Source organism: Candidatus Bathyarchaeota archaeon, assembly GCA_026014465.1.
Lineage (GTDB): Archaea > Thermoproteota > Bathyarchaeia > Bathyarchaeales > Bathycorpusculaceae > JADGNF01.
Genome location: JAOZID010000004.1, coordinates 115,344 through 172,380, shown reverse-complemented (window position 1 = coordinate 172,380; position 57,037 = coordinate 115,344). Strand labels below are relative to the sequence as shown.

Here is a 57,037-nt window from a genome sequence, read left to right as displayed (position 1 = left end):
AAACCGCGTCTGCCGCTCAGATGCGCCCAACGGAGGCTTCCCAGCGACCTCTTCAGGCGTGGCGGATGCTTTGGAGCCGTCCACCAAGACTTCTTCAACCACAAAATCCTCAGCCCCCCGCTTTATCGCGCCGCCTATCCCAGCGGTTGTGGTCGCGTACGCTTCAAGACCCAAACTGCAATCCAAAACAGGAACCCCAACAGCCACCAAACCACCACCGCTCCTAAAGCAACTGCAGCTGACCCGTCAAACGATCCATAATCTCCGCAGGCGCAGGACCAATCCCCAAACACGTAACCGTCCCCTCAGGAATCTCCGTTAACCCCGCATCCACAATCAACGCATGAGGCAAACCCAACTCCTCAGCCGCAACCTCCAACTTACGCATCGCCTTCTCATTCTCAACCTTCACCGCAATCTTACGCTGACCCTCAAACAACCAACCATCCCACCACTTCCGATTATGAATATGAGCCTCCTGAGCAGCAGAAACCGCCGCATGACCCGCCTGAGCCGCCAACTTACCCTTACTCAACTGCAAATCCTTACGAAACACCAACACCTGCTTATAATCAAACACACGCATACCAAACCAACTTCAACGGCTACAAAGTTAACATACCAAGGTTTAAGCATTTGCAGACAAAATAACATGCGACTACATACTCAAGCCAAAACGATAGGCAGTGGAATTTGATAAAGCCTACAATTTATAAAAACTAAAAAGGGCAAAGTGTTTATAACTTGATTGAAGGGGTCTGCCATAGAACCAGAAACACATGAGGTGGGTATATGCCATGAATGTTCCACAAAAAACGGCGATTCATCAGTGAAGCCGATTTATCGCTGTGAACTATGCAAAAAGTGGTTCTGTATGCATCATCTCAAACCCAAGTTTCCATATATTGTAGATTGGGAAGCAATTTTTGATGTAGAAGGAGACCCAAGAATAAAGGCGGCGTTTCATGCCGAATACAAACGCGAAGGTGGACACCCCGACTTCATTTTATTGCGTAAGACTATTGAAAAAATAGAACGTGAAGAAAAGACTCAAAACCAAGCGATAAAACAAGCAATGGATAGAATGAATGAAGCAGACAGACAAGAAAGAATTGAACAATCAGAAAAAGAAGCAAAAGAAAAGGCGATACAAAAAGCAGAAGAAGAGAAACTGAGAGCAATAGGGAAGGCAACAACTACTGAGAACAAATATGGCATCAGATTTATGGTTCCACTTGAAGTCTATTCAAATGCGGAATATCGAGAATACCTCAATTATGCACAAACAACGAAGAGTGTTGATGCCATAGTAGAAGAATATTATAAAAAATATGGCAAGGGAAAGAGGGAGAAGACATCAAAAAAGAAACACTGGTGGCAACACTAAGATAGGTACGTTTTATTTCTTTTAAAGCCCTTTTTTGTACTTATCCTCACATCAACAGTTACAATAATCGATAAAACAGAAGCCACAAATTGTGAATAATTTAAAAGCAGAGCATTGCATATATCAATCGATTAAAATGGGCAGGAAAAAAAGCATCTTTGAAGGCGGGTCTAACGTTGCACTCGACAACGTTGAACGGTTCTGTGGAAATCGAAGGAAGCGATACAGAAAAAGCAATGGTCGATATGACTCCGACTCAAACCATGAACCAGATTGGTTTAAAGTTTAATCAAAGACCGATGAGGACGATAAAAGGTGAAAAGCAAGCGTTCAAATGAAGCCAAGAACGTTTTTGGTTTTAATGGCTTTGATTTGGGATTGCGCAATTTCTCAAAACGTCAAACGTTATCAAATAATCGTTTTAGAGGTAGGATGGCTGAGGAAAGCTTTGCTCTTCAACAAAGGCTTCAAGGCAACGATTGTAAAAAGATTCATAGGGGTGGAGACTTCATTGTCCAAAAAAGAGATATTTTTGGCAATAAAATAGGGAAACCAAAAACAGTTGAAGTGAAAACAGGCAAATCGCAATTATCTAAAATTCAAAGAAGTACAAAGAGAAGATTAGGAAAGAACTTCAAAGAAGTAAGATATGGGTAATAATCAAGAATCAATTTCATAAAATCACAACAACTAACAGAGCAACTTGTCAAGTTACAGGTTCATTTGCTCCAAAGAGGAAAAAAGGTCTGCTATTTTTTAATTGTATGCAGAAAAGGGGGGAGGGGGTCTACTTTTGTGTTGTTTTGTTTAGGGTTTTAGTAGGGTGGTTAGTAGGTAGGTTAGGGTGGCGTAGGTTTGGGGTTTGGTTGCTATGGCGAGGAGGGTTTTGGTTTGGTGGTCGATTTCGTCGATGTTGGTTAGGGCTTTTTGGAGTTGGATTTTGTTGGTGAATTTTAGGGTGTTATCAAATTTTTTGTCGGTTGTGTGGTTGAGGAGTTTGTGGAGGTGGTGCATGGTTTGGTAGTCGTGGTTTAGGAGTTTGTGGGTTTGTTTTTGGTACGCTTGCAGGGTTGTGGTGGAGAGGTCGTTTTTGTTTAGGGCTTGTTTTGTGGTTTGGGCGGCTGTTTTTGCGCATGTGAGGCTGAAGATGACGCCGCCGCCTGTGGTGGGTTTGACTTGGGAGGCGCAGTCGCCAACAGCTAAAAAGCCGTCGGTGTACATTTGGGGAATTGGACCGCCAAGGGTGATGGCGTGAAAAGCAGTGGATTGAATTTTTGCATGTTTTAGTTGCTTTGACGCTACTGGGTGCTTTTGGATAAGCCGTTGCAGGTACGTTTTGGGGTTGCCGTGGCTGGTTGCCAAGCCCAGTTTAGCGGTGCCGTCAGGTCGGGGGATGAGCCAGCCGTAAAATCCAGGCGCATACGCTTTGCCCACGTAAACTTCCACTGCATGCTCCTCCACGCCCCGCGCGCCCGTGATTTCAGCTTCTATTGCGTAAACTAACCCGTCGCCGCGCAGCCCGCGCAAGCCTGCTTGGCGCAAAAGCCGCGACGAAATCCCTTCAGCATCCACAACCAACGGCGCACGCACCCCAACCAAAGACCCGTCAGGTTTTTGCACGTTTACGCCGCAGACTACGCCGTTTTTGCGAATAAGCGACTGCACGCGGCTGTTGAAGCGGAATTGGGCGCCTGCGTCTTGGGCTTTTTGGGCAAGGTACTGGTCGAAGAGGGCACGGTTCACAGCGCAGGTCACGGGCTTTGCGAGTTTTACGGCGAATTTGGTTCCATAGGCGGAGTAAAAGTTGGCGGCGGAGAACTCGTTTTCCAAAATTGGAGGGGGCAGGGGGTATAAGCCGAATTTGCGTAGGCTGCGGATGCTTAGGTGTCCTGCGCAGTGGGAGGGGTAGCCTGCTTGGGGGTGTTCTTCGAAAACTGTGACTGCGGCGCCTTTTTTGGCTAGTTCATAAGCGAAAAAGGAGCCCGCAGGACCTGCACCGACAACCGCGACGGGTTCCTGCAAGCAGTTTCACCAAAACAAAAAAGAAAAGGAAAGCGTGGGGTTTAGTGGACGAGTTCGATGCGTTTTTTTCCGCGGGAAAGTGAGGTGGTGCGGATTTTGCCTGCGACTTCGAGGTTGAGGAGGAGGCTGATGAAGTCTTTGTATCCTAGGTCGCCGTATTCGTGCTGCAATGCGTTGAAGAGTTCGTTTTCGGGGAGGTCGCCTTTTTTGTTTAGGATTTCCATTAGGTAGTAGTAGGCGGGTCGGGTTTTCCAGGTTTTTGTTGGGACGGGCATTTTTTGTTTTTCTCCTATGCTATGGGGGTTGTGGGTTTTTGGATTTGGCGTACTTGCTGCATGAAGCTCTTGTACCATTTTTCCATGTCAGGAGTTACGGAGGGACCGAATTCTTTCATGGCGTCTTGGAAGTCTTTCATGGTAACTTCTGCGGCGTTTATGTCGCGTCGTAGGGCGTGCATGGCGGCTTCTCGGCACAGGTTTTCAAGGTCTGCACCTGAGTAGTATTTGGTTGCAAGCGAGATGGCTTTTAGGTCCACGTCTTTTAGGGGCATGCTGGCGGTGTAGAGTTCCAAGATTTTTAGGCGGCTTTGCTCGTCAGGTTCAGGCACGTAAATTAGGCGGTCAAATCTGCCAGGACGCAACACTGCTGGGTCAATTAGGTTAGGACGGTTCGTTGCGGCAATTACTACGATGTCTTCTAGGCTTAGGATGCCGTCCATTTCGGTGAGCAACTGGCTAATTACGCGTTCAGAAACGCCGTTGTCGCTGCCTCCGGCGCCGCGCTGAGGAACCAAAGAGTCCATTTCGTCAAAGAAAATCACAGCAGGCGCTGCCATGCGGGCTTTACGGAAAACTTCACGGATTGCTTTTTCGGATTCGCCCACCCATTTGGAGAAAACTTCGGGACCTTTGATAGAGATAAAGTTGGCTTCGCTTTCCGTGGAAACCGCGCGTGCCAGCAAGGTTTTGCCACAGCCCGGCGGACCGTAGAGCAGGATGCCTTTTGGGGGTTTGATGCCAAGGCGCTGGAACATTTCAGGTTTTTTCATGGGCCACTCAACCGCTTCACGCAGATGCTGCTTAACCCCATCCAAACCACCGATATCACTCCAGTGAACAGTGGCGACTTCAATGTAGACTTCACGCATTGCCGTTGGCGTAACTTCTTTGTAGGCATTCACGAAATCGTCCATGTTAACCTCCATCTTCTCCAGAACTGAGGGGGGAATGCGCTCCTCATCTAGGTTGATTTGGGGCAGGTACCGTCGTAGGGCTTTCATGGCGGTTTCGCGACTCAGTGCGGATAGGTCTGCGCCTGTGTAGCCGTGGGTCATTTCTGCGAGTTTTTTGAGGTCTACATCTTCTGCAAGGGGCATGCCGCGGGTGTGGATTTGTATGACTTCGTAGCGTCCTTTTTTGTCTGGTACGCCGATTTCGATTTCGCGGTCAAAACGTCCGGGGCGGCGCAGGGCTTGGTCTAAGGCGCTGGGTCGGTTGGTTGCACCGATAACTATGATGTTTCCTCTGCCCGATAGGCCATCCATTAGGGCGAGCAGTTGGGCAACTACGCGGCGTTCGACCTCGCCTGTGACTTCTTCGCGTTTGGGCGCAATCGCGTCAAGCTCGTCAACAAAGATGATGCTGGGCGAGTTTTGCTGGGCTTGCTGGAAAATTTCACGCAGGCGCGCTTCGGATTCGCCGTAGAATTTGCTCATAATCTCGGGACCGTTTATGGAGTAAAAGTTGGCTTCGGACTCGTTGGCTACTGCGCGGGCTAGTAGGGTTTTGCCACAGCCCGGCGGACCGTGTAGCAGGACGCCTTTTGGGGGTTCGATGCCTAGGCGCTGGAAGAGTTCGGGGTGGCGCAGGGGGAGCTCTACCATTTCGCGGACGCGCTGGATTTCTTCGTGCAAGCCGCCGATGTCCTCGTAGGTGGTTCGTGGCAGCCCTTTGGTTTCGGGTGCGGGTTCGTTAAGTATGGTTAGGCGCGATTCCGCGGTGACTTTGACTATGCCGTGGGGGCGGGTTTTGGAGACGTTAAAGGGTATGGCATGGCCTAGCATCATAACTAGGGTGGTGTCGCCTTCGACTAGGGTGCGTTCCATGAGACGGTTTTTGACAAAATTTGTAAAGTCTTCATCCACGTTGAGCCTCATGTCAACGGGGGCAAGGGTTATGCTCAGGGCGGTTTTTACTTTGGCAGGTCGGACGATGACGTATTCGTTTATGGCGACTCCAGCGTTTTTACGTGTGAAACCGTCAATGCGTATTATGTCACGGTTTTGGTCTTCGCTGTATGCAGGCCAGGCTATGGCGCTGGTTGTTCGTTTGGCAATGATTTCGATGACGTCTCCGGCGCTTATGGATAGTTTTTGCATGGTTCTCTGGTCAATTCGGGCGATGCCTCTGCCGACATCGCGTTGTCGTGCGTCGCCTGCGCGTAGTTGAATTTCGTGATTTTCTGTCATTTAGAAACCTACCTGTGAAATATTTTTAGGTGTAGGAAAGAAGGTTTTGTATGATATATAAAGGTTTGAGCGTAGGCAGAGTTTATCTGCTGGTGCGCCGTACCATCAAAGTTTGAACCTGGCTTATGCCTGGCAACTCTGAGAGCTTGTTTTCCACATCATCTGCGATGCCTGTCTCATCTTCAGAGAACTGGATTTGCGTCAAAAGCGCAACAAGCCCAAAAGCAATTGGCTCTTCACCATAACCCATAATCTCCGCGTTATCAGGCACAACACCTTTAATCTGCTCTTTCAAAGGAGCAAAATCCTTGACGATATCCTCAGGAAACACCTTGTAAGTAACAACAACATGACCCATACAGCAATTACCTCGCTATGGTCCTGTAAACCCACATTTGGGGCACTTATAGGGTCTGCCGAATTTGCGGCATTTTCCGTCACGTTTTATCTGGATTTCTCCACAGTTGGGGCACAGAAACTTTGTAGCTTCACTGCCCGGAGGAATAGGTTTTCCGCAGCTAGTGCAGGTAACCAGTGAGAGGGAAGGTTTTTCCGACATAAACTACTCAACTCAGTCTTTATTGCGCATTCTAATTATCAGGCTTGCTTATAACTGCTATGCTCCACCCAACCAAAATCAAAGCACACCAAAAAACACCTACCCCCACCAGTTTCTGCATAGAATTACTATTTGCATCCTAAGAGGTTGGCTGTGTTAAGCGAAGCGGCGATTGTTGTATGTACTTGTGGGTTTGGGAAAGGTTGTAGAGGGCATGTTAATTGGCAGGTGGATGGGGGACAGGTTTTTGTAGTTGGATGTGTAGGTTTGTAGTTGTGGATGGAGGAAATGTGGATTTGTTGTGTTGGGGCTTAGATGTATGCTCTCACCCGATTCAATTGTGTCCAAAGAAGCGAATTCACATGAGTCAAACGTTGCCTTGAAAAGGCAGAAATGCATCAGTGGCCATGGAGAAAAAGAGTTTTTTGAGGGATACACCTAAATAGTTTGCTACTGATATGTATAAGGATATCGTGGTTCTCTAGAGAAATAGAGTTTTCAGTGACGGCGCTGTTTTACTCTCTCTTCAGATGCTTTGATGTCCATGTTCAACGCACTTAAGCGTTGGATAATAATAGAGAAAAGGGGATTAAAAAACGAGAAGCAAAAAATCAACCGGCGAATACCTTGCGTTCCTCACTGTTAAATGTGACGTAGACGCTGACACACTGTTTTCTGCTCTGCTCACTGCTGGCGAGACAGGAAAAGCCCAATGTGGAAACCTCCGAATAGAACGCCGCGCCCAAACCGAAGACGGCATAATCTTCATGATCAAAGAAGGCACCCAAGTTCTGGCACAGTTTCCCGTAACAAACGAATTCCTATCAAAAGAAGGAAACCCGCTGAGGGGATACATGGGGGCAGACATGGTTAAAGGGTACATGGCCCAAGAACCAGAATCTACCAGCTTTACGAACATCCAGAATCTGCGTCCAGGAATGACCAAAGCTAACCTGAAAGCTCAGGTGCTTGAGATTTCAAAACCCAAACGAGTCAACACCAAATTCGGAAACCAAATCAGCCTCGCCAAAGCAGTCATAACAGATGAAACCCAAGAAAAAGTCAAACTGTGCCTTTGGGGCGACCAAATCGACGCGGTAGCTCCAGGAGACTTCGTGGAAATCGAAAACGCGCGGGTCTCATACTTCCGAGGCGAAAAACAGTTAAGCCTAGGCAAGACAGGCACCCTGCAAAAGAAAAACCAGGATTCAGAACTTAAAACGCTGGTTTCAGAAAACACCAAATAAAAAATATGATGCGGGCGGCGTTTTTTAGCCGCTAAACCCACACGCAAAGTTAAACGTTTGTGTCTTTGTATTTTATGAGCGAAAAGATTTCGTGTTTGTCGCCAATTAGTTTTCTGCCTTCAAGATAAAGCAGCTCAATAACAAAGCCTATGCCGACTACTTTTCCGCCCAGTTTTTCAACCAGTTCAATATTTGCTTTTATGGTTCCGCCTGTTGCAAGCAAATCGTCAATTAGCAAAACTTTTGCGTCTTTGTCTATGGCGTCTTCATGGATTTCGATGCAGTCGCTTTCGTATTCTTTCGCGTACGAGAGTTCCATGCATTTACGCGGCAGCTTGCCTTTCTTGCGCACAGGAACAAAACCCACGCCCAAAGCATACGCCAACGCCGCACCAACTATGAAACCACGCGCCTCATTAGAAACAATAACGTCAACATCTTTACCACGATAATGATTTGCTAACTGGTCGATACATTCCTTAAAAGCCGCCCCATCCTTAAGCAGTGGGGTTATATCCCAAAAAAACACGCCTTTAAAGTTGGGGTTATAGGTTATTTTAGATTTCAAATCCATCATGTTCGTCCTCAATTACATTAAAGCCTGTTTAAGGGCGTCTTTGCATATGCAGTCTCGCTCTTTGGAAAGCTGGGCAACAGATTCAGCCAAGAGTTTTTTGACTTTTTCGATGTTAGCTTTCATGGTGCTGATGATGTCGCCCGTGCAGACCGCGTGGTCTTTCCAGCAGTCATAATCCGTGACCATAGCAATGGAGGCATAGCAGATTTCGGCTTCACGCGCCAAAACGCATTCAGGAACAAGGGTCATGCCGATGATGTCAGCGCCCCAACTGCGAAACAGGTTAGATTCCGCTTTTGTGGAGAAACGCGGACCTTCGATGCACACATACGTTCCGGAGTTGTGCGCTTTTATGCCTGATTTGGAGGCTACGGTTGTTAGGGTTTGGCGTAGTTGGGGACACATGGGTTCAGCTACGGTGATGTGGCAGATTTTTCCGCCTGAAGGATAAAATGACTGCTCACGTTTGGTTGTTCGGTCTATGAATTGGTCGGTGAAAACAAGGTCTCCTGGTTGGTACTCTTCTTTGAGGGAGCCTACTGCGGAAACCGCCAGTATACGCTCTACGCCCAGCTTCTTGAAAGCGCACATGTTAGCACGCGAGTTAACGTCTGTTGGTCGTATGGTATGGGTGCGTCCATGCCTAGCCAAAAAAGCTACACGCTTGCCCGCCAACTCACCCACCGTAAAAGCACCCGACGGGGCACCATACGGCGTGTTAACCTCTACCTCTTGAGCGTTCAAAAGCAGTTTAGGGTCATAAAGACCAGTTCCGCCGATAATTCCGATTTCTGCCTGCATAAAACCGTACTTCATAGCTTTGACCTTATAAGAATAGCGGCAAAAGCACGTCAAACGCAGAAAAGGAGAGGAGAAGGGGTTAGTTAGATTGTGGCTGGTCGGGTTCCAACGGTGAGTTCTACGGTGAGGGTTTGGTTTTCGCGTACGATGGTTACGTTGATGACATCTCCGGGGGTTGTGTTTTGTTCGAGGTAGGTGGAGAGGTCGTCGATGCTGGTGATTCTAACGTTGTTGATTGCTATGATGATGTCTCCGCCGGTTATGACGGTTTTGTCGGCGAGGGTTGTTTGTTGGGTTCCGCCGTGTATGCCTGCGTTGTCTGCTGGTCCACCGCTGGTGACTTGGGCGATTAACCAGCCGTAGGTTACGTTCACGTTCATGACCTGCGCGATTTCGTAGTTCATGTCAGTTCCAGAGGCACCAATTGTTGGGTGCTGATTGTAGGAGCCCTCCGAGATTAGGTCGCTGATTTCGCGTAGCACCGTGCTGCTGGGGATGGCAAATCCGAGCCCTTGAGAGTCGCTAACAATTGCAGTTGTTATGCCAACTACTTGTCCGTTGCTGTTTAACAGGGGTCCGCCAGAGTTGCCTGCGTTTATTGGGGTGGTGGTTTGTATGACATTGGCGATGGGGTAGCCGCCTGAGAGGTCTTCAGAGATTGTCCGCCCCAAAGCGCTAACTATGCCAGTGGTCATGGTTCCAGCCAAGCCGTAGGGACCACCAACGGCGATTAGGGTGTCGCCGACGTTTAAGGTGGAGGAGTCAACGATTTCAAGCGGCGTGAATTCCCCGTCTGGGGCGTCTGCGGAGAGCACTGCGAGGTCGGCGTAGGGGTCAGCGCCTAAAACGGTTGCGGGGTAGGCGTTTCCGTTTATGAAACTCACGGTAATGTTTTGTACGTCTTCAACTACGTGGTTGTTGGTTATGACCACCATTTGCCCGTCAAAGTCGTAGACGAAGCCTGAACCCTGCACAGAAGAGTAGTAGGCACGGCGAAACATGTCATACTGCACAGTTAAGCCCTGAATAACCACCACGGAATCCTTAACCTGTGCATACAAATCAGAAAGAGACCCGTTCGCGCCCACAAAATACTCCGTGTTAGAGACCTGTGTGTAGTGGGATTCCTCGGGAAGGTTTTGTATCTGCATCTGCAGGTCGTTGAGTTTTTCGTCGAAGGTGATGTAGCTAAGAGAGTACCCGACTAAGCCGCCGCAGAGCAAACCAATTATGAGAACAGCCGCTAAGGGCATGGCAAGTGAACGCTTTTTTCGCTGTTTCACTGGAGGAGCAGGCAGATTTGAATGCGGAAACTGTGAATCTTCCATGTTTTTATTTCTCCTAAGTTATAGCCCGTTAGGGTTAGTTTGACCCGAAGACGTCAAAGCGCTGGAGACCACGGGGGCGAGGCTTCCAGCTGCTCTGAAATCTTGCGGGTTGTTTTCCAAGAGAGGTTGCAGTTGGGCTCTCATTCAAAAGGAAAGCCTGTTTTGTTTAAAACTGTTTTTCAGAATCATTCCCAAATCTTGCCCGAATTGCCAAAGTTAACCAAAAGGTGCTAACTGAAAATTTGAATATGCCAACTTGAAGCTGCTTTAAAGATTTGGGAACAAATTTATTACGAGAGACGAATAGGTGTGAGGGAGAACCTCTGGAGCCCTCAACATGCCAAGTAATGTACGCCCGTTTAAATACTTGCTGGGTTGGTTAATCGCAGGTACACGAGGCGGCGTTACACGAGCAAAAATTATCATGACAGTACGTGAGACCCCCCAGAACGCGAATCAGCTGGCTACGGCGCTTAAAGTGGATTACAAAACGGTGCGGTATCACCTCGAAGTTTTGGAGAAGAACAGGATAGTTACGTCGGTGGGGGATAAGTATGGAGCAACATACTTTTTGACGCAAGCGATGGAGGAGAACTATGGCGTGTTTGAGGAGATTCTGAAGAGAATCTGGAAAAAATAGAAAAGGAAGCACAACAAAAGGGGAAGTATATGAACCGAAGCCTGAAGATACTGATTGCTCTTTCGATTTTGTTAGCGATGGCTGCGTTAGCCGTTGCAATGACAGCTTACACGATAAGCCAGTCAAACTCGTATGAGGGATTCCCGTTCAGGCGCACGACTATCCAGTTTGTTAACCCTGCAGATATAGAACTGTACTACGTCGCACGAACCGTATTCTCTATAATTAACATAACCCTTCTGATGGTGCTGGTCATCAACTATGCGAGCATATACCTGAAAACCCGTTCAGACTTCACCATTGGGCTACTGCTTTTCTCAGTGTTCTTCCTAATTAAAGATGTAATGTGGAGCCCATTTGTGATTGGCGCGTTTGGGTTTGGCATGTTCGGGTTGGGACCGTTTGCGTTCTTGCCTGACACGTTTGAGCTTATAGCGCTCTCGGTGCTGCTGTACTTAAGCGTCAAATACTAACCCGTGACCCTTAAATAACACAAACAACCCACCCAACAGCAGACACCACATTCTACTATTTATCAAACTCACCAAAAGGAAGAAAGAAAAAATGCAAGCAAACCCCAACCCAGAAAGAAAACCCAACAAACTCATACACGAAAAAAGCCCGTATTTGCTCCAGCACGCCTACAACCCCGTAGACTGGTACCCATGGAGCCAAGAAGCCTTAGACAAAGCCAAAAAGGAAAACAAACCCATCTTTTTGAGCATAGGCTACTCTGCCTGTCACTGGTGCCACGTCATGGAAAAAGAATGCTTCCAAGACTCAGAAGTTGCCCAGCTCCTCAACAAAACATTTGTCTGCATAAAAGTTGACCGCGAAGAAAGACCCGACATCGACGCAGCGTACATGGCGGTCTGCCAAGAAATCGGGCAAAGCTGCGGATGGCCCCTGCACGTTATAATGACGCCAAATTTGAACCCGTTTTTTGCCGCCAGCTACATCCCTAAAGAGGGCAGGTACGGCATGAAAGGGCTTATGCAGTTGATTCCACAGATACAGCAGGTTTGGGGTATGCAGCAGAGGCATTTGGATATTGTTGGCGCGGATGTTAAGAGTAAGATAGAAGCGTTGCAGAGAAGAAGCCCCGTGTCTGAGCTTGGCGTGGCGGAGTTGGATGAGGCTTTTGAGCAGCTCAGGTACGATTTTGACGCTGAGAGAGGCGGGTTTGGCAGTGCCCCCAAGTTCCCCCGAGCACACACGCTAATGTTTCTGCTCAGGTACTACAAGAGAACAGGCAACAAGGAAGCGTTAGAGATGGTGGAGAAGTCATTGGGGCAGATGCGGCGAGGAGGCATTTTTGACCAAGTCGGGTTTGGGTTCCACCGCTACAGCACCGACGCGAATTGGCTAGTTCCACATTTTGAAAAGATGCTCTACGACCAAGCATGGCTAACCCTAGCCTACACCGAAGCGTACCAAGCCACAAAAGCAGGCAAATACAAAATAACAGCCAAAGAAACCATAGAATACGTCCTTAGAGACCTAACCGCAAAAGAAGGCGTGTTTTATTCGGCAGAGGACGCTGACAGCGAAGGCGAAGAGGGCAGGTTTTATTTGTGGACGCTTCCAGAGGTAAAGGAGGCAGTATCCGTTGAGGATGCAAAGTTGGCGGTTTCTCTTTTTGGCTTGTCTTTGGAAGGCAACTACGTGGAAGCGGCCACACGTACAAGAACAGGCAAGAACATACTGCATCTCCCAAAGCCCATCCAAGACATAGCCGCCAGCACAGGTTTATCGGTTGATGAGCTTATCGGCAAGTTAGACAAAATCCAGCAAACGCTGTATCAGGTGAGAAAGAACCGTGTGCATCCAACGAAGGACGAGAAGGTTTTGACGGATTGGAACGGCTTGATGATTGCCGCTTTGGCTAAGGCAAGCAAAGTTTTTGGGGAGAAACAGTATTTGCAAGCCGCCATAAAAGCTGCAGATTTTATCTTAAAGGACATGCGCAGCAGTGAAGGCGTTTTGTATCATCGCTACATGGAAGGTGAAAGAGCAATCGAGGGCTTCTTGGATGATTACGCGTTTGTCGTATTTGGGCTCATAGAGGTTTATGAGGCTTCGTTTGAAGAAAAGTACCTGCAAGCGGCTTCACAGCTAACCAAAATCATGACCCAGAAGTTTTGGGACGAAGCAGATGGGGGATTCTACTTGACAGAGCAGCAAAAACCAAGTGCTATGCCCCGAATAAAGCAGGTATACGACGGCGCGTTCCCATCGGGCAACTCGGTGGCGCTTTTGAACCTGCAAAAACTCTCAAGGCTGCTTGATGAACCCGCCTACGAGGACATGGCAAGCAAGCTCATTAGAACTTTTGCCCAAGAAGTACAAGGCGCACCCGCCGCGTACACGTACATACTATCAGGCGTGGACTTTGCCGTGGGAAACGCGGGTAACGTGGTTTTGGTTGGAGCCAAAGACGATGAGGGCATGGAGCAGATGCGTAAAGCGTTGCAGAGCGTGTATTTGCCGAATTTGACGGTTTCCCAAAAACAGCCAGAGGAAACAGACGAGTACAAGCAGTTGGAGGGAAAAGCTACAGCGTATGTTTGCCGCGGTCAAAGCTGCCTGCCGCCCACTAACAGCCCCCAGCAAATGCTAAAGCTGCTTGAATAGCCAATGGGAAAATGTTAAATCGCCAGCAACCCTAGAAAACCGTGAGCGCCATGAAAGTTTTCATATCAGGACCAATACAGGGCATGGAGAACAATCAGGAATACCGCGAAACCGTAACCAAGATTTGCAGGGAACTGGGCTGCGAAGTTATTGATCCGTGGCTGCGCGAGAAAGTTCTGTATAACAAGGAGGAGCCCTGCTGGTGGGATAAGGTTCCTGCTTCGGGTTTTGTTCAGCGCGATTTGGATGATGCTGACCGATGCGACGTCATGGTGGTCTACTTGCCTAAGCTCTCTGCGGGTGCGTGCATGGAACTGTTCTACGCCAAACGAAAAGGCAAAACAATCATCGTAGTTTCAGACATGCAATGCCTTAGCCCATGGGTTGTAGTGCACGCCGACAAAGTCATAAAAAGCTTCAACGAACTAAAACCCACCCTAAAACAGTACATGCAAAAAACCTAACCACCCACATCCAGCACATCCAAACCCAAACAGGCAGGGCATCAAATTGGAAGGCATCTATACACTTTTAATCCAAGTCGGCAGGGACGTTACATTGAAGATAGGAGCATTAGGTGAGAAGACGTTTGTTGAGGGATTGTATGTCTATGTTGGTTCGGCGCAGAGGAATTTGAGGCAGCGGGTAGAGAGGCATTTGCGCAAAGAGAAGCGGCTGTTTTGGCATATTGATTATCTGCTAAATGATGAGTGTGTAGAGGTGGTTAAGGTGTTTTATATGCGGGGTGATAAAGCGCAAGAATGCCAAGTGGCAAAGCAAATTGCACAGGCAAATGAGTCTGTTTTGGGGTTTGGCTGTTCGGACTGTTCCTGCAAAAGCCACCTTTTTCGAGTGCATAACAAAATAAGCATGCCCAGCATGTCAGGGGTGATTTGGCATGAAGCCGACTTGGCAAAGTAAAAAACCGTTAATTACGCAAATTATGCCCGAAATAAGCCCAAATTTTTGAGTTTTCAATTCAAATCGGATTTTTTGACTAAAATCTTATATAGGCATTGCATTCATACCGTCAAAGTGTTTTCTTAAAATACCAATAGGAGAGAAAACAAAATTTCAAAAGAAAAAAATAAAACACTATTTAGTGTTGCACTAGTTTTACTGTTGTCACTTTCCGCGATTGCAATAGCAATACCAACAACTAATGCACATGACCCCCCATGGAGCATACCAACATACGCATACATCGTCGCATCACCAAATACAGTAGCAGTTAACGAATACACTTTGCTTGTCATGTGGCTAAACTGCATTCCTCCAACAGCAGGAGGTAGCGGAGGCGACCGATGGCGCGGATTCATGATTGATGTAACCGCACCAGACGGAACCCAAAGCCAGTTAGGCCCATTTGAAAGCGGCTCAGTAGGCACCACATACACCACCTTCACTCCGACCCAAGTTGGCGAATACACACTCGTATTCCACTGGCCAGGACAAACCCTAGGAGCCCCAGCTGGCTCTAACCCAATGGGCATGTCTTACGTAGGCGACTTCTTTGAACCCGCAACCAGCGCCCCAATGATTCTCACTGTCACGCAAGAACCCGTAGCTGAATGGCAAGAACCAGAGCCCACAACGGGATACTGGACTAGACCATTAAATGCACAAAACAGAGGCTGGACCCAGCTGGCAAGTAACTGGTTGGGCGGAAGCTGGCTAGTTAGCAACGTCCAAACTGCAGGTCAAGCACCCAACAGCGCCCACATTGTATGGACTCAACCCATAGCAGAACAACCAGGTGTTGCAGCAGGTCACCCAGGAGGCTTAGCTGATGCACAGTGGACAGGCATACCATACAACACTGACGACTATCAAAGACCATGGACAAGCCCAATAATCATGAACGGCATCATCTACTACAACACCCCCGCAGACGCAATGACTGCAAGATACGGGTACTATGCAATGGATTTGAGGACAGGCGAACAATTGTGGTACAACAACGGCACCTTCAACAATCCAGTAACCAGTAACCCCAGTTTTGGCGAGGGACCAGCACTTGGCACTAGCTACCCAAGTCTTTCGTTTGGTCAAATACAGCATTACTATTCACTTAACGGTGAAGGAATGATTGCATACCTGTGGATGACCCAAGGAAATACTTGGTACATGCTTAACCCCGACAACGGCAACCTAATAATGACCCTAAAGAACGTACCTGGCGGCATAGGCATAACTGACCAAGACGGAAACATACTGCGCTACAGCTACAACCCTTCAACGGGCAACATATTGGCTTGGAACTCATCTCAAGCACTGCCCTTTGGCGCCCCAGGAACAGGCACCAGCGCTAACCAATGGCGACCCCGCGTCGGAGCAGTAGTTGACGCAGTTAATGATACCACATGGATGACATACCCGCTGCCAGGTGACGGAACAAACGGCGCATGGACATACCAAGACACCCTACACACAGGATACTCAATGAATGTAACAATAGAGCCAGGACTAGTATGGCGCAACGCTGCATCATACTCCATGAACTTTGGAACCACCAAAGTACTCCAAGACGCACAACGCGTACCACGTATGATATTCTCATGGAACAACCCCACCGCACAAGGTGACGTAACAGGAGGCGCAGGAACATTCCGTGCATGGGCAGCAAACATAGACTACGGCGTAACAACCTACAATGGCGGTCCACAAAACAACTCTAACCTTGGATACGGAGCAACATTGCTTTGGAACAAAGAATACCAAGGCCCACTTGCAGGAAACCTAACGTGGATTTACGGACCAGTTAGCTATGAAGATAACGTCTGGACAATTTACTCCAAAGAAACAATGCAATGGTTTGGCTACAGTTTAACAACTGGCGAGATGCTTTGGGGACCCACTGACCCACAAGGTGCATGGGACATGTATGGCATGGGGGGCACCATCGCATACGGTAACATGTATTCATGCGGATACGGCGGTGTTCTCTACTGCTACAACATAGCTGACGGAAATCTAAAATGGGATTACGAAGCCCCCAGCGTTGGACATGAAAGCCCCTACGGCAATTACCCACTTAGCATAGGCACAATCGCTGACGGCAAAGTCTATTTGTACTCAACAGAGCATTCACCGACAAAGCCTCTATGGCGCGGATCATACTTGCGATGCGTTGATGCATACAGCGGCAATGAAGCCTGGAAGATAGAAACGTGGGCTGATGGAATTGCAGTAGCAGACGGCTACCTCGTATGTGCGAACCACTACAACAACAACATACAATGCTTTGGCAAAGGACAAACAGCAGTAACTGTCTCAGCACCCGACATAACCGTAGCAAAGAACACAGCAGTACTCATCAAAGGCACAATAACCGACCAATCCCCAGGCGCACCCAATACACCAGCAATTGCAGACCAATTCATGCAAAAATGGATGGAGTACCTCCACGAACAACAAGCAATGCCAGATAACGCACAGGGCGTTCCAGTGAAACTAACAGCCATTGACGAAGCAGGCAACACCCAAACCATAGGCACCGTAACAAGCGATATGAGCGGCATATTCAAGACCATGTGGACACCACAAAACGAAGGCGCATACACAATCGTTGCAACCTTTGAAGGCACCAACTCATACTATGCTTCAAGCGGTCAAACAGTTGTAGGCGTTGGCTCAGCATCAAACGAACCCTCAGGGTCTCCAGATGCAGCAGTTCTGCCCATGGAGGTTCTAATTGCAGTTGCAGTCTTGATAGTAGCCGCGTTAGCAGCAGTAATCGTTGTAGCACGCAGGAAAAAATAGCAAAAAAGGGAAAACCATCCCTCCCCCTACTTTTTATTCAAACAAAACAAAGGCAACACCAAAAACGTTTTAGAACAAAAACAAGCTTGACACAACAGCAGCATACCCGCATATAGAGCAGAGTTAGTGCGGACAGTTTTGAAGAAAACAAGAAACAAAAAATTAGAAGACTCAGCGGCAGGTTCTATTTAGGGCATTTTAACGCGAATAGGTGGGGCTACAAGTTACTGCCATGAACACAAGGGGTTTACCTAAAGCAGCATGTTTACGAAGCTCAGGAAGAGAAAATGACGTTTGAGGTTTAATCAGCTCAAAACTGTGAAGTCATCAAGGCAAGCGGCGCATCAAGAGCATTGGCATAATCAGGGTTAAGCTGAACTCGTTACCACTCAACCAGCCGCTTAGGCACCCCAGTTAAGGGGGACTAAGTTATGCTGACGTTTTGAATGTCGAAATACCTTTTTGCTAAAAAGCGTAGGCGTTCAGCGTTCTTGCCGTTTTTGCCGATGGCGACACCCTTGTCTTTGGGGTTGATGGTTACAACTGCCATTTTTTTGCCGTCGGTTTTTTCGGTGATGCGCACTTCCCTGACCGCTGCGGGTTTGAGGGCGTTTTTGATGAACTGCACGGGGTCTTCGCTATACTCGATAATCTCATGTTTCTTGCCGGTCATGCGCTCTAGAGTGTGGATGTTTCTGCCGCCTTTTCCGATGGCAACGCCCACTTGTCCGGGGTTAACGATGAAGATTGCGCGTTCTTGTTCTTCGTCTATGATGCAGTCTTTGACGCTTGCGCCGCTGATGCTTTCAAACAAAGCGATATAACGCATTTCGTCGCATGTGATTTTAATACCGCTCGTTACTCAGTTCCTCCAATTGTAACATCGTTCTCGTAATACTGCATTTCTACAGTGCGTAAAATCTCTGAGTCGCCAGGTTCGCGTATGCTCATCGCCGAGATGATGAACAGTTTCTCGCAGACGTTGGATAGGTCCATTGCGATGCCCTTGTAGTTTAGAACTGGGACTTTTGAGAGTTTAGCGTAGTATTCGATTTCGTCTTTTAGGTTTTTTGGGCAGTTGGAGGCCAAAACTATCATTTTAGCCTTGCCGGTTTTAGCATTCATCAGAGCTGTGTTGGCGCCAAAAGAAACTTTGCCAGTTTTCACAGCAGATGCAATTGCTTTGTCTATATCTATCATGTTTCAGTTTCTCCTCCTGATTTATCTTGCTTTTCTAACGTTGACATGTAAAGCTCAACTAAGCCTGTGCCGATGGGGATTGATTGTCCAACGATTACGTTCTCGGTTACGCCTGCCAGCGGGTCGCTTTCGCCTTTTACTGCGGCTTCGACAATGTTGGGCACCGTAATTTCGAAGGCTGCACGCGCCAGAACACTTGCTTTCTTGCCGCTAATACCGTGCCTGCCAATTTGCTGCACCTCACCTGTGGTAGTCATCATGTCAGCAACCAGCATAACGTGGCGAACATCAACGTCCAAGCCTTGGTCTTCAAGCACACCCTTCGCTTCGTTAACCAAAGCGTTTCGAGCAGCTTCAATACCCAAAGTTTTGGCGATTTCATGCACGTTGTTTGTCGTGGTCCTTGAAGTATCAACACCCTGTATCTCCAAAACCTTAGCAAGGTTAGAGCCGTCGGTGCGGATTACCCATTCACCGTTTTCCTCCTGTGTGACGAGGACACGTTTGATGTCTGGGACTCCTTTGACGTGGAAGCTGGTGACTTTGTCAAGCAAACGTTTGATGGTATCGACCTTTTTAGGCTTTACCGCCAAAGTGGTTTCATCACGCGCTTCGGTGGTGGCGTTTGGCAACTGCACGCGGTCTACAATCTGCTCAATAGTCAAGTTGCGGTCATCCATCATGACCTTGTTGAGTTCCACAACGATTTCCTCGCTAATGGGGTCTTCATAGATTTCCGAAGCCAAGTTCTCAAGCGATGTGTAGATGACGTATCGGGCGATTGCTACGGCGCCTTCTTTGCTCTTGCGGTGCTCAGCGTCCAAGTAGATGGTCATAATTGGCGTGGAGGGAATTCTGCGGGCGTCCACGATTTCGATGAGTCGGGGCAGACCCAAAGTGACGTTTTGTTCTTTGACTCCTGCGTAGTGGAAGGTTCTAAGGGTCATCTGTGTACCAGGTTCACCGATTGACTGCGCCGCAACGATGCCTACGGCTTCTCCGGGTTCCATGAGGGCGCGTTTGTATCGGTTGGCGGTTTCAGCTATAGCGTGGTCTACGCCTTTCTTGGTTAGTTTGCCTTTGGAGAGGTGCTGTTTGAGTTGGGTTGTAAGGATTGGGGTTAGTTGTTGTCCTTCGACGGTTTTGAGTTGTTTTTTGATGTAGTCGTTTGGTGCGGGTTCGCCTTTTTCTTCGCCTATGGTGATTTGGTCGATTAGACGGCTGACGTTGACTGCTTTGCCGTGGTCGCTCTTGGCGGGGTCAACGCCGTCTTCGCCGTACATGAACTGGATGATATCGCCTGCAGAGTCGCGTACGGTTCCGTCGTATTCTAAGCGGATGTGTTCAAGCGCGTTGATTAGTCTGCGCTGCATGTAACCGCTTTGCTGGGTACGCACGGCAGTGTCGACTAGACCTTCTCTGCCTCCCATGGCGTGGAAGAAGAATTCTATGGCGTCTAAGCCTGTTTGGTAGGAGTTGTAGACGAAGCCTCTGGCTTTTGGGCTGGGGTCGCCGCTGATAAAGTGGGGCAATGCTCTTCCAGCGTAGCCTCTGAGAATTCTTTTGCCTCTGACTGATTGCTGTCCAACACAAGCTGCCATCTGACCAATGTTAAGGCTTGAGCCCCTAGCTCCAGTTCGAGTCATGACAATGCCTGCGTTCTCCAAAGTGAAGTCGTCGTCGGCAATTTTACCTGCTTCATCTCGGGCGGTGGCAAGCTCGTGCATGACGTAAATTTCAAAGGATTCCTCCAAAGTTTGACCAGGAAGCCGCGGCAAGGTTCCATTCTGGAAGTTTTCGATGTGCTCGTCAATTTTCTTTTGGATACGTTCCATGGTTTTTTGGATGCGGTTTCGGGCTTTAGGTGACAAGACCAGTTGGTCGTAGGTGTAGCTGAAGCCGCGCATGGATATGAACTGTTTTAGTAGGCGGGTTACGTTGTTTAGGAATTCGCGTCCTGCTTTGGTGCCGTAGTCTTTGATGACTCTGTGAAGCAAGCTTTCAGACTGCTCAGAGCCGATGCTGCGGCGGTCGATGATTCCTGAAACAAGTTCGCCGTTACGGACAACCACGTAAGCGTCATGCTCGCACTCTTCCTCTTTGCATTTGTTGCAGCCTTGGCAAATGTTTGCCTTCAAAGAGTAATTCAGGGTCTTTGGCATGAACAAGCTGAAGATCTGTTTGCCAGACCACATCTCCTGAGGCTCCTTGATTTTTGGTTCGGGTAAGGGTCCTAAGTAGCCAGTGGAGGTTAAGAGGCGGTTTACTTGGTCTCGGGTTAGGTAGTTGCTTCTGCGTGTGAAGTAGTATGCGCTTGTGATGAAGTCTCTGATGGCGCCGATGATGGGTCCGCCAAAACGGGGGGAGAGGATTTGGTCTTGGACTTGCATGAGAAGCAATGCTTCGGTGCGGGCTTCTTCGCTTTGGGGTACGTGAAGGTTCATTTCGTCGCCGTCAAAGTCAGCGTTGTAAGGCGGGCAAACACACAGGTGCAGGCGGAAGGTCTTGTAGGGCAAAACGCGCACGTAATGCGCCATAATGGACATGCGGTGAAGTGAAGGCTGACGGTTAAAGATGGCTATGTCGCCGTTCTTGAGGTGACGTTCAATAACAAAGCCCAGCTCTACGGCTTCGGCGATTTTGGTTCGGTCAACCACGAATTCGAGGCGGATACGTTTGCCGTCAGGACGAATAATGTACAGGGCGCCGGGGTAGTTGTCAGGTCCATTGATGACGAGTTTTTTGAGTTCTTCAATGTTCCATGCGGTGACTTTTTCGGGAACGGAGAGGCGCATGGCTACGTCTCGGGGAACGCCGACCTCGTTGATGTCTAGGTTGGGGTCGGGTGAGATGACGGTGCGTGCGGAGAAGTCTACACGTTTGCCTGAGAGGTTGCTTCTGAAGCGTCCTTCTTTGCCTTTGAGGCGTTGTGAAAGTGTTTTGAGGGCTCTGCCTGAGCGGTGTCGGGCAGGGGGAATGCCTGAAGCTTCATTGTTAAAGTAAGTGGTAACGTGGTACTGTAGCAGTTCGGAGAGGTCTTGGATAATTAGGGTGGGGGCGCCTGCTTCCATGTTTTCTTTTAGGCGTTGGTTGATGCGGATGATGTCGACGAGTTTGTGGGTTAGGTCGTCTTCAGAGCGGATACCTGACTCTAAAGTGATTGAGGGACGCACGTACACGGGGGGTACGGGCAGAACCTGCAGGACCATCCATTCGGGACGTGCAACTTTGGGGTTGAAACCTAAAATCTCCAAGTCTTCATCGGAGATACGTTCAAGCCTTTCGCGTATCATGCTTGGCGTTAGCGGCTCAGAACCCGTTTCGGTTTGCTCGATGAATTTGGTGGGTTTCTCAAAGGTTATCTTGTACTGACCAGAAGCACAGTGCGGACACTGTTTAGTCTTGATTTCCTGAACGATATTCTTGTAAACATCATCAGGAATCAAACCCAAAAGGTCATTGTAGCGTTCGATGCGTCCTTTCATTTTCTCGGCGGCATCAGCAGAAAGCAAAATCCGTCCACAACTGCGGCAGGTAGAACGCAAAAGGTCAAAGATAATCTTGGTAAACTCGATGTGCACTATGGGTACGGCAAGTTCGATGTGACCAAAGTGACCTGGACAGCGAATAGCGGTGTTGCCACAGGTTTTGCATCGCTGTCGGGGTTCAAGAGTGCCTAATCTGCCGTCCATAAGACCAGCGGTGATGGGGGCGCCGTCTTCGTCGTAGGTGTCGGGGGTTTGGATTTCCACCATGGACTGCTTGCGCAGGTCTTTGGGTGAAATTAAGCCAAAGCTTATTTCGTCAACAACTTTGTGGATTAGTTCCTCGGTCATGTTAGGCTTTCTCCTTGAGTTTTAGTTTGGGGGTAATGCACAGGCTTTGAAGTTCCTGTAGCAGTAGCTTGAACGCGTACGAGACTATGACGGGGGCGACTTTGGCTTTTTCGTCGCAGATTTTGCAGATGTATTTGCGTTGTTTCATGTCGTAGTAAGCGATTTGTCCGCAGTTCTCGCAGATGTACAAGGTGTACTTGTCGGATTCTTCTAGCAGCCTGTCTCGAAGCAGCATAGCCGCGCCGTGACCAATTAGGCAGTCTCGTTCCATTTCTCCAAAACGCAAACCACCACCGCGAGCACGACCTTCAGTAGGCTGGCGAGTAAGCATCTGCACCTGACCACGCGCACGAGCATGAATCTTGTCAGCAACCATGTGATGCAGCTTCTGATAGTAAACCACACCCACGAAAATATCCGCCACAAACTTTTCACCCGTTGCGCCGTTATAGAAGACTTCACTTCCAGTGTGGCTAAAACCGTTCTTAACCAAATTACGCCTAATCTCGTCGGGACCTTCGTTGGTGAAGGGGGTGCCGTCTACGGGTTTACCGCGTGCCGCTGCGTATTTGCCTGCGAGAGATTCGATGAACTGTCCGATGGTCATTCTGGAGGGGATGGCGTGGGGGTTGATTATTAGGTCGGGGACGATGCCTTCGTCGGTGAAGGGCAGGTTTTCTTGGGGAACAATTAAGCCGATGACTCCTTTTTGTCCGTGGCGTGAAGCAAACTTGTCGCCTAGTTCGGGTATGCGTTGGTCGCGGACGCGGACTTTGACTAGTTTGCTGCCTTCACCTGATTCGGTGACAAAGATGGCGTCAACTACGCCGTTTTCTGAGGGGCGCATGTCGGCGGATGTGTCACGCATGGAGGGGCCTTTTACTTCGAATTCTTTGTATTCTTCAAGGAATCTTGGGGGGCTGATTCTGCCGATGAGGACGTCTCCGCCTGTGACGGTTGATTCTAGGCTGATGATGCCGTCGGGTTCGAGGAGGCGGTAGTATTGTTCGCCGCGGTAGCCGCGTGTGCCAGATTCGGGGACGGTGAATTTGTCTTTGAGTCCGCCTAGGTATTGGCGGCATTCGGCTTCGTAGATGCGGAAGAAAGTTGAGCGTGCTAAGCCGCGTTCGATGCTGGCTTTGTTGAATATGATGGCGTCTTCCATGTTGTAGCCTTCGAAGCTAAGCACGGCGACGATGCAGTTTTGCCCTGTGGGACGCTGTTTGTAACCCATAACTTCCATGAGTTCAGTTTCAACCATGGGTGCCTGCGGGTAGTGCAGGACATGAGAGCGGGAGTCTACGCGGTTTTGGAAGTTGGTGCTGTAGATGCCCAGTGCCTGTTTGGACATGGCAGCCTGATAAGAGTTACGTGGTGACTGGTTGTGTTCAGGGTAAGGTATGGTGGATGCGCAGATGCCCAGTATGGAGAACGTTGCGATTTCGGTGTGGGTGTGCTCAGGTGTGGGTTGGGTGTCGGTTAAGGCTATGTAAGCGTTTTCTTCTTCTGAAGCATCCAAGTATTCAAGCAAACCGTTTTTGACTAGGTCTTCCCAGCTCCACTCACCCAAAGCAACTTTCTCAACGTGCTTGGGCAAAAGCTTAGGCACACCAGCCTCCAAAATAATCAGGGGCCTGCGCACTCGACCTTCGTCACAGTTCACATGCACTTCTTCGGTTTCAGTTTGCTCTTTAGAGAAGTAAGTTATGTTAACTTCCGTGGAGATTTCGCCAAAACGACGTTTTTCCCTGAAAAGTTTCACCATATCTTGGGGTGAAGGACAAAAACCGATAATGTTTCCGTCCACGAAAACTTTGGCGCCGTCACGTTTCATGGATTCGTTTGTTTCGTACGCAGCTACGGTGCCCATTTCGTAGAGCAACTGCTTGACTTTGTCGGGGTTCACGCCAACCGAGATGGTTGAGGATAGCGCTAGGTTTTTGACGAGGCCACAGTTGGAGCCTTCGGGGGTTTCGTTGGGGCATAAGCGTCCCCAGTGGGTCGGGTGCAAGTCTCGGGCTTCAAAGTTTGGCTGGCTGCGGCTCAAGGGCGATTGCAGTCTGCGCAGGTGGCTTAGGGTGGATATGTAGTTGGTGCGGTCCAAAAGCTGGGTGATGCCGACTCTGCCGCGTCCCCAGTTACCCGTTGCAAGGGCGTGCTGGAATCTTTCGGTGATGATGCCTGGGCGCACAGCTGCAGAAACGGTGATGATTGGGCCTTTTATGCCGATGCGTTCAAGCTGGTATTTGATGTCGCGGGTTAAATTGCGGAAAGCCACACGGAACAAGTCCGCGAGCAAAGGACCTGCAAGACGCAAACGTTTATTTTTGAAGTGGTCTTTGTCGTCAGTTTGGCGCCTGCCCATTTTGAGTTGAATAACGCGGCTTGCCATCTCACCTAGGAATATAGCTTTGTCTTTGCGGTCTTTGTCGGTTCGTCCCAAGTGAGGCAAAAAGTTCTTGTCCAAAGCGGTTTCGGCTTTTTGGATACGGTACTCTTCAACTTGGCCGTGGGCGACGCGGTTGCCGATAAACAAGATGGCGTCTTGGGGAGTGTCTACTCCGACGGCTTTTTCAAATGAGGGGCCTAGTTGGGTTTGGATTTCGCCGTCTAGGGAAACTGCTTCGGCTATGTCTTTGTCTTTTTCAAGGTTGAGTGCGCGCATGATGACGACGAATGGGATTTCTGTTGGGACGCCTGGCATGGAGACGTAGATGGCGTCGTCGGATTTGAGTTTGAGTTCTATGCGGGCGCGGAAGCCTACGGTGGTTGAGAAGATTTTTGCTTGGTAGACGGGGGCGGTGCCTTTGTCGTCTACGTCTATGATGACTCTGTTGGGTGCGAGGTCTTCCATGGCTACGATGACTCGTTCGGAGCCGTTTACGACGAAGTAGCCGCCTGTGTCGTCAGGGTCTTCCCCAGCGGAGATGAGTTCGTCTCGTGAGAGCTGTGAGAGGAAACACAGCTTAGATTTTAGCATTACAGGAATGTTGCCGATGTACACAAGCTCAGTGTCTTGTTCTCTGCCATCGATAATCGGCGTCATCTCCAAAGCAATAGGAGCAGAATACGCCAAGTTTCTCAAACGCGCTTCCATCGGGTAAATCTCATGCTTGGTGCCGTCAACCTCGGTAGCGTAGGGGCCAGTAATGCGGCTTTGAGGGTCGATAACCCAAATCTGACCAAGCTTTACCTTGTAGGGGTTCTCTGGAATCTCAATTGGAATCTCGTTAACTTCATCTACAACTTCTTGCAGACCATGGTCAATAAAGCCGTTGTAGCTGTCCAAGTGCTGCTGCACTAGACCCTTTTCCTTGAAAAAGGACTTTAGTAAAATATGGGTATCTTCTCTTGAAATTTCAGTCAAATCTAATTATCCCCCGCAATTTTATTTTTAGTTACTTCTCGATGATATGTTTTTATGCGGGTGTTCTTCAAACTTGCAGTTTCCTCCGATGTTGGACGTTCCAACTCGAAAAAGGCGTCTCTAACCGTTTCTAAGAGCACAAACACATGCTACATAGCGTTCTAATAAAGCTTTTCGTTTCCCCTTCACAATTTCAGGCGACAAAACAACCACCCCAAACCAAATCAAACCCAAAACCGCCTCATTTAACCAAACCCAAACACAACAAACCATCCAACCACTACCCCCCCCCCTCCCCCCTTTTCTGCATACAATTAAAAGCAGCCCAATAGGTTTGCTGGAAAACCTGCAGATGATTTCTCAAAAAGAAGGTCAAGCTTTCTGTTTGGAGGGAACGGTTCTGTTGATTATCGTTAATTTGGTTTTATCGGGCGGGTTTTCGTTGAGGCTATTTGTTATGGTGGTGTGCAGGTTTTGGTCTATTTCGTAGGCTATGCTGTTGCGGCGGGTTTGTATGGCTGCTTTGGTGGTTGTGGCTGAACCAAGAAAGGGGTCAAGCACGGTGTCACCTTGTACGCTAAACATTTGGATTAGGCGTTCGGGGATTTGTTGGGGGTACGCGGCGGTTCGGCGCTGTATTTCGGTGGTGGTTTGCCGTGTGCCTGTGATTTGCCAGATTTGGGTGAAGTACTGGTTGCGTTGTTGTTTAGTTAGTTTGCTGTCGTAGCGGTTGGGGTCTTTGGGGGGAAAGCTGCGCAGGTTGCCTTTGCGAAAAATCAGTATGAATTCGCAGTCCAAGGTAACGTAGGCGTTGGGGGGTAGAAAGCCTGATCCGAGGAAGGCGCCTTTTCCTTTGTAGGTGGGTTTGGTGGTGGGTTTTTTCCACAGGATGTAGGGTAGGGTGGTGAATCCGATTTTTTCGCAGTGCTCGATGATGCGGGCGTGGTTGGGGAATAAGCGGAATTTGCCGTTTAGGCTGCGGGTGGCGTCTCCGATGTTTATGCAGGCTATGCCGCCTTCGACGAGAACGCGGTGGGTTTCCTGCCAGACTTTTGCCAAGTTTTCATGCATGGCATCATAGAGCTGCGTTACAACATCTTCGCGGGGGGTTTGGTTTAGGGTTTGCCAGAGCGCTGCGATTTTGGGGTCTAACTGGGCGAACGGGGTGTCCCACATTTGAATCATCGGGTACGGTGGCGAGGTTACCATAAGATGAACAGAGGCGTCTGGGATTTCGGGCATGCTTTGGCTGTTGCCGATGATTATGGTGTGGCTAGTTCGTGGGTTCATCCTGTGCGAGCCCTTTCAATGTATGATTTACACGAACCGTTTTACTCTTTTGGTAACAAACACAACAGTTAACACAACCAACAAAAATTCAGCCAAAACCCAGAAGCTTCAAAGCCAGTCTACACAAAAACAAAAAATAAAAATGAGGGAGTTAGGTTTTTCAACGCTGCGCTGCCTGCCCGTTCGTCATCGCAGTTCCCCAAGTTATTCTGGTTCAGCAACCATCATGGTGAGGGTTTTTTGAACGTTACCAAGCCCCATTATCTGCTTTTTTAGGACCTCTTTTATCTGGTTCACATCTTTTCCCTGCACTTTAGCAATGATATCATAGATACCATACACCATAACAGCTTCCTCTACGCCATCGCATACCCGCAGTTTCTTAAGTACATCCTCAGTCGAATCGAGGTCAGTAGTTATACAAACCAAAGCCTTAGGCACCAAACCAACCTCCACTATATAGTATATACACAACTAGTATTTCTGATTGTTGCATAAAACCCCAAGCAACCAACAAACACCCAGACCCCAACGTGCCCTGCAACCAAAAAGATTTCACAGTCTTGGGAAAAACAAATAAAGCACGAAGTAAATCATCATCGCCAGCAAAGAAGCGCAGAAACAACCTTCTGCGGTCGTAGTCTAGTCTGGTTTAGGACATCAGCCTGCCACGTTGACGACCCGGGTTCAAATCCCGGCGACCGCACCACACAACCTTCTTAGCACACAACCAAAAAGCAGCAATTTGCGGATTTTAAACAAAAAATCAACAGAGCAGACAGAGCGTTTAGCGAGGTTTTCGCAGGTAATTCTGAGAAACTTGCGTTTATTCGTTAAGTTGCGGTATCAGAAGTACGAACTAAAGGGATAGAGAATTCAAAAAGACGCGAAAAAGTCAGAAGCGCTAAGAGGTACACAGGAAGAAGTGCGAAACGAAAGGGGGCTTAGAGTTCTTTTATTTCGCATTTGAGTTTTTTGATAGTTTCTTCGGCTTTGCTGTTTTCTACTTTTAATGTGTAGAGCCTGCTTGGCATGCGAAGCTTTAGTTTAACATTGGTTTTTAGCCTTTTAACTGCACAGAACTTGGCTTTCGCACTCATATCCACGAACTTTTCTGCATCAAACATTTCTGCGGGCATCGCTTTTCCACCGTTTTAACAACCCCATGATACCCCACGAGTTTTTATCTGTTTTGGTAACCAACAAAGCGGCAGTTCAACAATCAAACCTATTCTGGAGAAGCAGGGGACGTTGGAGGGCGGTCGGGTTCAAAACTTGAAGGCGGAGGTGGTTTTTGTTGTTGGGTTTGAACTTGGGCGTGGAATTTGGATGCTAAAATGTGCTTGGCACCGACGATTTGTACGATTAGGTAACCTGCTATGACGGGGAGCCAAAAAGTCACGCTTCGAAGCATGGCGGCTGCTACACCGCTTTGGGCAGGTTCAACCCCATAGAAGATGAAGATGCTAGTTAGCAGGATTTCAAGTCCGCCCACAGAAAAAGCAGCTGTCGCATCCTGAACCGTACCCGCCAAAAAATACACCACAATAAAGAAGTCCAAAAACAGGTAGTTTAGACCTAAAGCGTAGAAGACCAAGACGTAAACTGCGAGGTATAGTGTGTAGGATAGGATTTGGAATATGTAGGGTTTTATGAGTCGGCGGGGGTTTTCTCGGAAGAACTGAAAGCCAGCGTTGAAGCTTTGTAGGGAATCAACCAGTTTCGCGGGGAGAGTTTGGGTTTTGAAGCGTTTTATGCGCAAGAAGCGGAGCAGTTTGAGGGCAAAGTTTGCGATGTTGTTTGCAGCGTTTTTGTTAAGCGCCAAATACAGCAAGATACCAAGGTAAATCAAAGCGCCAATCCACGAGAGCACCAAAAGCCCCAACGCAAAGGGCGGCAGAGTTGACCGCAGCAGCAGGTACACAGCGCCCACGGACAAGCCAACAGTGACAACGCTGTAGTTCACTATGCGGTTAGTTATGCCCGCGGCGGCTATGGCACCATAGCTGTTTTGGGTTTTCTTTTGCACCAAGTAGATGCGGGCGGCTTCGCCACAGACCTGCTGAGAAGGCACAAGCAAATCAAGAAAATAGCCGCTCCAGTAGTAACCAAACGCGTTTTTGAAGCTAAGGCGTATGGATAAGTCAGCAAGCAGGGTTTTCCAGGAGGCAACCCAAAAAAACATCACCAGTAGCAACGCAGCAACAGCCGAGCCATAAAAGAAGACATAGTTGGCGGGGTTTACGTTTTGAACAACCACAAACACGGAATCAAACCCGACAAAAAACCACAGATACATCAGGAAAACAACTAAGCCAAAAACCATGAAGCAAGAAGAGGTCTTAGCCGTGAAGTGCTTGGTAATTGCCGACAAAGAGTCACCCGTGCCCACTACCCCTTCTCGCCCCAGCTATTTAAAATATGAAGCAAACAACAGCGGCGGGTGCAACTGCAACATTGGAAAGAGAGAGCAAAAGCAGGATAGGCAAAATCACCACTAGCCCGAACAGGACAGCGGTTAACAACATGATTTTTAGGGCGCGGGAAATATCTTCGGGGACGATGTTTTCGCCATCGCCTAGGGCGTAGTATCCGATTTTTTCTAGTTGGACGTTTAGGGCGCCTGCCATGGCGGATATGGTCCAGCCTGCGTTGGGGCTTGCGGTTTTGTTTTTGTCGCGTTGTAGTATGTTCCAGGAGTTGCGCCAGTCAGCGTGAAGTAGACGCGCAGCGACAACCATGAGGACAGCGGTGAATCGTGCGGGCAGGTAGTTAGTTATCGTGTCCATGTTAGCAGAGAACCAGCCGATGTTTATGTTCTCAGGGTCTTTGTAGCCGACCATCGAGTCTAAGGTGTTGATTACGCGAAACGCGAAGGCGCCTGGGACTCCAAATAGGGCGTAGAAGAAGAACGGTGAGGTTATGCCGTCGGTGGTGCTTTCTGCAATGGATTCTACAGCGGCGGAGAGTATGTGGCGTTGGTCGAGTTTGTTGGGGTCGCGGCGGACGATGTAGTAGAGCCATTTGCGGGCTTCTGCTATGTCGTTGTTTTTGAGGGCGTTGGCTATGGGGGCGGTGTAGGTTTTCATGCATTTAACGGCTATGGTGGTTTTGAGAAGAACAGCAGCGGCTATGATGTAGATTATCCAGCCCCACACGGGAATTTGGCGTAGTGCCCAAAGCAGCAAAGCCACGGGAGCGGCGAAAACTGCGATGGAAATTATGCACAAAAAGATGCCGTTGAATTTTTCGATGACAGGGTCAGAGTGTTTGAGGTGACGTTTGAACCATGCAATGACTTTGCCCATCCACACTGTGGGGTGCCAGTTATCAGGAATCTCACCGAAAACCACGTCTATGAGAAATGCTAAAGCGAAAATCAGCGCTGAGTCAACAAAGAAGGACAAGTCAAAGATGTACATGGCAGTTAGTCCTGGTTTAGGGTTTTGTGTAGGGCGTTGATTAGTTTTAGGTTTTCGCTGTGGGTTTTTACGGCGATGCGGATGTAGTATTCATCTAGGCCTGCAAAGGAGCTGCAGTCACGAATTAAAACGCCATGGCTAAGCATTCTAAGTTTGAGTTCGGAAGCGGTCAAACCAGTTTTCTTGATGTCTATGAAGATAAAATTGGCATCAGGCAAATACACCTTGAAATCCTTGAATGCGGTTAGTTCTTGTAGCAGGTAGGTTTTTTGGGTTTGGATTAGCTTGAGGGTTTGGTTTAGGTGTTCTTGGTCGTTTAGGGCTGCAACGGCGGCTACTTGCCCAAGACAATTAAGGTTCCAGGGGATTTTGGCGTTATGCAAAACCTGCGCAAGTTCTTGGCAAGCTAAACCGTAACCGACCCTAAGCCCCGTTAAGCCAAAAAGCTTAGTGAAAGAACGCAAAACAAACAGGTTCGAAAAACGCGTCACGTAAGGTATCAAAGACAGGGCAGATTCGTTTTCAACGAACTCCAAAAAGTCTTCGTCAAGAAAAACCAGCACATCACGCTCGTAAGCTGCCTCCACCACCTCCAACAACCGCTCAGGCGAACACAAAATGCTCGTGGGGTTATTGGGGTTGCACAGGAAAACAACTTTGACGGCGTCGTCATTCATTAGCTGGATGAAGCTGCGGGGATCAACACAAAAATCCTCGCCCAACGGCACGTACTTCACGGAGCCGCCTGCGCGATGTACTGCGCTTTCGTATTCGCCAAAAGACGGTGCAGGAATCAAAGCGATTTCGCCGCGCTGCAAAAATGCCTCGGCAAACAAGTAAATAAGCTCGGTGGAACCATTGCCCACAACCACGTTCTCGATACCCAGCCCCGCGTAATGCGCCGCTATGGCTTCTCGCAGGTTCTTGGATTCAGAATCAGGGTACATGGGAATCTGCCCAAAACTTTGCGCCACCGCATCAAGTGCCTTCTGCGAAGGCCCCAACGGGTTCACGCTGGAACTAAAATCCAAAATATCCTCGCGTTTGAGCCCAGATTTGCTAGCTGCCTCCCAAACATCCGCCCCATGCACACAGGGCTTTAGATGCAAAAAATTCTCCCGAGCCAACTCCGAAACAGACTTCATGCTAAATCACACTCAAACAGCCCAAGGCAACACGAAGCCCAAACAACCAGCTTCCCATACCTCAAACTGCAATCACTAAACCAAAAGTCCATATAAATGTTTAGCGGGACAAACCAACCACAAAAAACCACCAAAAACAGCCAAAAACCAACTATAAGGGAGAACTTGGGCGGGGAAAGCGAGTTAGCTAGAGGAGTTGGGCGATGGGGGTTAGTGGTTTGGTTGTGAGGTTTTTTAGGGTTTCAAAGTTGACTTTGGGAAGTGTTGTTAGGAGAGTGGTTGCGGGTCCTGCGGATTTGTTGAGGTCGATTGTTGTTTGGGGTTGTAGTTTGAATTGTAGGTTGGAGGCGGTTGTGAGGGCTTTTAGTTCGTGGTTGGTTCCTGTTGAGCCTACGGGGATTATTTCGTGGATGAACGGGGCATTTGTGAGTTGGAGTACGTCTGGGATTTGGGCGGTTTTGCCTTCTTTTTCGGCGCTAAGCACTTCGTCGGCTACGCTTGGAATTCCCACGGCTACAACAACGTCGCCAGGCTTGGAAACGCCAATTTTCAAAGAGGCTTTAGGGCAAATGCCTACTGCGGTAACGCCTATACCGGTCTGTTCCACAGGGATATTTTTCTCTGTGCTTCCTGTAACGGCAAGGTCAGGGTCTAAGCCTGCTTGTTTTGCTTCATAGCGAATGCCACGCAAAATGTCTTCGCCGGTGGGGTTAGCTTCCACACTCAAAGCATCAACTATGCACGCGGGGGTGGCGCCTGCGGAGAGAAGTTCCATGAGGGCGGCTCTGGCGGTGAATTTGCCTAGGATGTAGCCTGAGACTTGGAGTTTGTCGTTGGGTTTGGGTCCTATGCCGCCTGAGGAGTCGCAGGCTATGGTTAGGATGTTGTTGTCTGGGAGTTGGAAGAGTAGGAGGTCGCGGTTGGTTTTGATTTGAGAAAGAGGAGAAGGTGGAAATGGTGGGGGGTTGGTGGTTGTTTTCAAGTTTGTAGTTTCCCTCGTACGCCCAGGTAGACTAGTGCTGCGACGATGGAATTTAAGATTGCTGCCAGAGCGATGAAGGGCATGTATGCGAGGGCGCCTGCTAGGCCTATGGCGGGGTCGGGGGCTACGAAGAAGACTGAGAGGGTGTTGATTAGTATGCCTGCTGCTACTGCGGGTATGAAGCCCCATTTCGGATGCACCTTGTTGATTAAGCCCATGGCGGCGCCGGCTAGGGCCATGCCAACTGCTATGGGGATGTGGTAGTATCCTAGTGGGAAGCCTGTTATGGCTGAGGATATGAGGTGTCCTAGTCCGCAGACTATGGCTCCGTCTACGGCTCCAAAGTATAGGGCGGCGAAGAAGCCTGGGGTGGAGTCGAATGCGACAGTGGGGATGGGGCTTGGGGTTTTGATGAGTGCGCCTATGCCGCTTAGGGCGCTAAAGAGTGCGATGCGGGCGATGAGCCAGCTGGTGGAGTTGTTTTGTAAGGTAGAGGGGGGGTTTGGTTTTTGCAAGGTTCGTCACTGCAGGGGTTTTGAGAGAAGAGTTAAAAGCATTTCCTGAAACACTACGCACGTAGTGTGTTTGCCTTGAAGGTTATTAGCACCTGCTTACCCGATAAAATTATCACTACAAACTCGCCAAAACGGCAGTATTGATTAAATAAAAAAAATAGAAAAGAAAGGGGTTTAGTTTTTGCGTTTTCGCCTAACTAAGCCTATTGTAGCAAACGCTGCCAAACCGGCGCCAACAGCAGAGAGTGTACCAAAGATACCCTCAGGCACAACAAAGATTGTACCAACTGCAATTGTCCAAGTGCGTACTCCATTGACTTCAATGAAGTAATAGCCCGAGCCAAAGCCGCCAGGTATCTCTATTGGCGCATTTGCTATTGGCTGATCAACCCAAGGACCAGCAACAACAGACATGGATTCGTCAAGAACCCGAATATCTACAGTGCTACCATCGGGGGCACAGCTCCAATAAAGATACAAAGGTTCGCCAGGATTGAATTCGTTTTTCACGGTACCAGAAGCATCAGCAGCCCAAACAGAAGCAGTGCTCGCGGTTCCAGCAGCAGCAATACCGACAGCTAAAGACAGCATCAAGGCACACAGGAAAGACAGTGTTATCCATTTTTTAAATACCATTCTACCTTCTCCAATAGCATACAAAAATAAAGGTCTCACTTATAAACAATTTGTAAAAAACACCACAAGGTTTTAAGCAATATGATAACCCGATACATCATAGTCTGGGGTCAAATCAAACAGCTTTCTACAAACCAAACAAACGCCCATTTCCGCGTAGAGCACCAAAAGGCGCCTATGCGACCAGATTTTTTTCGTGTCTATTCACTGCCGCGGGTTTTGAGGGAAGGATTAAGTGTTTCCCGGCCCACTAAAGGATAGGTGTTTACCTTGAAGGTCATCAATGTGCGTTTACCTGACAAAATTGTTGCCGACGCCGACAAACTTGCAGAAAAACATGAGCTTAACCGCAGCGAAATCATACGCCAAGCCCTAACCATGTACTTGCACCTCGTAGAAAACGTAGGCACCCTCCTGCGACCCATAGCATTTCAAGTCAAACCCTCACAGATAACATATACCCGCCGAGGCGACGTTACCATACTCAAAGTTCCCACGGGACACGCCATAGTTGTAGGCTCCACTTCTTCGGGCGCAGTTGGACCCAAAACCATGGACCACATCAAAGTGCAGGGCAAAGTCCTGGGCAGGTTTTTGGGGCGGGTGGCGTTGATGGATGTGGTGGCTACGGGCGCGTTTCCAGTTCTGCTCTCAGTTACGTTAGGCGTAGAGAAGGAACCCGTGGGACGCGAGGTGGTGGAGGGCATCCGCAACGAAGCCCTAAGCTTAGGATTAGACCCAAACCAAGTCCTAATGGAAAACACGGAAGAAAACTTTGAAACCATCCAAACAGGCGTTGGCTTAACAGTAGTGGGATTTGCAAACGAAGAAAACCTACGCATAAACAAAACGCAACCCGGCGACCTACTCGTAGCCATAGGCAAACCCAAAGTAGGCACAGAAGTCATACCCGCCCAAGTCAAAAACGAAATCGCCGACCTGAAAAACGTAAACTGGCTCACCCAAAAAAAATACATCCACGACATCGCACCCGTAGGAACCTTTGGGATCAACCACGAAGCCCAAATGCTCGCCTACGCCGTGGGCAGACAACTAAAACCCACAAAAAACCCACAAGTAGACCTCAACAAATCCGCAGGACCCGCAACCGTCGTCCTCGTTACCATGGACCCCCAAAAAATAGAAGAACTAGCAATACTCCAAAAGCCAGTCACAATCATCGGAGAAATCCAGTAAAAGACCCGCTGGCTCTACAAAAATAGACCCCCCTCCCCCCTTTTCTGCATACAATTAAAAACAGCAGCCAAATAGACGGCAAATAGGTTGGTTAATACAAGGTTGGGGGTTGCAAAATAGTTGATGTTGTTGAAAGGGCTATAATGGGGGGAAGGTTGGGTTTAGGGGAAGCCTTCGATGAGGTCATAGAGGTATTTGTTCCATTCTTTGGATTCTTTTTGTAGGATGTCGAGGATGTTGGTTAGGGTTTTGTGGTGTTTTTGTTCGTCTTCTAGGATGTTTTGGAGGAGTTGTTTGATTTTTGGGTCGGTTGTGGTTTGGATGAGGTCTTGTGTTTGTTTTAGCATTTTGGCTTCTTCGTTGATGTGTGCGGTGAGTTCTTGTTTTCCTAGGGCTTGGCTTTGTTGCCCAACAAGCGCAGTGTCGTTGAGTTCAAGAATCATCTGGTAAGTATCCGAATGCCGCATGGTATCTAGGATGATGCTGTGCAGATACAGCTTGATAAGAGGGTTCTTTGCTGATTGAAAAAGCGGCGTAAGCTTCTTCGCAGTTTGGTCTTCAAACTCTTTTTGTTCCCTAATTTTCTCAAGAGCAGATTCATCTAAAACCTTCCAAGACAAAACATAAACCTCACCATTATCCACCCACAAAATCTCTAATTAACCTTATGATAAACAACAAAAAAACAGGCACCAAAGAATTGCCCGGGGCGAGGCGGGGTTTTCGATAGTTTCTTTAGGTTGTTTTTGGCTTTAGTGGTGTGGTGTAGTGTTTTGGGTGTTAATTTGCGGGATTTGCTTCCGAAAACTCCTGTTAAGCTGCAGGATTTAGGCGGTAAGGTTATTGCGGTTGATGCGTATAATACGTTGTATCAGTTTTTGTCGATTATTCGTCAGCCTGACGGGACGCCTTTGATGGATAGCACGGGGAAAGTCACTAGCCATTTGAGTGGGTTGTTTTATCGGACTAGCAGTGTTGTGGAGATGGGGATTAAGCCTGTTTACGTTTTTGATGGCAAACCACCCAAGTTGAAGGCTGAGGAGATTGAGCGGCGCAAGCAGGTGAAAGAGGAAGCAAAATCTCAGTTTGAGAAAGCTAAAGCCGCAGGAGATTTTGTCACGGCACGCAAGTTTGCTCAGGCAACCAGCAAATTGACGGATTACATGAAAGAGGAGAGTAAGAAGCTGTTGGAGTTGATGGGATTGCCGTATGTACAGGCGCCTAGTGAAGGGGAAGCCCAAGCCGCGTACATGACCAAACAGGGTAAAGCGGACTACACCGCCAGCCAAGACTACGACAGCTTGCTCTTTGGCGCACCCACACTCATTAGAAACCTTACACTTTCAGGAAGACGCAAACTCCCCCGCCGAAACGTCTACGTCGAAGTCGTCCCCGAAATGGTAACACTAAAAACCCTGCTCAAAGAATGCGACATAACCCATGAGCAACTAATTGATGTGGGCATACTGGTGGGTACGGACTTTAACCCTGACGGCATCAAGGGACTAGGACCTAAAACCGCGTTAAAACTCATCAAACAACATGGCAATATAGAAGCTGCTTTGCCGTACATCAAAAACGCAGAGTTCAAAAATTCGCCCCAAGAAATCCGCGAAGTCTTCAAGCACCCAGAAACCACCGACGACTACACGCTGCAGTGGCGCAGCCCCGACACAGAGGGCATTGTAGAGTTTCTGTGCAAACAAAAAGATTTTAGCGAAGAACGCGTACGCAGGATTTTGCAGAAAATGCAAGCAGGCGCCCAGAAACAGAAAAGCAAGACCACGTTGGAGAAATGGTTTGGCTAACCCGCTAGGTTAGAGTTTGTGTCCGAATTTGCCTGTTAGGGGCACGAAGGCTACGCCGCCTAGGTTTTCTTCTGCGGTTTTTCCGTCTGGGAGCTTGGTTATTTTCATGAGGTACTGGAACAGGGATAGTTTGCCTACAGGGGCGACGAGGATGCCGTGGGGTTTTAGTTGGTCAAGTAAAGGCTCTGGGATGCGGGGCGCTGCGGCAGTAACTAAGATGCGGTCAAAGGGCGCCTTTTGTTTGTATCCCAAGGAGCCATCGCCGCTTATGATGGTTATGCGGTCGCCGTAGCCTGCTTCGCGGATGTTGCGCCTTGCGTTTTTTGCTAGGGACGTCACGATTTCTACGGTGTAGACGTGTCCCCATTCGCTGCGGGGCGCTGCGGGAGGCGCTATGATGTGGGCAACTGTTGCGGCGTGCCAGCCTGAACCTGCGCCGACCTCCAAAACCTTGTGCCCCGTCTTCAAATCTAAAGCTTCATCCATTATAGCGACCATGTGAGGCGCAGAAATTGTTTGTCCCGACCCTATGGATAGGGGGGTGTCTGTGGCTTCGTGTTTTTGCAGGTCATCAGGTAAGAATTGCCCGCGCGGTATTGCCTGCAGAGCACGGATTACTTGGGGGGTACGCAGTAACTTTTGCTTCACTAAGCTATCTACAAGTCTCTCCCAATGCGAAGCCTCCAAACCAAATACCCACACAACCTTTCGTGGCATAAAATATAAAGCTAAACAAACAAAAAAGAGAGGCGAAGATTACTTGACAGTGACTGATTTTGCCAAGTTTCGGGGAGTGTCAGGGTTTACTCCGCGTTCTAACGCCATGAAGTAGGCTAAAAGCTGCAGGGGAATTACAAACGGAATCGGCGACAAAACCTCGGGGACACCGCAGGGAACCTCAATGTAGTCATCTGAGAGTTTTTTGACTTCTTCATCGCCCTCTTCGATTATGGAAATTATCGAGGCGCCACGGGCTTTCATCTCCATGATGTTGCCAATTAGGGTCTTGTGGGTTTGGCCTGCTTTGGGGCATATGAAAATCACGGGGAACCCAGGTTCGATAAGGCTTATGGGTCCGTGTTTGCTCTCGCCTGCGGGGAACGCTATGGAGGGGATATAGGCGATTTCCATGAGTTTGAGTCTGCCTTCAAAGGCGGTTGCGGTGTTGACGCCGCGTCCTAAGAAGAAGAAGATTTTGGCGTCGCGGTATTTTTTGGCGAGTTGTTTGACTTTTTCTTCTTGCGTGTTGATTATGGTGTCTACTATGTCGGGCAGGTGGTCGAGTTCTTCTTTGAGGTAGTCCATTTCGTCTTGGGAGACTTTTCCTCGTTTGGTAGATAAGTACAGGGCTAGCTGTGCTAGAACGGAAAGCTGCGACGTAAAAGTCTTGGTCGCGGCAACTCCAATCTCGGGACCTGACTGCTGCCCAATATACACACGCGCAACCCGCGTCAAAGTCGAACCAACCGTGTTTGTCAAACCCAAGATGGTAGCGGCGCGTTGCTGTGAACAAGTAACTGCACCTAGCAGGTCGGCGGTTTCTCCTGATTGGCTAACAGCTAGGATGGTGCTGTCGATGTTTACGGATTTGCCGTGTTGTTCTACGAATTCTGAGGCGTAAACTGGGAATGTTGGCAGGAACGCGAGTTTGGAGAACATGTAAGATGCTGCAAGGCAAGCGTGGTAGCTGGTGCCGCAAGCGACTAGGAAGACTTCGTTGGCGCGGTCAAGAAAAGTTGAGAGCAAATCAAGGTAGTGTTCTTGGGCTCGCAGGGTGTTTCTTAGGGTGGCGGGTTGTTCGTGGATTTCTTTTATCATGAAGTGGGGATAGCCTTGTTTGACTGCCATTTCAGGGGTCCAGTCGATGAGTTTTGGTTTGCGCTCTACGACGCTGTTGTCTTGGATTTTTCGGATTTCATACCCGTCAGCTTTGAGTATGACAAGTTCTTTGTCGTTTATCAGTAGGGCTTGATTGGTTAGGGGCAAAAACGCGGTAAGATCAGAAGCACAGTACAGCGCATCTTCGCCTACGCCGATGACAAGGGGGCTTTCGTTTCGGGCGCAAACGATTTTGTCGGGTTCTTTGGAGTATATGACAGCGACGGCGTAGGAGCCTTCAAGTTTTTTGACTGCTTCTAAAACGGCTTGGGTAAGGTCAAAGTCAGGGTTAATTTTGAAAATATCTTCGATAAGGTGAGGAATAACTTCGGTGTCGGTTTTGGAAACAAACGTGTGCCCACGGTTTTCCAACTCCGTTTTTAGTTCATCAAAGTTTTCTATAATGCCGTTGTGAACCACGGTTATCTGACCCGTGCAGTCGCTGTGAGGGTGAGAATTAACTTTTAGTGGTGCGCCGTGAGTTGCCCAACGGGTGTGTCCAATGCCAACAGAACCAGACAAACTGTCCAAGTTGAGAAGTTTGTGAACTTCATCAATTTTTCCCTGGTCTTTTTTAGTGACTACCTCCCCGTTATAGATGGTGGATATGCCTACCGAGTCATACCCGCGGTATTCCAGACGTTTAAGAGAAGCATGAATTATAGGTGATACATCGCCGTTTTTGATTATGCAACCAAAGATTCCACACATTAGCCTGTTGTCTCCTTGTCTACCGTTTTGGTGTGGGGAAAACTGCTATTAAGTGTTGTTAGGAGAAGGATTGTTACTTACAAAAAAAGTTTTAGCAGTTTTCGTGTTGTTCATGGAGTTTTCAAAGAAAAGGCGCATATTTTTGGGGACTGTTATAATTTTTGTTTTAAGGGTTTTCCCCGTTTAGAGCCTGGCTGGAAGAATACTGCAACCATAACAAAATTATTAATAACGGTGAGATGCCTTATGTTTTGGGAACTGCTGTGAGCAAGAAACTGCTTTTGCAAGAAGAAGGCGCCGTACAAAAGGTTAAAGAAATCAGCGTCATGCAAAACCCCCAAGACCTGAAAATGATTCTTGACAAGTTAAGCTGGAAAATCCTAAAACTCCTCAACAAAGAAGCCATGTACCCACTGGAAATCGCCCGCAAACTAGACATCCACGAACAAAAAGTGTACTACCACATAAAAAAACTTGCAGAAGCAGGCGCCATAGTTGTGGAGCACGAAGAGAAACGCAAAGGCGCAACCGCCAAGTACTACCGCACCGTTTCCCCCGCGTTTGGCATAGAACTTCCCGGCGGCTACACCAAAATGCAGCGGCAGTCATTTCTGGGAGCAAACAAGCAAATACACAGCTTCTTTAAAGAATTCATTGACGAGAACGGTGCTTTGGATGCAAAAATCGTTGTCGGCAGCCCAACGCCTCATGGACCTTTCAAAACCAGCGCCCGAGACGGTCACTACGCGGCGCATCTTGCATTGTTTTTGGGGCAGTTCAGTAAGGTTCCAGAAGATTTCGCCGTTAGGTTGGATGTGGATATGAAGGCGGAGAAGGAGGAGAAGAACAATTTGATTTTGGTTGGGGGTCCAGGCACGAATTTGCTAACGCAGGAGCTTAACGGGTTTTTGCCTGTGCAGTTTAATATGCAGTCTTCAGAGCAGGGGTTTTTGTTTGGCGGCTTGGTTTCCAAGAAAACACAGCGGGTTTTCACGGTTGACTCAGCAGGGTTAATAGCCAAGATTCCTAATCCGTGGGATGACCACAAGAGCATAATGGTTTTGGCTGGAAACAAGGCGGTTGGAACTAAAGCGTGTGTTTTGGCGTTGACAAAGTTCTGGGAAAAAACGCTAAAGAACTACCGTGACGCAGACAGCTTCGCAGTGGTTATTCACGGTTTTGATTTGGACGGGGATGGTAAAGTGGATTCAATTGAGGTTTCAGAGTAAATGCCTGTGCATGAAGTGGTGGAGGTTGTTTTCGGGTTTGGGCATGAAAAGGTGCAGGCTACCCACAAATCCACAGTAGAGTTCACTAAAGAAGCGGATTTGACGTGGCAGGGCGACTGCATACTTGTCGTGTCAGCAGATAAGGGCGCAGCTGATTTGAGCACAGAATTCAAAGAGCTACTACGCAGTCCCCAAGCCAAACTTACCGTGCAAATCCAAGTAGGCAACCTCACAGAACAACTACAAGCGCAGGGCTCCCCACAACTTAGCCTAACCCACCCCAACGAGATGGTCATACGCAAAAGCCTCTTCACCTCCGAGCGCACCCTAGCCATCAACGCCGACAAAGCCGCCAACGACCTCTCGCGCGAACTCGCCAAAAAACTACAAAACCCAAAGCAGCAAGCAAAAATCACGTTAACCGTCAGGGCTTAGTGGATTTGGGCGTCAAGGACAGCTTGGCATTCGTAGGGGGCAGTTTCACGCACGGTCTTGGCATGCTCAAAGGCGACGAGTTTTCTGCCTGCTGCTTTTACGGCTTGAACAAAACGATTCTGGAAGTCTTCTAACGTGTCAGGCTTGCGCACGAACCCGTAAAAGTGAACAATACCGCCTGAGGGCTTAACGGCGTCGCAGGCTACACCAACAAATTCGTTGGCGCTTTCAGGCAGATTCATAATCACCCTATCAGCTACGCCGCGAAGCTTCTCGTGGACTATTTGTCTGGCGTCTCCTACGAGGGGGCGGATTTGGTTTTCTACGTGGTTAAGTTTGATGTTTTCGTGTAGGAGCGCGATGGCTTCGGCGTTTATGTCTATGGCGTAGACGGTGGCGGTTGGGTTATTCTTTGCGATGGGAACAGCGAAGGGTCCTACGCCTGCGAAGAGGTCTGCGATGGTTTCGTTTTGCCGTGTGAGGGCGGCGACTCTTGAGTGCTCGTTGGATAGTCGGGGGCTAAAGTAGGCTTTTGCTACATCGACGTGGTAGGTGCAGTCGTATTCTTTGTAGAGGGTGCGGGTTCGGTTTTCGCCTGCCAAGAATTCGTAGTCGCGTATGCGGTAGGTTCCGCTAATTGCACCTGCTTTTGCAAGAACGACATGGATGTTTTTGTGAACCTGCAAGACGGCTTCGCCAACCACGGACTTGTAGGCTTCGAGCTCAGCGGGGAGTTCGAGGATGGCTATGTCACCGATTTGGTCTAACGCGCGAGGAACAAACGTTAGCAGCGACTCTGGAAGCTGGTTCTGCAGCGCCTCGGATAACGTGAGGTCTTTTTTGGGTTTCACGCTAAAACTGCTACGCTCAACTTCCAAATTGGGCACCTTGGACTGCAAAAGCTCTAACTCTGCGGCGTCAGGTTCGCGGCTGATAGGAAGGTGCAAGTTGCCGTCGGGGTCTTTTCTAATTTGCAGCGCCCTATCAAGGAGGCTTAGCTTGTTAGCTAAGGTCAACGTTTTTTCGCCGTAGACTCTGGCAACTTTTAAGGAAAACGACTCCTCAAACATGCAGGTTAGCCAACTTTTTGTACCCTATATAGGGTTTGGACTCTATTAACGTTGAAGCGCACCCCAAGCATCCTCTCGGCTAGCCAAAGGTTAGCATCCAAATGACCTGAAACCTTGTGAGCCAAAAACTCTGAATGCCCCTGCGCCAACGCCACGTAGGGAATTAGCATATCAGCCAAGTTGTCGTCTACGGTTGCTTTTGCGGAAAGTTCGGTGCATAGTTTTTCTGCGGCTTGGTTGCCGACTTGTTCGCTGGATTTGCCCAGTTCCCCGATGGCGTCTGCGCCTATAAGAGCGCCTGTGCTGGTTTTTGCCCACAACGCAATTGAGCTGCCCTTCTGTCGCAGGGGGTTTGAAGTGTCATCTACAACGTGGATGTTTGCTTTGTAGCCTTTTTGAGCTAGAAACTGCTCTGCAGCTTCAGCTTGCCGCCGTGCAACTTGCCTGTCTGATAGAAACGTGCAGACCGAAACGCCCTCAACACTTGTGACCTTGCCAAAATCTTCAATGCAAAAAGGTTTCAGAGTCGCCGCTGGCTTCACTGTGAGCGTTGCTTCGCCCATGCCTTTTGGATAGTAACCATAGCTTTGCACTGTTATCTGGGCTTTAACGCCCATTCGTTCAAGCGAGGGCAAAAGCACATATCGCAGGTAGTTCATGGTTGGGGCTTGTCGGGTGTCGGTTCCGCCTTTGCACACATGCAGCGTTACGGGTTGCTTGGTGTATAGGCAAATGGGCAGTACGGTTAGAAACAGCATTGGTATGCTTCCCGCTGTCCCAATTTCCACGTTGAAGTTGCCGCCTTTTAGCTCGTGGGGTTCGAAGTGGAGGTCTTGGCTGTCTAATGTCGCGCCTTGGGTTTTTGCGTTGCACAGTTTTGCTGCTGTGAGAACTGCTTGCAGATGCTGAGGTCTTAACCCAGGTTTGGGGCGGCTCTGGCGTATGTTGGTTAAGTGCAGGGATTCGGCTTTTATGGCGGCTAACGCAACTGCTAATCGCAGAATGGTTCCGCTGCCGCTTTTTTGGCTTCCGTCGATTTCAAACAATAAGTCACACTCTAACTGTTTGCCAGCGGGTTGATGGCAAATTTCAAATAATTAGATTGCGCCTTAAGTACTTTAGAGTTTAAGTTGAGATGGTACTGATGAGCGCCGACCAAGAAAAGCTGAGCCAGCTTGTAGAAAAATTTGATGAACTTCTCACAGTTTTGAAAGATGTTTCCAAGGACATGAAAACAATTTCTAAAAGCATGCAGTCCCTCGCGGCAGGACAAATCACCGCCCCAAAACCCACAGCAAAACCCGCCGCACCCCCCAAACCAGCCCCCACACCTGCACCTGCACCTGCGCGTGCCCCTGCTCCTGAACCCCGACCCGCCGCGCCAACCCCGCCCCCAGCAGCAACACCAGCCAGTGCGCCTTCAGGAGATAACGTGCAGACGGTGGAGGATGTTCGCATGATGTTTTCTGAAGAAGTTGACAGCTTGCTTGATTTCGAGGACAAAGGCGACTACGTCATGATTAAGCCTAAGCAGTTTTTGGGTTCAGGCAACTTTGGAAAAATCGCGTCTACCGTTCGAGGGGCAGGCGGCGAATACATCAGCGCAGGACGCGACAGCCACTTTCGCGTCTACAAGAAAAAGTAGCTACAGGGTTTTGCCCAGCTCAAAGGCTTGGGTTAGCGTGTCAGGCTGCTTTTTTATCTCCGCCTTTTCATACGCGGTAGGCAACAGTTTACCCACCAAGTCTACGCCAAGATACTTGAACGAAGCCTCGAACATGCCCACGGTTGAGCGGCAGGCATCCGCGCCCTCCTGCGACGGAACAATTAGAACAGCTTTTTTGCCCTCTAGTTTCCCTGAGGCTATGTAGGGTCGCAGCCTATCCAAGAACAGTTTCATCTGCGCGGTAGGTCCATACCAGTACAGCGGCGTCCCAAAAACCAAAACGTCTGCGTCTTCAAGTTTGCCGTAAAGCTGCTGCATAGAATCACCCAAAACGCATTTGAAACCCCCTGTTTTGCATGCTCGGCAGTCTACGCAGGGCATAATCTTTGCATCATACAAATACAGCTTCTCCACCACGCCGCCAGCTGCGCCTGCGCCAAACAAAACCGCATCAACAAGCAAATCCGTGTTGCCACCCTTTCGGGGACTGCCCACTAAACCAAGAACCTTCATAGCAACCACACCAAACAAGGAAGCCCTACCTAATTTACCCTTTTCCCAACGCCGTAACGGGTTTAGCCTAGCCCAAAATGTATGAATTCGCCTGTGTAGGTTTCCCATGTCACGTCGACGTTGGTGACTTTGGCGCGGGGTGGTCCATGCCTGCAAAAATCAACGAGTTTGTTTACGGCTTCTTGTTCGCCCTCAAAAACGGCTTCGACGCGGTCGTCGGGCAGATTACGAACCCAACCGTTTACGCCTAACTCGTAAGCTTGCGTTCGGGTGGATGACCTGAAAAACACTCCCTGTACCCTGCCGCTTACAAATACGTGTGCCCGCACCTTCAATCTGTACACTACCAGCTTGTTTGGCTAAAAGAAAACGTGTGGAAATGGGGGTTTAGGAGACTTTGGTGAATTTTATGCCTTGGTCTGCGAGTTTGACTTCGTAGATTTGGTTGACGTCGAATTCGATGCCTAGGCTGTCGTATTCTTGTTCTGTTAGGAACAGAAGGATTTTGGGCATGGCCATTTGTTGGCGTTGGGGGAACATGGGCATCTGCTGCTGCAAGGCTTGAAGGACATCTTGCACCATCTTGGCTTCGTCAGTTTGAGGACGCATAACAAAACCTGACCCCTGAATCTCACGTTCCTCAACCAACTCTATACGTTTTCCCATGTTACCATCTACGTCACGGGTTGACTCGATTTTATTGACTCTGACACGAAACATCAGTTTTTCACGCTCGCAACTATAAGGTGCAAACCAAGGATTTAAACGCTGTTTTCAAGTGGTTAGCTGCTCTGCAACTTCTTGGGTGACGTATCTGCCCATGAACCGTTTAGGCGAACCCAAAAGCTCATTGACGGTTTTGGGAGATTTTGGATTTGCTATTTTTTGCAGGTTCGTGAAACGCACAAAAGTTGCGACAGGACGCCCTGCCATAAAGGCTTGGTATTCGTCGAAGGTTTCAAAGCAGGTTTGTTCGCCGTAGCTTGCCCAGATGCTTTTGCAGTCAGCCACGGAGCGGTCCAAGAAATCAGCGACGCCCCAAACGGAGCGTACGGGTTTGTTAAGGTAAAACAGGAGCTTTTTTGCGTTGGTTGGTCCGACTTGGTTTTTGCGTACGAACGCGTGAGTGTTTTTGCCGTTTTGGGTGGTTTCCCAAAGGCGCTTCCAGTATTTTGGGTCGGCTACCAGCACGTAGGCGTAGTTTTCGTCATCCAAGGTTTTGTTCTCCTTACAGTTGTCTTTTTATTTGGATTCTGAAGATAACATTTTCGCTTCTGCAGCCGATTTGGGAACTCTTATATTTGCCACATGCATATACACGTAACATGTTAGAGGGGACTTGAAAAAATGAAGCTTGTAACTGTACTATTACCCGAAGCCTACCTAGAAGGACTAGATGAACTCGTACGCTCCAACATGTACCCCAGCCGAAGCAGCGTCATACGCTCCTCAGTAAGAGACCTGCTCAAAAAAGAGCTCTGGGAAAAAAACAGCGGACGCACCCGATAACCCAACAAACACACCCCACTTTTCATGTTCTCATTTTAACAAGCCAACACGGCAAGTTAAAGCAGCGAATTTTTGAGTTTACGCGCGGACTCTTCGGGGTTTTGCGAATTTGTAATTTCGCGTCCAATAATTAAGTAACGCGCCCCCGCCTCAACTGCCGCCAAAGCCGCTCCGCCTTGAGCGCCCACGCCTGGAGAGTAAATCGGCACCGTATCTTGGAGTACCTTGTGGATTTCGCGGATTTTCTCTGGAACTGTAGCGCCTACCACAGCACCCGAAGCGCCATACTCAAGGGCAGCCCGCGCAAAAGAGAGGTACTGTTTGGTCGCGGAGTTTGTTTCTTGGGGTTGTATGGTTTGTCCGTAGCCTTGACTGGCGCCTTTGTGGCTCATGTACGTTAGCAAGATAACGCCGCGGTTCTGCGCGTTTGCTTCGTCGAATATGGGTTTTAAGCCTTCTTCCCAGCCGATGAACGGGTTAGCAATAAGCACGTCAAAGCCTGCTTCAAAATAGTACTTGGCAATGACCGTGTTGGTTGCGCCTATGTCGTTTGCTTTGCAATCCATAATCGCGGGCAATCCGTAGCTGTGGGCAGCAGAGACAATTTTTTGGATGCCATCAAACAAACCCAGCGGCAAAGTAAGGTGATGATTGATTTTCACAGCGCAAATGTGCGGGTTAACCGCTTCAAGAAGACCCAACGCTTTCTGCAACAGGTCAGCGCGCTGTGAAGGGGGTTGGTAAGGAAAATCTAATGCGAGGACGATGCTGGATTGCTTGGTTTTTGAGGCTGCTTCCATTTGCTGCTTAAACGACACGAAACGACACCGCCTTTGAGTTCTAAAACTGTGCCTATAACCTTTGCTGTTCCCCGTTCTACACTAAAAGAACAACGCATTCACTGCGGGGTTGGGGAAGCGGTATAGTTTTATAGCTAATCTGGGATGTGGAGGTTAAAGGGGGTTTAGCTGTGTCTGAGTCGCCAAGTGTTCGCGAGGTTCTGGGTAGAAGAATTGCAGGCGAGGTTATTTTGTCGAGTAAGCCAGGGGCGACTATGCGTAAGTGGCGTGAGTTGTTTGCGGTTTCGCAGATAAGCCTTAGCGAGAAGATGCAGCTCTCCGCCAGCGTTATAAGCGACTATGAAAGCGGCAGAAGAAAAAGCCCAGGCGCCAAATTCATACGCCGATTCGTCCTGGGACTACTGCAGCTTGACCAAGAAAGAGGCAGCCGCTTCATACGCGAATTCGAAAAACTAACCAGCTCCCCAAGCATGGCAATTGTAGATTTGCGCGAATTCCCCATCCCCGTACGCGTCGAACACCTATGCAAAGCCATAAACGGCGAAATCATAGCAGACACAGACAGGTACGTAAAAGAAATCCAAGGCTACACTGTCGTGGATAGCCAAAAAGCCGTAGAAGCATTTAGCGGACAAGAATACACGCAGCTACTAGGCGCAAGCACCGAACGCGCCTTAATCTTCACCAACGTCGAAAACCCCAGCCTAGCCATGATGATAGTCAAAGTCAGCAACCTAAAACCCCGCGTCGTCGTCTTCCACAAAGAAAAACCCGACCAAACCACCATCCAAATCGCCCAACACGAACAAATCCCCCTCATCTACACCACCGAACTCACCATAGAACAACTCGTCAAATCCCTACGCAAACTCTACCGCATAGCCCTACGCATCAAACTAGGCAAACGACTAAAACCCCCACCAAAAATCAGCGCCTAAAACCCCTCAACAGCAGATTCTTAAACTCGGGGGTTCGCCGCGGTCTCTTATGTGGGGCACTGCGCAGGTTGTGGGCTAAGATGGCTTTTGATTTTGTAAATTACGATGCCAACGGCAAGAAAGAGCATGCTGGTGAGCCATGAGGTGGGGGTTGCAAAGAAGATAAAGGTCATGAGCATGAGACTTAGAATTAGCCCGATTACGGAGATGGCTTTGGGGTATAGGCGTTTTTGTTTTTTGAGGCGGAGGGCAGAGGTGTTTGCGCAGACGTAGCTAAACAGGAGTCCAAAGGTGCTTACGGCGATTACGCTGGCTAAGTCGGCGAACAAAACCACTGTTGCCATAACCAAGCCGATGACCAGAATTGCTATGTAGGGCGTTCCAAACCTTGGATGTACTCGTCCTAAAGCAGCGGGCATGTCGTGGTTTCGCGCCATGGAAAACGCTACGCGTGAGACCCCAAGAACCGCCGCCAGCAAAACACTAGCCGTGGCAACAGAGCCGCCGATTGCTAAGACCTGAACTGCAAAGGGGTTTCCTGAACCGCTCATGGCAACCGTTAGAGGCGCGTTGGAGGAAGCCAGAACCGATGGACCAACCAAACCCACGGCTACAGCGCCCACCACTACGTAGACTAAGGCGCAGATTAGCAGGGAAATCAAAATTGCGCGGGGAACGTTGCGTTTGGCGTCTTTGACTTCTTCGGCTAGAACGGCTACGCGGGGAAATCCGCCAAAGGCAAAGAAGATAAAGCACATCCCCAGCAGCATGCCGCCGCTAAAAGGTTCAAAGGGCACAAAATTTTCGGCTTTCACAAAAAGAAGCCCAAAACCCACAAAAAACCCCAGAACAGCCAGCTTCACCAAAACAAACACGTTATTTAACCACGCAGACTGCTTCACGCCCACAAAATTTAACGCCGTAAACCCCAAACAAAGCATAGCCGCGACCACATTCGCAGGCAACCCTGGAACCGCAACCGCCAAATAATAACCAAACCCCAACGAAACCGCCGCACCCCCAAACGTGTTTGCGATAACCCACATCCAACCTGTCAGGAACCCAACAAAGGGCGAAACCAAACGGCACGTATACGCGTAGGCGGCGCCTTCCAGGGGCTTCCAAGAGACCAGTTCAACAAAGCTTAGTGCCGTGAACAGGGCTACCACTGCGGCTAGAGCCATAGAAACAACCAGCGCGGAACCCGCGTAATCAGCCAAGATGCCTGTGACAACAAAGATGCCTCCGCCGATGATGGCGCCCACGTTTATGTTAACCGCATCCCACAGGCTCAAAGTCTGCTTGAGCTTACTTGGCTGCTCCTTGTTTTCCATAACACCACGTTAAGAAACCCCTACCTCAAAGAAGCTAATAAAACCTTAACCTGCAAAAGCCGCGGCGAAACGGTGGAGCATAAGCGTTTTTGCTTAAATTCTGGGGCACTTTGAATGTGGGGGTTGCTTTTGTTGCGTTGGTGTTGGTGGGGGGTTTGTTAAGGTTTAAATGGTTGGGCGTTGAGGTTTAGAGGGCAGGTATGATTTATGACTGAACCATCTCAGGTGCAAGATGAGAAACTGCCGATTAGCGATTTCTACAAGGTTTTAGATTATGTGACCATATTCAAGAGCAACCTGTGGTGGGAAGCCATCGTGGTTTTCGAAGTCTACGGCAAACCGCAGATGGGCATGTACCTGTGGCAAAACCGCAACGGACAATGGAAACGCAAAAACAAGTTTGGCGTCCGCAACCTAGAAGAATGGGACAAACTAAAAACAGCAGTTGAACAGCTTGCACCCAAACTTAACCAAAAATAGGCAGTTTTATCTGCATTTTGGGGCACAAATTAATTATAATAAGTCCAGCTAATAGTGGATGAACATCCATGACCTGCAAGCTGAAAACATACATTTCAAAGTTAGCGGAAACTAAAGCGCCCGGTCCCAAGACGACATTTACGGTCTTTCATTTGTTTTACAGTTTAGAGCTGTTGTCACAAAAAACGTTGGGCCGCAATAAGCTAGCAGAGAAGCTGCATGTTGGGGAAGGGGCGATTCGCACGATTATTAGCAGGTTGCAGGATGCGGGGTTAGTTACAACTTCAAAAGAGGGCTGCGCGTTAACCAAGAAAGGCAAAGAAACGTGGAACGAATTTGAAGAAGCATTCCCGCGGCGTTTAGCCATCGAAAACAACGAGTTGGCAACATCCGAGTTTAACTTCGCGTTTTTGGTTAAAAACTGCGGAGTCAAAGTAGGCTCAGGCATTGACCAACGCGACGCAGCCATCGTCGCAGGAGCTAGACGAGCTATCGTTATTGTTTCGCGCAACGGTCACTTAAGCATCGAATCAGTTAGCGAAAACATCGAAGAACAGTTCCCGCAGGCTACAAACCAGATAATGCACGAGTTTGAACCCCAAAACAACGACGTAGTCGTCATCGCCGGTTCCCCAGATAGCCTGCTAAAAGCCAAACGAGGCGCATTCGCAGCCGCATGGTCACTGCTCAACGGCGAAAAAAAGCCACATTAAACCACGTTAAGTGGTGTATTTTTCTCCTTGCATTAGTATGCGTTCTAGTATGGTGTTGGCGGCGGTGAAGCCATTTTGAGATTTTGCAGATATGGGCGTTAGATGGAATTGTAGGCCTAGCTGTTTGATTGCGTGCATCATGTTGTGGCTAAAGATTCTGTGGGTGTCTTCAAGTTTGGCTTCTATGGCGTCTTCAAGGGCGCGGGGGTTGCCTGACCATTCGACGATTTGGGAGGAGTCTTTTTTGGGTAGCAGGTCGGTTTTGCTTAGCAGGTGCAGTTGGGGCTGGAAGAAACGGTTATACACCGCAGCAGACAGGAACATGTTGCTCACGTAATTAAGCGGGTTACTGCTAAAAACCGCGTCAAACAAATACAACAACGCCTTAGGCTCCCGCGTGAGTTCGTTGACGATGTAGGGTCCTGAAGCGCGAAACGCAAACAACTCCATCTGCCCCGGAGTATCCACAATAGTCAAATCCGCATGCGCCTCATCAACATCCCGCGTAATATTCTCAATCTCATCCGCAATAAGATCAGCCGCCATAACCGCCGCACCATTAGGACCCAAACCATACCTTTCCATAATATCTGTCGCATCCACATAGTTGCGCACATCAACATCAGGCGAATACGGCAAACGCAAAGCCCCTGGATCCAAATTCACCGTCGCAACATCTTGCTTATTCATCTTAAGCCAATCACTAAAAGCCGCCGTAAACAAAGACTTACCCGAACCAGCAGTCCCAATAACAAATATAACAGGCACCCAAACAACTCCAACAAACGACAACCACACCCCAAAATAAGAACGCTTCTATCCCCACACCCAAACCAAAACCCAACAGCAAACCCACACAAAGCAGACCCCCCTCCCCCCTTTTCTGCATACAATTAAAATTTGAAGCCTAATAGACGGCAAATAGGTTGGTGTCTGTGGTTTTGGAGTGCGTTTTGAAAGGTTTTAGGCAAGGGGTTCAGGGGGTAGGTGTAAAATTTAGGTTTAGAATGAAAAGGAAAGAAAAGAAAGAGAAGGAGGGAGGTTAGGCTTTTTGTTGTTCTTTGAGTTCGTTGAGGTAGTTGGGGTTGTCTCGCAGAACTTTGGGTATGTAGTTGCATGCTGGGTCGGATTCGAAGAGGTCACCAGTGTAGTATTCAGCGCGGGTTCGGCAGCCGCCGCAGATTTCGCGGTACTCGCAGACTCCGCATCGGCCTTTGATGTTGGTTTTGTCGCGTAGTTTGAGGTGTAGGTCGCTTTGTTGGAGTTCGTTCCAGGCGGTGGTTAGTTTTTTATCTTTGACGTTGCCTAAGCGGTAGCCTTCGTGGAAGCCGCAGCTTCGGTAGTCGCCGTTTTCTGTTACGCTGATATAGTTGCCGCCTATGGTGCATCTTCCTAGGAAACCGTTTTGGAACCAGTCCCAGAAGTCTACGGGGTTGCGTTGGCGTACGATGCGGGCGTAGAAGGGTGCGTACACGTTGATTTTGACTTTGTTTGCGAGTTTTACTTGTAGGTCGTAGATTTCGTTGAATGCTTCTTCGTATTCGTCTGCGGTGGGTGCTAGGTCAGGCATGTTGCTGCCTGCTCTGCCTACGGGAACAAGGTTGTGGTAGACGACCATGCGGGCGTTGTATTTTTCTCCAAGAGCTGCGGGGTGTGCCATGTCTTTGATGTTGTATTTGGTCATCGTGGTTACTACACAGTCCAAGATGCCGTTTTCAGAAAGTTTTTCCATGGCGTGAATTGCTTTGTCGTAGCTGCCTTTGCGTCTGATGATGTCATTGGATTCGCGGGTTCCGTCTACGCTAACAGCAGTGTGAACTTCATGCTTTACCAGCTTGTCTAGGCGGTCTTGGTCAAAAGCAAAACCACTTGTGATAAGGCTTACTTCCATGCCGTACTCCTTTTTGGCATAAGCAATAACGTCAAAGATGTCCTCTCGAACAAGAGGTTCGCCCCCGCTTATCCCAAACCATGGAGAACCAAACTCATGGATTTCATCCACCATCTTTTTTGCTGCTTTCGTGTCCAACTCGTAGTCCTTTGCATATTCAGGAGTGTAACTACAATACAAACAACTGCCGACACATCGTCGGGTACAGCGCCAAGTCACCATGAACAGTGGCGCCTTTGTACTAGGCATTGCGTTAGCCATCAAATTCACTTCGTTGATAAAAAGCGACTTTGCGATATAAGATTTCCGCTTAAAAATCCGACATCAACCACTAAAAAACCAAGCCAAACAATGCACCCAAAAAAGAATCAAAAATCCACACACTAAACAGCCAAAAACAACCCCAGCAAACACGGCAAAAAGACATCTGCAACGACGCCGCCTAAAAAAGAGTTTAGCATTTTCATGTTCACATCAAACAACAAAAAACCCAGAATTGCAAAATTACTGAAGCAGCTGCGAATACCATTAGAAAGTCTTATAAACGTAACGTCATAGACCTCTTTAAGATTTCCATAAAAGGAGATTTAAGGTAAAGATGTCAAAACCAAAAGAATACTCATACATGACAAAAGACAAACTAATGATGTACACCTTCGTCGCACTCCTTGTAATTGCTATTGTTACTTCCATCCTGTGGTCTGGTGTTGGCACAGAAGCCATGATAACTACACCTTCAGGTTGGAACTTGGGACTTACAGTTGCACTCTCATGCGCTATCGCTGTAGGAATCGCTGTTGGACTTGACTTTTTCTTGAACAAGATAGCCGCTGACAGCCAAAAGAATACCATGTCATCAGCAGTCTTCGGTATGATTGTTGCTCTTTCATACTCGTATGGCGTTCCCGCAATGAACTCTGGCGTACAGCTCCCAATCGAAGCTCCTGGCGCATTCGTTTTTGTCGCACTCATAACCACAATCGGTTTAGTTGTTTTCAAGAAAGTTCTAGGCGGATCAGGTAGGAAACCAGTAAACCCCGCAGCCGCAGCAAAATTCCTTGTCCTTTTGCCACTACTCGACACTGTATTCATCGCTGCTGACCACCTCAAAACCGGCATGCTAGGCGTACCCGCCTTGGCAGGACCCATCGGCTATGAAATCATTAACGAAAACGGCTTTGCACCATTTGCAAGCTACATCCAAACATGCTTTGCTAATCCTATGCTGGCACTTCCAGATGTAACCACAACCACTGACATAATCAACACCATGGTCTTGGACAAGTTCCACGGATGGGCAGGTGGAGCTTCAAGCATAGCCGTGATAATTGTTGGTTTAGCGCTGTTTGCAGTTGCACGTCGATACATCAAATGGAGAATCACCATTTCGTTCTTAGCTACCACAGCCATACTTGCAGCCATATTCAGCTTCGCCTTGGGTGGTGACCCACTGCTAAGAATTCTCTTCCACTTGTTCATCGGAAGCTCCATATTCTTAGCGTTCTTCATGGCAACTGACCCAGCGAGCACGCCCATAACGTACGCAGGACAGATTCTGTTTGGTGTGGGCTTAGCTGTGATTACCATACTGTTGCAGACATACGCGAACTTCTTTGGAGGCTCTATAGTTGCGTTGCTTATCATGAACTTAGTCTCGCCTAAACTGGATAAGATTGGCAAGCTCAAACCCACCACTGAAACCAAGGAACCCAAGCTACCAGCAGCCAAGCAATTCACCGAAGTCACCGAATACCCATGTATCCAATGTGGTGCATGTATGCGCGTCTGCTGCCACAAACTTAGCCCCATACTCATCAAGAACGCCTTCGAAAAACAAGACTTCGACACTCTGCTAAAGCTCAACCCCGACTACTGCACAGGATGCGGACACTGCACATTCGTTTGCCCAGCAAGAATCGACCTACGAAAGAACGTGCTCATGGCAAAAGCAGCACTACGCGGAGAATAATCCGCCCCCTCTTTTCCTTTTTTGTAAACACTTTCCCACAGTTTAAACCAGCTTTTCTGCAGTCCAAAAGAAAAACAGCGTCTTTGCGCAGGCTCTAAAGCGTTTTAGAACAGAAAAAAAGATAGTTTTTTGGCTTTACGGCAGCGGCTAAGCGTAAAACAAGGATTAAATTTATAAACGCGCCCAAATGTAATAGAAGAATCAAGAGTGATAAACCTTGGAAACAGAAAGTTTCAAAATTAAAGACATCGGTTACGGTCTAGTAATACCAGTTGTTATCGGATTAATCATCGTTGCTTTCCCCGCCATTCTTCGACCGGCATTGGACTCATGGTTCCCACCACCAAACATGATGACAGGCGACCCTGGCTCTGATTTCGCATTCATCACTGTAATCTTCACACACGGCTTTGCTCAGATTGTTATGTTCGCCGTTCCACTGCTTCTGGGTTTGGTCTGGAACAGATGGGCAGGCGGCTGCGCAGGATTCCTATTGGGTACACTGTACTACTTGGGAATGGCTGGCTACAACATCTTCATCAGCCTTCGCGACTTTGGCATCCAATACACATACAACCTGTACGCTGACCCAAGCTTCATAGGAAACTATATTGTCGGGGGAATACTCGTGGGATACGTTTCAGGCGCATTGAACAATGGCTCATACAGCTTCAAACGCATGCTAGGCGCAGGTCTAACCGCTTCACTAGTCGTAGGTGTACTGCAATTTGTATTCAACATCACAGTTGCAAACTCAGCATGGATGACTGCAGGCGACCCACTAAACGCGGCATTCCTAACAATGTTGCCAATGCTAATCTTGGGCATACTCGGACCAATCATTGCAAAAGTAATGACTTGGTACGGTCTATCACCAAGAACATAAGCAACAAAAACCATCACCTTTCCTCTTTTTCATTTTTTCTCTAACCTTCTAAAAACAGCAACCAACCTAAACTGGGCTGGGTTAATCACAAAACAAAGAAGGTAAAAAGAAAACAAAAGAAAGAGAAGGGGAAGGTTAGGATTGCCGGGGTGCGAATTCCCAGGCGATGTTGGCTTTCCAGACGCCGCCGAGTTTGGTTATGCGGACTTCTTTGTCGTCGATTTCGATTAAGCCTTTTTCTTGCAGGTTCTTGAGCTGTGTTGGGAAGACGTCTTCTGGGAGTTTGCCAAATTTCTCCATGAACTCTTGTTTGCTTACGGGTAAGCGCAGGTACAGGCGGCTCATTTCGCGGCGCATCATATCGTCGTCGCTGGATTCTGAAAGACGCTGAATCGGAAGCTTGCCAGCTTTAACTGTTGCCATGTACTCGTGGATGTCGTCTAGGTTCGAGTAAGAGAAACGTTGCAGGTAACCCATAAAGCAGCCCGCGCCCGTGGTGAGGATACCGCCCCAGGGCCAACCGTTTAGGCAGTTTTCGCGCATGTGCCATTCGTTGCGGCTGTAGCGGTCGTGACCTACGGCGGTGTATCCTGCTTCGGTGAGCATGTTGTAAGCAAGCAGGTACTGCTCTTTTTCGTATTCAGCATCACCCTGCGGGGGAGATATGCCTTTTTCTATCATCTTTTCTAAGGGCACGCCAGGGTCGATGTGCAACGAGTACGCATCGATTTCCACGTCAAGGTCTATGGCTTTTTGCAGAGAATCTCTCCAGCTTTCCATGGTTTGCCCAGGCAGGTTATACATGAGGTCAACACAAACGCACAATCCAAGGTCGTGGGCGTGTTTGATTGCTTTTTCCACGTCAGCAGCGCTGTCAGGCAGGCAAAGCATCTTGCGCAGTTTGTCATCAAAGGTTTGGGCACCCATGTCGACTTGGTAGACGCCGTATTTGGCGAGTTTGTCGATTTTCTGCAGGGCTAGGGTTTTGGATGAGCCTGTGACTTTGATGAAGTATTCGTCGTTAATGTTAAAGTTGGCTTTGCAAAAGTCGATGAGGTCTATCATCTGCTCGGCGGTGAGTACGCTTGGGGTTCCTCCGCCCAAAACGATTTCGTCGAACACACTGGTTTGCACGTAACGGGTTTTAGCGTACATAGCAAGCTCTTTTTTAAGCAGCTCAAGGTAGGGTTCAAGTTCTACTTTGCTGGTTGCCGTTGTGGGGAAATAGCAAAAAGCACACTTTGAATCACAAACCGAAATCCACGGCTGAAGCTCCATAAGCCTACCCGAAGTGTTTTCGGTATCCAAAAATTCTAGGAAGGCTTGGTATGTTTCAGGTTTAATATCAGGGTAATCCCTATACGTGTAGGGAGGCCAACTGGTTCGTTCCTCAAAAGCGTCCTGTTTGTTCTGATAAGAAGTCGGGTTTTCCATCTTGAAGCCTCAAAGCATTCAACCTGAAAAAGACCCGATACCATAATAAAGCTTACGTTTAAAACCAAAACCCAACAGCAAACCCACCCAAAAAGCAAGCTACGCCGCCAACAAGACAAAGAAAAAGAAAGAAGAAAACAAGAAAGCAGGGTTACTGTTTTTTGCGTAGGACTTCGGGGATGTAGGGACATGCGGGGTCGGATTCGTAGATATCGCCAGTGTAGGCGTATGCTCGGTTTCGGCAGCCGCCGCAGATTTCGCGGTACTCGCAGACTCCGCATTTGCCTTTAAGCACGCTACGGTCTTGGAAGCTGTTGTAGAATTCTGAGGCACGAATTCCTTTCCATGCTTCCTGCAGACCCTTATCACGGATGTTCCCCAAGTTCATGGGTTCTTGAGGTGTGAGGTCAGTGTAGAAGCAGGGGATAAGGTCACCGTTCTCAGTGACGCTGATGTAGCCGCCAAACGCGAAGTAGGTGCATTTGCCGTGGAATTTGTGTTCGTACCATTCGTCAAAGTTTGGGATGTTGCGTTGTTTGACTACGCGCGCGAAGTGGGGGCAGTGGACGTGGATTTCGAATTTGCCTTCGTATTTTTGGGTTAGGTCCCAGATGTGGTTTAGTACCCATTCGTATTGTTCGGGTGAGGGGGCGAGTTCCATGGTTTCTTTGGCTCTGCCGCTTGGTACAAGGTGGTTGAACCAGACAAAGTTGGCGTGGTATTTTTCGGCTAATTCGCAGACGTGGTCAAGGTGCTTGT

At 48.7% G+C, this 57,037-nt stretch carries 60 protein-coding genes and 1 tRNA gene (2 of these 61 only partly in view); 22 read left to right on the top strand and 39 right to left on the bottom strand.

The genetic code is table 11. From position 1 onward, the window contains the following. Together truD and pth2 are read right to left on the bottom strand one after the other, a co-directional pair. A protein-coding gene (gene truD, locus NWF04_00890; GenBank protein ID MCW4005144.1) for a tRNA pseudouridine(13) synthase TruD crosses the window boundary here: on the bottom strand, positions 1-207 show its start. The gene continues 1,161 nt to the left of window position 1, outside the view; only the first 207 of its 1,368 coding nucleotides appear in the window; the start codon lies at positions 205-207; its stop codon lies beyond the left edge, outside the window. Between the two features lie 16 nt (positions 208-223). Beyond that, positions 224-580, bottom strand: coding sequence for a peptidyl-tRNA hydrolase Pth2 (pth2, locus tag NWF04_00885; GenBank protein ID MCW4005143.1), 357 nt, complete (start codon positions 578-580; stop codon positions 224-226). Positions 581-829: 249 nt separating this feature from the next. Between pth2 and NWF04_00880 the strand changes: the two genes are divergently transcribed. The 3 genes from NWF04_00880 to NWF04_00870 all read left to right on the top strand — a co-directional run bounded on the left by NWF04_00880 (position 830) and on the right by NWF04_00870 (position 2,044). After that, positions 830-1,387: a hypothetical protein gene (locus tag NWF04_00880; GenBank protein MCW4005142.1), complete on the top strand. Its 558-nt coding sequence runs from the start codon at positions 830-832 to the stop codon at positions 1,385-1,387. Between the two features lie 158 nt (positions 1,388-1,545). After that, complete coding sequence (locus NWF04_00875) at positions 1,546-1,725, top strand: hypothetical protein (GenBank protein MCW4005141.1); 180 nt, start codon at positions 1,546-1,548, stop codon at positions 1,723-1,725. Beyond that, a complete protein-coding gene (locus NWF04_00870) occupies positions 1,703-2,044 on the top strand; it encodes a hypothetical protein (protein ID MCW4005140.1) in 342 nt (113 codons plus the stop codon). Before NWF04_00875 ends, NWF04_00870 begins: the two co-directional genes overlap by 23 nt. Positions 2,045-2,194: 150 nt before the next feature. On the opposite strand, the gene NWF04_00865 is transcribed toward NWF04_00870, so the two are convergent. The 6 genes from NWF04_00865 to NWF04_00840 all read right to left on the bottom strand — a co-directional run bounded on the left by NWF04_00865 (position 2,195) and on the right by NWF04_00840 (position 6,783). After that, complete coding sequence (locus tag NWF04_00865; protein ID MCW4005139.1) at positions 2,195-3,409, bottom strand: NAD(P)/FAD-dependent oxidoreductase; 1,215 nt, start codon at positions 3,407-3,409, stop codon at positions 2,195-2,197. 41 nt (positions 3,410-3,450) lie between these two features. Beyond that, positions 3,451-3,684 carry a hypothetical protein gene (locus NWF04_00860; GenBank protein ID MCW4005138.1) on the bottom strand — a complete coding sequence of 78 codons (234 nt, stop codon included), beginning with the start codon at positions 3,682-3,684 and terminating at the stop codon, positions 3,451-3,453. 14 nt (positions 3,685-3,698) lie between these two features. Then, positions 3,699-5,876 (bottom strand): CDC48 family AAA ATPase, encoded by a 2,178-nt coding sequence (locus NWF04_00855; protein ID MCW4005137.1) that lies wholly within the window; start codon positions 5,874-5,876, stop codon positions 3,699-3,701. A gap of 82 nt (positions 5,877-5,958) precedes the next feature. Then, entirely contained in the window at positions 5,959-6,234 is a 276-nt protein-coding gene (locus tag NWF04_00850) for an elongation factor 1-beta (protein ID MCW4005136.1), read from the bottom strand. 15 nt (positions 6,235-6,249) lie between these two features. Then, positions 6,250-6,435 carry a zinc finger domain-containing protein gene (locus NWF04_00845; protein MCW4005135.1) on the bottom strand — a complete coding sequence of 62 codons (186 nt, stop codon included), beginning with the start codon at positions 6,433-6,435 and terminating at the stop codon, positions 6,250-6,252. A 156-nt stretch (positions 6,436-6,591) separates the two neighbouring features. Next, entirely contained in the window at positions 6,592-6,783 is a 192-nt protein-coding gene (locus NWF04_00840; GenBank protein MCW4005134.1) for a hypothetical protein, read from the bottom strand. A 419-nt stretch (positions 6,784-7,202) separates the two neighbouring features. Between NWF04_00840 and NWF04_00835 the strand changes: the two genes are divergently transcribed. After that, complete coding sequence (locus NWF04_00835; GenBank protein ID MCW4005133.1) at positions 7,203-7,682, top strand: hypothetical protein; 480 nt, start codon at positions 7,203-7,205, stop codon at positions 7,680-7,682. Between the two features lie 49 nt (positions 7,683-7,731). On the opposite strand, the gene apt is transcribed toward NWF04_00835, so the two are convergent. The 3 genes from apt to NWF04_00820 all read right to left on the bottom strand — a co-directional run bounded on the left by apt (position 7,732) and on the right by NWF04_00820 (position 10,388). Further along, positions 7,732-8,256, bottom strand: coding sequence for an adenine phosphoribosyltransferase (apt, locus tag NWF04_00830; GenBank protein ID MCW4005132.1), 525 nt, complete (start codon positions 8,254-8,256; stop codon positions 7,732-7,734). 15 nt (positions 8,257-8,271) lie between these two features. Further along, positions 8,272-9,060 carry an S-methyl-5'-thioadenosine phosphorylase gene (gene mtnP, locus NWF04_00825; protein ID MCW4005131.1) on the bottom strand — a complete coding sequence of 263 codons (789 nt, stop codon included), beginning with the start codon at positions 9,058-9,060 and terminating at the stop codon, positions 8,272-8,274. Positions 9,061-9,143: 83 nt separating this feature from the next. Beyond that, positions 9,144-10,388 carry a trypsin-like peptidase domain-containing protein gene (locus NWF04_00820; protein MCW4005130.1) on the bottom strand — a complete coding sequence of 415 codons (1,245 nt, stop codon included), beginning with the start codon at positions 10,386-10,388 and terminating at the stop codon, positions 9,144-9,146. Positions 10,389-10,725: 337 nt separating this feature from the next. Here NWF04_00820 and NWF04_00815 point away from each other — a divergent pair, with 337 nt between their 5' ends. The 6 genes from NWF04_00815 to NWF04_00790 all read left to right on the top strand — a co-directional run bounded on the left by NWF04_00815 (position 10,726) and on the right by NWF04_00790 (position 17,424). Then, positions 10,726-11,028: a winged helix-turn-helix domain-containing protein gene (locus NWF04_00815; GenBank protein ID MCW4005129.1), complete on the top strand. Its 303-nt coding sequence runs from the start codon at positions 10,726-10,728 to the stop codon at positions 11,026-11,028. 29 nt (positions 11,029-11,057) lie between these two features. Continuing rightward, the gene (locus NWF04_00810; protein MCW4005128.1) at positions 11,058-11,501 is read left to right on the top strand and encodes a hypothetical protein; all 444 of its coding nucleotides are present in this window, start codon (positions 11,058-11,060) and stop codon (positions 11,499-11,501) included. Positions 11,502-11,592: 91 nt separating this feature from the next. Beyond that, complete coding sequence (locus tag NWF04_00805) at positions 11,593-13,662, top strand: thioredoxin domain-containing protein (GenBank protein ID MCW4005127.1); 2,070 nt, start codon at positions 11,593-11,595, stop codon at positions 13,660-13,662. 50 nt (positions 13,663-13,712) lie between these two features. Then, positions 13,713-14,126: a nucleoside 2-deoxyribosyltransferase gene (locus tag NWF04_00800; protein ID MCW4005126.1), complete on the top strand. Its 414-nt coding sequence runs from the start codon at positions 13,713-13,715 to the stop codon at positions 14,124-14,126. 46 nt (positions 14,127-14,172) lie between these two features. Further along, positions 14,173-14,583 (top strand): GIY-YIG nuclease family protein, encoded by a 411-nt coding sequence (locus NWF04_00795; protein ID MCW4005125.1) that lies wholly within the window; start codon positions 14,173-14,175, stop codon positions 14,581-14,583. A gap of 201 nt (positions 14,584-14,784) precedes the next feature. Continuing rightward, positions 14,785-17,424: a hypothetical protein gene (locus tag NWF04_00790; GenBank protein ID MCW4005124.1), complete on the top strand. Its 2,640-nt coding sequence runs from the start codon at positions 14,785-14,787 to the stop codon at positions 17,422-17,424. A 424-nt stretch (positions 17,425-17,848) separates the two neighbouring features. On the opposite strand, the gene NWF04_00785 is transcribed toward NWF04_00790, so the two are convergent. From NWF04_00785 to NWF04_00760, 6 genes are all read right to left on the bottom strand, one after another. After that, positions 17,849-18,268, bottom strand: coding sequence for a NusA-like transcription termination signal-binding factor (locus NWF04_00785; protein ID MCW4005123.1), 420 nt, complete (start codon positions 18,266-18,268; stop codon positions 17,849-17,851). A 14-nt stretch (positions 18,269-18,282) separates the two neighbouring features. After that, positions 18,283-18,624 (bottom strand): 50S ribosomal protein L30e, encoded by a 342-nt coding sequence (locus tag NWF04_00780; GenBank protein MCW4005122.1) that lies wholly within the window; start codon positions 18,622-18,624, stop codon positions 18,283-18,285. Continuing rightward, positions 18,621-22,460, bottom strand: coding sequence for a DNA-directed RNA polymerase subunit A' (locus tag NWF04_00775; protein ID MCW4005121.1), 3,840 nt, complete (start codon positions 22,458-22,460; stop codon positions 18,621-18,623). The genes NWF04_00780 and NWF04_00775 overlap by 4 nt, the downstream gene beginning before the upstream one ends. 1 nt (position 22,461) lies before the next feature. Beyond that, on the bottom strand, positions 22,462-25,827 hold the full coding sequence (locus tag NWF04_00770; GenBank protein ID MCW4005120.1) for a DNA-directed RNA polymerase subunit B: 3,366 nt from the start codon (positions 25,825-25,827) through the stop codon (positions 22,462-22,464). Positions 25,828-26,199: 372 nt separating this feature from the next. Then, a complete protein-coding gene (locus tag NWF04_00765; GenBank protein MCW4005119.1) occupies positions 26,200-27,117 on the bottom strand; it encodes a site-specific DNA-methyltransferase in 918 nt (305 codons plus the stop codon). Positions 27,118-27,321: 204 nt separating this feature from the next. Continuing rightward, entirely contained in the window at positions 27,322-27,558 is a 237-nt protein-coding gene (locus tag NWF04_00760; GenBank protein ID MCW4005118.1) for an Lrp/AsnC ligand binding domain-containing protein, read from the bottom strand. A gap of 190 nt (positions 27,559-27,748) precedes the next feature. On the opposite strand from NWF04_00760, the gene NWF04_00755 reads away from it, so the two are divergent. Further along, positions 27,749-27,826, top strand: a tRNA-Gly gene (locus NWF04_00755). 235 nt (positions 27,827-28,061) lie between these two features. Here the strand turns inward: NWF04_00755 and NWF04_00750 are convergent. The 7 genes from NWF04_00750 to NWF04_00720 all read right to left on the bottom strand — a co-directional run bounded on the left by NWF04_00750 (position 28,062) and on the right by NWF04_00720 (position 33,817). After that, on the bottom strand, positions 28,062-28,256 hold the full coding sequence (locus NWF04_00750) for a 50S ribosomal protein L38e (GenBank protein MCW4005117.1): 195 nt from the start codon (positions 28,254-28,256) through the stop codon (positions 28,062-28,064). An 89-nt stretch (positions 28,257-28,345) separates the two neighbouring features. Continuing rightward, the gene (locus tag NWF04_00745; protein ID MCW4005116.1) at positions 28,346-29,491 is read right to left on the bottom strand and encodes a flippase-like domain-containing protein; all 1,146 of its coding nucleotides are present in this window, start codon (positions 29,489-29,491) and stop codon (positions 28,346-28,348) included. Positions 29,492-29,531: 40 nt separating this feature from the next. Beyond that, positions 29,532-30,539, bottom strand: coding sequence for a cobalamin biosynthesis protein (locus NWF04_00740; GenBank protein MCW4005115.1), 1,008 nt, complete (start codon positions 30,537-30,539; stop codon positions 29,532-29,534). A 5-nt stretch (positions 30,540-30,544) separates the two neighbouring features. Then, positions 30,545-31,684: a histidinol-phosphate transaminase gene (gene hisC / locus NWF04_00735; protein ID MCW4005114.1), complete on the bottom strand. Its 1,140-nt coding sequence runs from the start codon at positions 31,682-31,684 to the stop codon at positions 30,545-30,547. A 187-nt stretch (positions 31,685-31,871) separates the two neighbouring features. After that, entirely contained in the window at positions 31,872-32,666 is a 795-nt protein-coding gene (locus NWF04_00730; protein MCW4005113.1) for an AIR synthase related protein, read from the bottom strand. Next, a complete protein-coding gene (locus tag NWF04_00725) occupies positions 32,663-33,181 on the bottom strand; it encodes an ECF transporter S component (protein ID MCW4005112.1) in 519 nt (172 codons plus the stop codon). The genes NWF04_00730 and NWF04_00725 overlap by 4 nt, the downstream gene beginning before the upstream one ends. A gap of 174 nt (positions 33,182-33,355) precedes the next feature. After that, positions 33,356-33,817 carry a hypothetical protein gene (locus NWF04_00720; GenBank protein ID MCW4005111.1) on the bottom strand — a complete coding sequence of 154 codons (462 nt, stop codon included), beginning with the start codon at positions 33,815-33,817 and terminating at the stop codon, positions 33,356-33,358. 270 nt (positions 33,818-34,087) lie between these two features. Here NWF04_00720 and NWF04_00715 point away from each other — a divergent pair, with 270 nt between their 5' ends. Then, the gene (locus NWF04_00715) at positions 34,088-35,014 is read left to right on the top strand and encodes a ribbon-helix-helix protein, CopG family (GenBank protein MCW4005110.1); all 927 of its coding nucleotides are present in this window, start codon (positions 34,088-34,090) and stop codon (positions 35,012-35,014) included. A 161-nt stretch (positions 35,015-35,175) separates the two neighbouring features. Here NWF04_00715 and NWF04_00710 read toward each other — a convergent pair whose 3' ends face one another. Continuing rightward, the gene (locus NWF04_00710; GenBank protein ID MCW4005109.1) at positions 35,176-35,634 is read right to left on the bottom strand and encodes a ferritin-like domain-containing protein; all 459 of its coding nucleotides are present in this window, start codon (positions 35,632-35,634) and stop codon (positions 35,176-35,178) included. A gap of 153 nt (positions 35,635-35,787) precedes the next feature. Between NWF04_00710 and fen the strand changes: the two genes are divergently transcribed. Beyond that, complete coding sequence (gene fen, locus NWF04_00705; protein MCW4005108.1) at positions 35,788-36,822, top strand: flap endonuclease-1; 1,035 nt, start codon at positions 35,788-35,790, stop codon at positions 36,820-36,822. Positions 36,823-36,831: 9 nt separating this feature from the next. Here fen and NWF04_00700 read toward each other — a convergent pair whose 3' ends face one another. Both NWF04_00700 and glmS read right to left on the bottom strand, forming a co-directional pair. Further along, positions 36,832-37,539 (bottom strand): protein-L-isoaspartate(D-aspartate) O-methyltransferase, encoded by a 708-nt coding sequence (locus NWF04_00700; GenBank protein MCW4005107.1) that lies wholly within the window; start codon positions 37,537-37,539, stop codon positions 36,832-36,834. Positions 37,540-37,578: 39 nt separating this feature from the next. Then, on the bottom strand, positions 37,579-39,411 hold the full coding sequence (gene glmS, locus NWF04_00695) for a glutamine--fructose-6-phosphate transaminase (isomerizing) (protein ID MCW4005106.1): 1,833 nt from the start codon (positions 39,409-39,411) through the stop codon (positions 37,579-37,581). A 263-nt stretch (positions 39,412-39,674) separates the two neighbouring features. On the opposite strand from glmS, the gene NWF04_00690 reads away from it, so the two are divergent. Both NWF04_00690 and NWF04_00685 read left to right on the top strand, forming a co-directional pair. Then, positions 39,675-40,640: a helix-turn-helix domain-containing protein gene (locus tag NWF04_00690; protein ID MCW4005105.1), complete on the top strand. Its 966-nt coding sequence runs from the start codon at positions 39,675-39,677 to the stop codon at positions 40,638-40,640. Continuing rightward, positions 40,641-41,075: a DUF371 domain-containing protein gene (locus NWF04_00685; GenBank protein MCW4005104.1), complete on the top strand. Its 435-nt coding sequence runs from the start codon at positions 40,641-40,643 to the stop codon at positions 41,073-41,075. Here the strand turns inward: NWF04_00685 and NWF04_00680 are convergent. Together NWF04_00680 and rtcA are read right to left on the bottom strand one after the other, a co-directional pair. Beyond that, positions 41,072-42,145, bottom strand: coding sequence for a class I SAM-dependent methyltransferase family protein (locus tag NWF04_00680; protein MCW4005103.1), 1,074 nt, complete (start codon positions 42,143-42,145; stop codon positions 41,072-41,074). The genes NWF04_00685 and NWF04_00680 overlap by 4 nt on opposite strands. A 5-nt stretch (positions 42,146-42,150) precedes the next feature. Then, positions 42,151-43,191: an RNA 3'-terminal phosphate cyclase gene (gene rtcA / locus NWF04_00675; protein ID MCW4005102.1), complete on the bottom strand. Its 1,041-nt coding sequence runs from the start codon at positions 43,189-43,191 to the stop codon at positions 42,151-42,153. Positions 43,192-43,289: 98 nt separating this feature from the next. Between rtcA and NWF04_00670 the strand changes: the two genes are divergently transcribed. Further along, a complete protein-coding gene (locus NWF04_00670; GenBank protein ID MCW4005101.1) occupies positions 43,290-43,790 on the top strand; it encodes a hypothetical protein in 501 nt (166 codons plus the stop codon). On the opposite strand, the gene NWF04_00665 is transcribed toward NWF04_00670, so the two are convergent. The 4 genes from NWF04_00665 to NWF04_00650 all read right to left on the bottom strand — a co-directional run bounded on the left by NWF04_00665 (position 43,791) and on the right by NWF04_00650 (position 45,539). Further along, positions 43,791-44,324, bottom strand: a complete 534-nt coding sequence (locus NWF04_00665; protein ID MCW4005100.1) for a flavodoxin family protein — start codon at positions 44,322-44,324, stop codon at positions 43,791-43,793. Positions 44,325-44,386: 62 nt separating this feature from the next. Continuing rightward, positions 44,387-44,659: an acylphosphatase gene (locus tag NWF04_00660; GenBank protein MCW4005099.1), complete on the bottom strand. Its 273-nt coding sequence runs from the start codon at positions 44,657-44,659 to the stop codon at positions 44,387-44,389. A 52-nt stretch (positions 44,660-44,711) separates the two neighbouring features. After that, the gene (locus tag NWF04_00655; protein MCW4005098.1) at positions 44,712-45,044 is read right to left on the bottom strand and encodes an arcadin 1; all 333 of its coding nucleotides are present in this window, start codon (positions 45,042-45,044) and stop codon (positions 44,712-44,714) included. Between the two features lie 54 nt (positions 45,045-45,098). After that, positions 45,099-45,539 carry a hypothetical protein gene (locus NWF04_00650; protein MCW4005097.1) on the bottom strand — a complete coding sequence of 147 codons (441 nt, stop codon included), beginning with the start codon at positions 45,537-45,539 and terminating at the stop codon, positions 45,099-45,101. 132 nt (positions 45,540-45,671) lie between these two features. Between NWF04_00650 and NWF04_00645 the strand changes: the two genes are divergently transcribed. Then, entirely contained in the window at positions 45,672-45,833 is a 162-nt protein-coding gene (locus NWF04_00645) for a ribbon-helix-helix protein, CopG family (protein ID MCW4005096.1), read from the top strand. A 56-nt stretch (positions 45,834-45,889) separates the two neighbouring features. On the opposite strand, the gene NWF04_00640 is transcribed toward NWF04_00645, so the two are convergent. Further along, positions 45,890-46,651: an orotidine 5'-phosphate decarboxylase gene (locus NWF04_00640; protein MCW4005095.1), complete on the bottom strand. Its 762-nt coding sequence runs from the start codon at positions 46,649-46,651 to the stop codon at positions 45,890-45,892. 152 nt (positions 46,652-46,803) lie between these two features. Here NWF04_00640 and NWF04_00635 point away from each other — a divergent pair, with 152 nt between their 5' ends. Next, the gene (locus tag NWF04_00635) at positions 46,804-47,571 is read left to right on the top strand and encodes a transcriptional regulator (protein ID MCW4005094.1); all 768 of its coding nucleotides are present in this window, start codon (positions 46,804-46,806) and stop codon (positions 47,569-47,571) included. A 47-nt stretch (positions 47,572-47,618) separates the two neighbouring features. Here the strand turns inward: NWF04_00635 and NWF04_00630 are convergent, their stop codons facing one another. Next, entirely contained in the window at positions 47,619-48,905 is a 1,287-nt protein-coding gene (locus NWF04_00630; protein MCW4005093.1) for an APC family permease, read from the bottom strand. A 207-nt stretch (positions 48,906-49,112) separates the two neighbouring features. Here NWF04_00630 and NWF04_00625 point away from each other — a divergent pair, with 207 nt between their 5' ends. Further along, entirely contained in the window at positions 49,113-49,385 is a 273-nt protein-coding gene (locus NWF04_00625; GenBank protein MCW4005092.1) for a hypothetical protein, read from the top strand. Between the two features lie 188 nt (positions 49,386-49,573). Continuing rightward, on the top strand, positions 49,574-50,098 hold the full coding sequence (locus tag NWF04_00620; protein ID MCW4005091.1) for a hypothetical protein: 525 nt from the start codon (positions 49,574-49,576) through the stop codon (positions 50,096-50,098). Between the two features lie 6 nt (positions 50,099-50,104). On the opposite strand, the gene NWF04_00615 is transcribed toward NWF04_00620, so the two are convergent. Then, positions 50,105-50,866, bottom strand: a complete 762-nt coding sequence (locus NWF04_00615; protein ID MCW4005090.1) for an ATP/GTP-binding protein — start codon at positions 50,864-50,866, stop codon at positions 50,105-50,107. 274 nt (positions 50,867-51,140) lie between these two features. Beyond that, positions 51,141-52,238 carry a radical SAM protein gene (locus tag NWF04_00610; protein MCW4005089.1) on the bottom strand — a complete coding sequence of 366 codons (1,098 nt, stop codon included), beginning with the start codon at positions 52,236-52,238 and terminating at the stop codon, positions 51,141-51,143. Between the two features lie 349 nt (positions 52,239-52,587). Here NWF04_00610 and NWF04_00605 point away from each other — a divergent pair, with 349 nt between their 5' ends. Both NWF04_00605 and NWF04_00600 read left to right on the top strand, forming a co-directional pair. Continuing rightward, complete coding sequence (locus tag NWF04_00605; GenBank protein MCW4005088.1) at positions 52,588-53,958, top strand: RnfABCDGE type electron transport complex subunit D; 1,371 nt, start codon at positions 52,588-52,590, stop codon at positions 53,956-53,958. A 217-nt stretch (positions 53,959-54,175) separates the two neighbouring features. Beyond that, positions 54,176-54,844: a hypothetical protein gene (locus NWF04_00600; GenBank protein MCW4005087.1), complete on the top strand. Its 669-nt coding sequence runs from the start codon at positions 54,176-54,178 to the stop codon at positions 54,842-54,844. A 135-nt stretch (positions 54,845-54,979) separates the two neighbouring features. On the opposite strand, the gene NWF04_00595 is transcribed toward NWF04_00600, so the two are convergent. Both NWF04_00595 and NWF04_00590 read right to left on the bottom strand, forming a co-directional pair. Next, positions 54,980-56,278: a coproporphyrinogen III oxidase family protein gene (locus tag NWF04_00595; GenBank protein MCW4005086.1), complete on the bottom strand. Its 1,299-nt coding sequence runs from the start codon at positions 56,276-56,278 to the stop codon at positions 54,980-54,982. 151 nt (positions 56,279-56,429) lie between these two features. Further along, positions 56,430-57,037, bottom strand: partial view of a radical SAM protein gene (locus tag NWF04_00590; GenBank protein ID MCW4005085.1) — the 3' portion only. Its footprint extends 445 nt past the window's final position; the window shows 608 of its 1,053 coding nt (coding positions 446-1,053); its start codon lies off the right edge, out of view; its stop codon occupies positions 56,430-56,432.

What these genes read in the sequence shown, in the direction of transcription:
- NWF04_00665 (MCW4005100.1), bottom strand. Translation starts at nt 44,324, where the DNA reads ATGAAGGTTCTTGGTTTAGTGGGCAGTCCCCGAAAGGGTGGCAACACG.
- NWF04_00720 (MCW4005111.1), bottom strand. Translation starts at nt 33,817, where the DNA reads ATGGTATTTAAAAAATGGATAACACTGTCTTTCCTGTGTGCCTTGATG.
- NWF04_00765 (MCW4005119.1), bottom strand. Translation starts at nt 27,117, where the DNA reads ATGAACCCACGAACTAGCCACACCATAATCATCGGCAACAGCCAAAGC.
- NWF04_00815 (MCW4005129.1), top strand. Translation starts at nt 10,726, where the DNA reads ATGCCAAGTAATGTACGCCCGTTTAAATACTTGCTGGGTTGGTTAATC.
- apt (MCW4005132.1), bottom strand. Translation starts at nt 8,256, where the DNA reads ATGGATTTGAAATCTAAAATAACCTATAACCCCAACTTTAAAGGCGTG.
- NWF04_00845 (MCW4005135.1), bottom strand. Translation starts at nt 6,435, where the DNA reads ATGTCGGAAAAACCTTCCCTCTCACTGGTTACCTGCACTAGCTGCGGA.
- NWF04_00655 (MCW4005098.1), bottom strand. Translation starts at nt 45,044, where the DNA reads ATGTTTCGTGTCAGAGTCAATAAAATCGAGTCAACCCGTGACGTAGAT.
- NWF04_00775 (MCW4005121.1), bottom strand. Translation starts at nt 22,460, where the DNA reads ATGACCGAGGAACTAATCCACAAAGTTGTTGACGAAATAAGCTTTGGC.
- NWF04_00810 (MCW4005128.1), top strand. Translation starts at nt 11,058, where the DNA reads ATGAACCGAAGCCTGAAGATACTGATTGCTCTTTCGATTTTGTTAGCG.
- NWF04_00630 (MCW4005093.1), bottom strand. Translation starts at nt 48,905, where the DNA reads ATGGAAAACAAGGAGCAGCCAAGTAAGCTCAAGCAGACTTTGAGCCTG.
- NWF04_00750 (MCW4005117.1), bottom strand. Translation starts at nt 28,256, where the DNA reads ATGCCCGCAGAAATGTTTGATGCAGAAAAGTTCGTGGATATGAGTGCG.
- NWF04_00820 (MCW4005130.1), bottom strand. Translation starts at nt 10,388, where the DNA reads ATGGAAGATTCACAGTTTCCGCATTCAAATCTGCCTGCTCCTCCAGTG.
- NWF04_00610 (MCW4005089.1), bottom strand. Translation starts at nt 52,238, where the DNA reads ATGCCTAGTACAAAGGCGCCACTGTTCATGGTGACTTGGCGCTGTACC.
- NWF04_00605 (MCW4005088.1), top strand. Translation starts at nt 52,588, where the DNA reads ATGTCAAAACCAAAAGAATACTCATACATGACAAAAGACAAACTAATG.
- glmS (MCW4005106.1), bottom strand. Translation starts at nt 39,411, where the DNA reads ATGTGTGGAATCTTTGGTTGCATAATCAAAAACGGCGATGTATCACCT.
- NWF04_00670 (MCW4005101.1), top strand. Translation starts at nt 43,290, where the DNA reads ATGAGCGCCGACCAAGAAAAGCTGAGCCAGCTTGTAGAAAAATTTGAT.
- NWF04_00740 (MCW4005115.1), bottom strand. Translation starts at nt 30,539, where the DNA reads ATGTACATCTTTGACTTGTCCTTCTTTGTTGACTCAGCGCTGATTTTC.
- NWF04_00860 (MCW4005138.1), bottom strand. Translation starts at nt 3,684, where the DNA reads ATGCCCGTCCCAACAAAAACCTGGAAAACCCGACCCGCCTACTACTAC.
- NWF04_00700 (MCW4005107.1), bottom strand. Translation starts at nt 37,539, where the DNA reads ATGCCACGAAAGGTTGTGTGGGTATTTGGTTTGGAGGCTTCGCATTGG.
- mtnP (MCW4005131.1), bottom strand. Translation starts at nt 9,060, where the DNA reads ATGCAGGCAGAAATCGGAATTATCGGCGGAACTGGTCTTTATGACCCT.
- NWF04_00595 (MCW4005086.1), bottom strand. Translation starts at nt 56,278, where the DNA reads ATGGAAAACCCGACTTCTTATCAGAACAAACAGGACGCTTTTGAGGAA.
- NWF04_00645 (MCW4005096.1), top strand. Translation starts at nt 45,672, where the DNA reads ATGAAGCTTGTAACTGTACTATTACCCGAAGCCTACCTAGAAGGACTA.
- NWF04_00805 (MCW4005127.1), top strand. Translation starts at nt 11,593, where the DNA reads ATGCAAGCAAACCCCAACCCAGAAAGAAAACCCAACAAACTCATACAC.
- NWF04_00680 (MCW4005103.1), bottom strand. Translation starts at nt 42,145, where the DNA reads ATGTTTGAGGAGTCGTTTTCCTTAAAAGTTGCCAGAGTCTACGGCGAA.
- NWF04_00625 (MCW4005092.1), top strand. Translation starts at nt 49,113, where the DNA reads ATGACTGAACCATCTCAGGTGCAAGATGAGAAACTGCCGATTAGCGAT.
- hisC (MCW4005114.1), bottom strand. Translation starts at nt 31,684, where the DNA reads ATGAAGTCTGTTTCGGAGTTGGCTCGGGAGAATTTTTTGCATCTAAAG.
- NWF04_00835 (MCW4005133.1), top strand. Translation starts at nt 7,203, where the DNA reads ATGATCAAAGAAGGCACCCAAGTTCTGGCACAGTTTCCCGTAACAAAC.
- NWF04_00800 (MCW4005126.1), top strand. Translation starts at nt 13,713, where the DNA reads ATGAAAGTTTTCATATCAGGACCAATACAGGGCATGGAGAACAATCAG.
- NWF04_00855 (MCW4005137.1), bottom strand. Translation starts at nt 5,876, where the DNA reads ATGACAGAAAATCACGAAATTCAACTACGCGCAGGCGACGCACGACAA.
- NWF04_00685 (MCW4005104.1), top strand. Translation starts at nt 40,641, where the DNA reads ATGCCTGTGCATGAAGTGGTGGAGGTTGTTTTCGGGTTTGGGCATGAA.
- NWF04_00850 (MCW4005136.1), bottom strand. Translation starts at nt 6,234, where the DNA reads ATGGGTCATGTTGTTGTTACTTACAAGGTGTTTCCTGAGGATATCGTC.
- NWF04_00780 (MCW4005122.1), bottom strand. Translation starts at nt 18,624, where the DNA reads ATGATAGATATAGACAAAGCAATTGCATCTGCTGTGAAAACTGGCAAA.